This window comes from Micromonospora sp. NPDC048909, assembly GCF_040649635.1.
Lineage (GTDB): Bacteria > Actinomycetota > Actinomycetes > Mycobacteriales > Micromonosporaceae > Micromonospora.
On sequence record NZ_JBEZFU010000002.1, the window covers coordinates 624,622 to 671,266 of the forward strand.

At 72.6% G+C, this 46,645-nt stretch carries 46 protein-coding genes (1 of these 46 cut by a window edge); 31 read left to right on the plus strand and 15 right to left on the minus strand.

The genetic code is table 11. The features are described 5' to 3' along the window. The 4 genes in view from zwf to tkt are tightly spaced (at most 16 nt apart) and all read right to left on the minus strand, a layout consistent with a single transcriptional unit that may run on beyond the window. Window positions 1-632 carry the 5' end (the start) of a glucose-6-phosphate dehydrogenase gene (gene zwf / locus AB0C04_RS09065; RefSeq protein WP_357050802.1) on the minus strand. Its footprint begins 919 nt before the window's first position, so 632 of the gene's 1,551 nt are visible here — the first part of the coding sequence; its start codon is at window positions 630-632; its stop codon lies off the left edge, out of view. A 2-nt stretch (window positions 633-634) separates the two neighbouring features. Beyond that, complete coding sequence (locus AB0C04_RS09070; protein WP_357050583.1) at window positions 635-2,284, minus strand: glucose-6-phosphate isomerase; 1,650 nt, start codon at window positions 2,282-2,284, stop codon at window positions 635-637. Then, on the minus strand, window positions 2,281-3,459 hold the full coding sequence (gene tal, locus AB0C04_RS09075) for a transaldolase (protein ID WP_357050586.1): 1,179 nt from the start codon (window positions 3,457-3,459) through the stop codon (window positions 2,281-2,283). Before tal ends, AB0C04_RS09070 begins: the two co-directional genes overlap by 4 nt. 16 nt (window positions 3,460-3,475) lie before the next feature. Next, window positions 3,476-5,611, minus strand: coding sequence for a transketolase (tkt, locus tag AB0C04_RS09080; RefSeq protein WP_357050589.1), 2,136 nt, complete (start codon window positions 5,609-5,611; stop codon window positions 3,476-3,478). Window positions 5,612-5,874: 263 nt separating this feature from the next. Between tkt and AB0C04_RS09085 the strand changes: the two genes are divergently transcribed. The 3 genes from AB0C04_RS09085 (at window position 5,875) to AB0C04_RS09095 (ending at window position 8,379) form a co-directional block, all read left to right on the plus strand. Continuing rightward, window positions 5,875-6,831, plus strand: a complete 957-nt coding sequence (locus tag AB0C04_RS09085; protein WP_357050592.1) for a heme o synthase — start codon at window positions 5,875-5,877, stop codon at window positions 6,829-6,831. Between the two features lie 293 nt (window positions 6,832-7,124). After that, on the plus strand, window positions 7,125-7,454 hold the full coding sequence (locus tag AB0C04_RS09090; RefSeq protein WP_350872693.1) for a hypothetical protein: 330 nt from the start codon (window positions 7,125-7,127) through the stop codon (window positions 7,452-7,454). 4 nt (window positions 7,455-7,458) lie between these two features. Next, complete coding sequence (locus AB0C04_RS09095; RefSeq protein ID WP_357050595.1) at window positions 7,459-8,379, plus strand: hypothetical protein; 921 nt, start codon at window positions 7,459-7,461, stop codon at window positions 8,377-8,379. A gap of 212 nt (window positions 8,380-8,591) precedes the next feature. On the opposite strand, the gene AB0C04_RS09100 is transcribed toward AB0C04_RS09095, so the two are convergent. Continuing rightward, window positions 8,592-9,554, minus strand: a complete 963-nt coding sequence (locus tag AB0C04_RS09100) for a COX15/CtaA family protein (protein WP_357050598.1) — start codon at window positions 9,552-9,554, stop codon at window positions 8,592-8,594. A 99-nt stretch (window positions 9,555-9,653) separates the two neighbouring features. Here AB0C04_RS09100 and AB0C04_RS09105 point away from each other — a divergent pair, with 99 nt between their 5' ends. The 12 genes from AB0C04_RS09105 to AB0C04_RS09160 all read left to right on the plus strand — a co-directional run bounded on the left by AB0C04_RS09105 (window position 9,654) and on the right by AB0C04_RS09160 (window position 19,303). Continuing rightward, a complete protein-coding gene (locus AB0C04_RS09105) occupies window positions 9,654-10,424 on the plus strand; it encodes a transcriptional regulator (protein ID WP_357050601.1) in 771 nt (256 codons plus the stop codon). Continuing rightward, window positions 10,421-11,851: a Fe-S cluster assembly protein SufB gene (sufB, locus tag AB0C04_RS09110; protein WP_357050604.1), complete on the plus strand. Its 1,431-nt coding sequence runs from the start codon at window positions 10,421-10,423 to the stop codon at window positions 11,849-11,851. Before AB0C04_RS09105 ends, sufB begins: the two co-directional genes overlap by 4 nt. A 95-nt stretch (window positions 11,852-11,946) precedes the next feature. Then, window positions 11,947-13,089 carry a Fe-S cluster assembly protein SufD gene (sufD, locus tag AB0C04_RS09115; protein WP_357050607.1) on the plus strand — a complete coding sequence of 381 codons (1,143 nt, stop codon included), beginning with the start codon at window positions 11,947-11,949 and terminating at the stop codon, window positions 13,087-13,089. Beyond that, window positions 13,089-13,415, plus strand: coding sequence for a non-heme iron oxygenase ferredoxin subunit (locus AB0C04_RS09120; RefSeq protein ID WP_350872704.1), 327 nt, complete (start codon window positions 13,089-13,091; stop codon window positions 13,413-13,415). The genes sufD and AB0C04_RS09120 overlap by 1 nt, the downstream gene beginning before the upstream one ends. Then, window positions 13,416-14,189, plus strand: coding sequence for a Fe-S cluster assembly ATPase SufC (gene sufC, locus AB0C04_RS09125; RefSeq protein WP_357050610.1), 774 nt, complete (start codon window positions 13,416-13,418; stop codon window positions 14,187-14,189). A 20-nt stretch (window positions 14,190-14,209) separates the two neighbouring features. Next, window positions 14,210-15,514 carry a cysteine desulfurase gene (locus AB0C04_RS09130; RefSeq protein ID WP_357050613.1) on the plus strand — a complete coding sequence of 435 codons (1,305 nt, stop codon included), beginning with the start codon at window positions 14,210-14,212 and terminating at the stop codon, window positions 15,512-15,514. After that, on the plus strand, window positions 15,514-15,987 hold the full coding sequence (gene sufU, locus AB0C04_RS09135; RefSeq protein ID WP_357050616.1) for a Fe-S cluster assembly sulfur transfer protein SufU: 474 nt from the start codon (window positions 15,514-15,516) through the stop codon (window positions 15,985-15,987). Before AB0C04_RS09130 ends, sufU begins: the two co-directional genes overlap by 1 nt. Beyond that, window positions 15,984-16,442: a metal-sulfur cluster assembly factor gene (locus tag AB0C04_RS09140; protein ID WP_357050618.1), complete on the plus strand. Its 459-nt coding sequence runs from the start codon at window positions 15,984-15,986 to the stop codon at window positions 16,440-16,442. Before sufU ends, AB0C04_RS09140 begins: the two co-directional genes overlap by 4 nt. Before the next feature lie 533 nt (window positions 16,443-16,975). Next, the gene (locus AB0C04_RS09145) at window positions 16,976-17,608 is read left to right on the plus strand and encodes a LysE family transporter (RefSeq protein WP_357050622.1); all 633 of its coding nucleotides are present in this window, start codon (window positions 16,976-16,978) and stop codon (window positions 17,606-17,608) included. Between the two features lie 217 nt (window positions 17,609-17,825). Then, window positions 17,826-18,488 carry an acVLRF1 family peptidyl-tRNA hydrolase gene (locus AB0C04_RS09150; protein WP_357050625.1) on the plus strand — a complete coding sequence of 221 codons (663 nt, stop codon included), beginning with the start codon at window positions 17,826-17,828 and terminating at the stop codon, window positions 18,486-18,488. Between the two features lie 115 nt (window positions 18,489-18,603). Then, a complete protein-coding gene (locus tag AB0C04_RS09155; protein ID WP_357050629.1) occupies window positions 18,604-18,903 on the plus strand; it encodes a muconolactone Delta-isomerase family protein in 300 nt (99 codons plus the stop codon). A gap of 34 nt (window positions 18,904-18,937) precedes the next feature. Then, on the plus strand, window positions 18,938-19,303 hold the full coding sequence (locus tag AB0C04_RS09160; RefSeq protein ID WP_357050632.1) for a DUF4440 domain-containing protein: 366 nt from the start codon (window positions 18,938-18,940) through the stop codon (window positions 19,301-19,303). Window positions 19,304-19,390: 87 nt separating this feature from the next. On the opposite strand, the gene AB0C04_RS09165 is transcribed toward AB0C04_RS09160, so the two are convergent. Continuing rightward, on the minus strand, window positions 19,391-20,305 hold the full coding sequence (locus tag AB0C04_RS09165; RefSeq protein ID WP_357050805.1) for a neutral zinc metallopeptidase: 915 nt from the start codon (window positions 20,303-20,305) through the stop codon (window positions 19,391-19,393). A 243-nt stretch (window positions 20,306-20,548) separates the two neighbouring features. Here AB0C04_RS09165 and AB0C04_RS09170 point away from each other — a divergent pair, with 243 nt between their 5' ends. After that, entirely contained in the window at window positions 20,549-22,153 is a 1,605-nt protein-coding gene (locus AB0C04_RS09170) for an ABC-F family ATP-binding cassette domain-containing protein (RefSeq protein WP_357050635.1), read from the plus strand. Between the two features lie 72 nt (window positions 22,154-22,225). On the opposite strand, the gene AB0C04_RS09175 is transcribed toward AB0C04_RS09170, so the two are convergent. Further along, the gene (locus tag AB0C04_RS09175; RefSeq protein WP_357050808.1) at window positions 22,226-22,822 is read right to left on the minus strand and encodes a cadmium resistance transporter; all 597 of its coding nucleotides are present in this window, start codon (window positions 22,820-22,822) and stop codon (window positions 22,226-22,228) included. A gap of 225 nt (window positions 22,823-23,047) precedes the next feature. On the opposite strand from AB0C04_RS09175, the gene AB0C04_RS09180 reads away from it, so the two are divergent. The 3 genes from AB0C04_RS09180 (at window position 23,048) to AB0C04_RS09190 (ending at window position 26,180) form a co-directional block, all read left to right on the plus strand. Beyond that, entirely contained in the window at window positions 23,048-23,275 is a 228-nt protein-coding gene (locus tag AB0C04_RS09180; RefSeq protein ID WP_007462679.1) for a helix-turn-helix domain-containing protein, read from the plus strand. 46 nt (window positions 23,276-23,321) lie between these two features. Further along, window positions 23,322-24,089 (plus strand): enoyl-CoA hydratase/isomerase family protein, encoded by a 768-nt coding sequence (locus AB0C04_RS09185; protein WP_357050638.1) that lies wholly within the window; start codon window positions 23,322-23,324, stop codon window positions 24,087-24,089. 114 nt (window positions 24,090-24,203) lie between these two features. Then, on the plus strand, window positions 24,204-26,180 hold the full coding sequence (locus AB0C04_RS09190; RefSeq protein WP_357050811.1) for an ABC transporter ATP-binding protein: 1,977 nt from the start codon (window positions 24,204-24,206) through the stop codon (window positions 26,178-26,180). Between the two features lie 46 nt (window positions 26,181-26,226). Here AB0C04_RS09190 and mug read toward each other — a convergent pair whose 3' ends face one another. From mug to AB0C04_RS09220, 6 genes are all read right to left on the minus strand, one after another. Further along, on the minus strand, window positions 26,227-26,772 hold the full coding sequence (gene mug, locus AB0C04_RS09195; protein WP_357050814.1) for a G/U mismatch-specific DNA glycosylase: 546 nt from the start codon (window positions 26,770-26,772) through the stop codon (window positions 26,227-26,229). Between the two features lie 185 nt (window positions 26,773-26,957). Continuing rightward, complete coding sequence (locus AB0C04_RS09200; RefSeq protein ID WP_357050641.1) at window positions 26,958-27,719, minus strand: SDR family oxidoreductase; 762 nt, start codon at window positions 27,717-27,719, stop codon at window positions 26,958-26,960. 23 nt (window positions 27,720-27,742) lie between these two features. Next, entirely contained in the window at window positions 27,743-28,243 is a 501-nt protein-coding gene (locus tag AB0C04_RS09205; protein ID WP_357050644.1) for a hypothetical protein, read from the minus strand. After that, entirely contained in the window at window positions 28,240-29,058 is an 819-nt protein-coding gene (locus AB0C04_RS09210) for a DUF692 domain-containing protein (protein ID WP_357050647.1), read from the minus strand. The genes AB0C04_RS09205 and AB0C04_RS09210 overlap by 4 nt, the downstream gene beginning before the upstream one ends. Beyond that, a complete protein-coding gene (locus AB0C04_RS09215; RefSeq protein WP_357050650.1) occupies window positions 29,055-29,975 on the minus strand; it encodes a TIGR04222 domain-containing membrane protein in 921 nt (306 codons plus the stop codon). The genes AB0C04_RS09210 and AB0C04_RS09215 overlap by 4 nt, the downstream gene beginning before the upstream one ends. A 105-nt stretch (window positions 29,976-30,080) precedes the next feature. Further along, on the minus strand, window positions 30,081-30,653 hold the full coding sequence (locus tag AB0C04_RS09220) for a helix-turn-helix domain-containing protein (protein ID WP_357050653.1): 573 nt from the start codon (window positions 30,651-30,653) through the stop codon (window positions 30,081-30,083). A gap of 112 nt (window positions 30,654-30,765) precedes the next feature. Between AB0C04_RS09220 and AB0C04_RS09225 the strand changes: the two genes are divergently transcribed. The 3 genes from AB0C04_RS09225 to AB0C04_RS09235 all read left to right on the plus strand — a co-directional run bounded on the left by AB0C04_RS09225 (window position 30,766) and on the right by AB0C04_RS09235 (window position 33,457). After that, complete coding sequence (locus tag AB0C04_RS09225) at window positions 30,766-31,638, plus strand: carbon-nitrogen hydrolase family protein (protein ID WP_357050656.1); 873 nt, start codon at window positions 30,766-30,768, stop codon at window positions 31,636-31,638. A 54-nt stretch (window positions 31,639-31,692) separates the two neighbouring features. Further along, the gene (locus AB0C04_RS09230) at window positions 31,693-32,337 is read left to right on the plus strand and encodes an HAD family hydrolase (protein ID WP_357050659.1); all 645 of its coding nucleotides are present in this window, start codon (window positions 31,693-31,695) and stop codon (window positions 32,335-32,337) included. A 184-nt stretch (window positions 32,338-32,521) separates the two neighbouring features. After that, window positions 32,522-33,457, plus strand: coding sequence for an RIO1 family regulatory kinase/ATPase (locus tag AB0C04_RS09235; protein ID WP_357050662.1), 936 nt, complete (start codon window positions 32,522-32,524; stop codon window positions 33,455-33,457). Between the two features lie 45 nt (window positions 33,458-33,502). Here the strand turns inward: AB0C04_RS09235 and AB0C04_RS09240 are convergent, their stop codons facing one another. Next, on the minus strand, window positions 33,503-33,751 hold the full coding sequence (locus AB0C04_RS09240) for a DUF2630 family protein (RefSeq protein ID WP_350872742.1): 249 nt from the start codon (window positions 33,749-33,751) through the stop codon (window positions 33,503-33,505). A gap of 449 nt (window positions 33,752-34,200) precedes the next feature. On the opposite strand from AB0C04_RS09240, the gene AB0C04_RS09245 reads away from it, so the two are divergent. From AB0C04_RS09245 to AB0C04_RS09275, 7 genes are all read left to right on the plus strand, one after another. Next, window positions 34,201-35,538, plus strand: coding sequence for a cytochrome P450 (locus AB0C04_RS09245; protein WP_357050817.1), 1,338 nt, complete (start codon window positions 34,201-34,203; stop codon window positions 35,536-35,538). Beyond that, on the plus strand, window positions 35,535-36,458 hold the full coding sequence (locus tag AB0C04_RS09250) for a terpene synthase family protein (RefSeq protein ID WP_357050665.1): 924 nt from the start codon (window positions 35,535-35,537) through the stop codon (window positions 36,456-36,458). Before AB0C04_RS09245 ends, AB0C04_RS09250 begins: the two co-directional genes overlap by 4 nt. Further along, entirely contained in the window at window positions 36,455-38,173 is a 1,719-nt protein-coding gene (locus AB0C04_RS09255; protein ID WP_357050668.1) for a prenyltransferase/squalene oxidase repeat-containing protein, read from the plus strand. The genes AB0C04_RS09250 and AB0C04_RS09255 overlap by 4 nt, the downstream gene beginning before the upstream one ends. Before the next feature lie 99 nt (window positions 38,174-38,272). Continuing rightward, window positions 38,273-40,855, plus strand: a complete 2,583-nt coding sequence (locus AB0C04_RS09260) for a nitrate- and nitrite sensing domain-containing protein (RefSeq protein ID WP_357050671.1) — start codon at window positions 38,273-38,275, stop codon at window positions 40,853-40,855. A gap of 94 nt (window positions 40,856-40,949) precedes the next feature. Next, on the plus strand, window positions 40,950-41,372 hold the full coding sequence (locus tag AB0C04_RS09265; protein WP_357050674.1) for a roadblock/LC7 domain-containing protein: 423 nt from the start codon (window positions 40,950-40,952) through the stop codon (window positions 41,370-41,372). 5 nt (window positions 41,373-41,377) lie between these two features. Further along, window positions 41,378-41,764, plus strand: a complete 387-nt coding sequence (locus tag AB0C04_RS09270) for a DUF742 domain-containing protein (protein ID WP_350872753.1) — start codon at window positions 41,378-41,380, stop codon at window positions 41,762-41,764. Beyond that, on the plus strand, window positions 41,745-42,347 hold the full coding sequence (locus tag AB0C04_RS09275) for an ATP/GTP-binding protein (protein ID WP_357050677.1): 603 nt from the start codon (window positions 41,745-41,747) through the stop codon (window positions 42,345-42,347). Before AB0C04_RS09270 ends, AB0C04_RS09275 begins: the two co-directional genes overlap by 20 nt. 87 nt (window positions 42,348-42,434) lie before the next feature. On the opposite strand, the gene AB0C04_RS09280 is transcribed toward AB0C04_RS09275, so the two are convergent. After that, a complete protein-coding gene (locus AB0C04_RS09280; RefSeq protein WP_357050680.1) occupies window positions 42,435-45,290 on the minus strand; it encodes an aconitate hydratase in 2,856 nt (951 codons plus the stop codon). A 158-nt stretch (window positions 45,291-45,448) separates the two neighbouring features. Here AB0C04_RS09280 and AB0C04_RS09285 point away from each other — a divergent pair, with 158 nt between their 5' ends. Together AB0C04_RS09285 and AB0C04_RS09290 are read left to right on the plus strand one after the other, a co-directional pair. Beyond that, a complete protein-coding gene (locus AB0C04_RS09285) occupies window positions 45,449-45,805 on the plus strand; it encodes a VOC family protein (RefSeq protein ID WP_357050683.1) in 357 nt (118 codons plus the stop codon). Window positions 45,806-45,888: 83 nt separating this feature from the next. Continuing rightward, entirely contained in the window at window positions 45,889-46,536 is a 648-nt protein-coding gene (locus AB0C04_RS09290) for a DedA family protein (protein WP_357050686.1), read from the plus strand. Window positions 46,537-46,645: the final 109 nt, after the last annotated feature.

Sequence of the window (46,645 nt, forward strand, 5' to 3'; positions counted from 1 at the left end):
AGGTAGTGGTCGATCCGGAAGACGTCCTGGCGGGTGAAGACGTCGTCGACCAGGTCGTTGAGCGCCTTCGCCGAGGGCAGGTCGTTGCCGAACGGCTTCTCCACCACCACCCGGCGCCAGCCGCCGGACTTGGCGTTGTCCGCCATGCCGGTGCGGGCGAGCTGCTTGAGCACCACCGGGAAGGCCGCCGGGGGGATGGAGAAGTAGAAGGCGGCGTTGCCGGCGATGCCGTGCGTGTCGCGCAGCTCGTCGAGGGTGTCGGCCAGGTGGTCGAAGGCCGCGTCGTCGTCGAACGACCCGCCGACGAACTTGATGTTGCCGGCCAGCCGCGCCCAGACCTCCTCCCGCCACGGCGTACGGGCGTGCTTACGGGCGGCCTCGCAGGCGAGCGTCTCGAAGTCGCCGTCGCCCCAGTCCCGCCGGGCGAAGCCGAGCACCACGAAACCCGGTGGCAGCAGCCCTCGGTTGGCCAGGTCGTAGACCGCCGGCAGCAGCTTCTTCCGGGCCAGGTCGCCGGTGACCCCGAAGATCACCAGCGCGCACGGCTCGGGAATCCGCGGCAGCCGGCGGTCCTGCGGGTCCCGCAGCGGGTTCACGCTGCCTCTCCGCTCCGCTTGTTCCACGTCGTCCATCCTCACGCCGGCAGCTCACCGGCCGCATCGAGCAGCTGGGCCACGCCCGCGGCCCGGTCGGTCAGGTGCAGCCGCAGCACCGGACGGTCCCGTCCGGCGAGCGCCTGCCGGTCGCCGGCGGCCTGCGCCGCCTGCAGCTCCCCGAAGGAGTACGGCTTGCCGGGCACCGGCAGATCATCGGTGACCGCTCCGGTCACCTGAAGATAGCTGCCGACCTGCGGGCCGCCCTTGTGATACTGGCCGGTGGAGTGCAGGAACCGCGGACCCCAGCCGAAGGTGACCGGGCGGTTGGCCGCCGCGGCCAGCAGCGGCCGCAGCCGGCCCGCGTCGGCGTCGGCGAACCGGTCCAGGTACGCCATCACCGCGAGGTAGCCGTCGTCGCCCAGCCCGTCGAGCAGCCAGCGCAGCACGCCGACCAGGTCGCTTGGGGCGCCCGCCGGCGCGTACACCTCGATCGCGCCCTCGGTGAACGACGGCGTCTCCGCCGGCAGGCCCGCGGCCAGGATCTTGTTGGTGTTCTCCTTGGACTCGGTGACGTTCGGCTGGTTGAACGGATCGATGCCGAGCACCACACCGGCCACCGCGGTGGCGTACTCCCAGGCCAGGAACTGCGCGCCGAGCGGGCCGTTGACCGCCACGTCCGGGTCGATCCCGCCACCGGGCACCTGGCCCGGGGCCATCGCCCCGCCGTAGCTCACCGTCAGCACGTCCGAACCCTTGGCGCCGGGGCTCTGCGGCGACTCCACCACCACCGGCAGAATGCCCACCCCGGCCTTGCCGGTCGACTCGGCGATCAGCTGCTCGGCCCAGTCGCCGAACCCGTCGATGCCGGAGCCGTCGGAGACCAGGGCGACCTTGTCCCGGGCCAGGGTGGCGGCGGCGCCGAGCGCGGCGCCCAGCGCCAGGGACGGGTTGTCCCGGTCGCCGCCGAGCGACGCGGCGAGCGCGTCGGCCTGGTCGAGCAGCTCGACCACCTCGACGCCGGCCAGCGCCGACGGGACCAGCCCGAACGCGGTCAGCGCCGAGTATCGGCCGCCGACGTTCGGGTCGGCGAGCACGGTGAACGCGCCCATCTCGGTGGCGGTCTGCTCCAGCGGTGAACCCGGGTCGGTGACGATGACGAAGTGCCGCCCGGCCTCCTCCTCGGTCATTCCGGCGTCCAGGAAGGCCTGCCAGTAGGCCCGGCGGTGGCTGTCGGTCTCCACCGTCGAGCCGGACTTGCTCGCCACCACCACGACCGTGCGCTCCAGCCGGTCGCCGAGCGCCGCCCGGACCTGGCCGGGATCGGTGGTGTCCAGCACGGTCAACGGCCGGCCGAGGGTCCGGGTGATCACCTCAGGGGCCAGCGAGGAGCCGCCCATCCCGGCGAGCACCACGTGGTCCAGGTCGGCCAGCTCCGCCTTCAGCTCGGCGAGCTGGGGGAGCAGCTCCCGGCTGCGCTGATGGGTGTCCACCCAGCCGAGGCGGATCTTCGCCTCGGCTTCGGCGTCGGGGCCCCAGAGGCTCGGGTCCTTCGCGGCCAGCTTGCCCGGTACGCCGGCGGAGACCACCGCGTCGCGGGTCGACGCCGGGGCGGACCGGTCGACCGCGTCCGCCCCGTGCACGGTCAGGCCCGCGGCCGACTCGGCCGGCGTGGAGAGCAGGTCGCTCACGCGTTGCCTCCCGCCTGCGCGGCGGCCTTCGCGTTGCCCTGCGCCGCGCGACCCGGGGTGCCCGCGCCCTGCGCGGCCGACTCCAGCGACTTACGCACGCCGTCGAGCAGCTCCAGCCAGCTGGCCTCGAACTTCTCCACGCCCTCGCGCTCCAGCACGCCGATCACGTCGGTCATGTCCACGCCGACGGCCTCGAGGTCGGTGAAGACCTTGCGGGCGGCGTCGTAGGCGCCGGTGATGGTGTCGGGGCGGGTCTCGCCGTGGTCGGCGAAGGCGTGGATGACCGACTCCGGCATGGTGTTCACCGTGCCGGGGGCGATCAGCTGCTCGACGTAGACGACGTCGCGGTAGTCCGGGTTCTTGGTCGAGGTGGAGGCCCAGAGCGGCCGCTGCGGGTGCGCTCCGGCGTCGGCGAGGGCCTGCCACCGGTCCGAGGAGAAGACCTTGCCGTAGCGCTCGTACGCCAGCTGGGCGTTGGCGATGGCCGCCTTGCCGCGCAGCGCCTTGGCCTCGTCCGAGCCGAGCTTCTCCAGTCGCTTGTCGACCTCGGAGTCGACCCGGGAGACGAAGAACGACGCCACCGAGCCGATCTTGCTCAGGTCGTGGCCGTTCGCCTTCGCCTGCTCCAGGCCGGCGAGGAACGCCTCCATCACCTCGGAGTAGCGGTCCAGCCCGAAGATCAGCGTGACGTTGACGCTGATCCCCTCGGCGAGGGTCGCGGTGATCGCCGGGATGCCGGCCTCGGTGGCCGGGATCTTGATGAAGAGGTTCGGCCGGTCGATCAGCCACCAGAGCGCCTTCGCCTCGGCGACGGTCTTCTCGGTCTCGTGCGCCAGCCGCGGGTCGACCTCGATGGAGACCCGGCCGTCGACCCCCGCGCTCTTGTCGTAGGAGGGGCGCATCACGTCGCAGGCCCACCGCACGTCGTACGTGGTGAGCATGCGGACCGCCTCTTCGACCTCCACCCCCCGAAGGGCGAGTTCGCGCAGCTGCCAGTCGTACTCGTCGGCCTCACCCAGGGCCTTCGCGAAGATGGTCGGGTTCGTGGTCACCCCGGCCATGTGGTTCTCCCGGCGCAGCTTGTCCAGCCCACCGGTGCTCAGCCGTGCCCGGGAAAGATCGTCGAGCCAGATCGCCACCCCAGCGGCGCTGAGCTCTGCCAGCCTGTCCGTCATGCCGTCCACGCTCCCCTCAGTTTCCGGTCGTGAAACCGGTGATGTCGCCCACCCGGGTCAGCGCCGCGTGCGCGGCGGCCACGATCCGGTCGGGGGTGAACCCGAACTGCTCGAAGAGCACCGAATGCGGTGCACTCGCCCCGTAGTGCTCCAGACTGACGGTCTCGCCGCAGTCGCCGACGATGGCGCGCCACGACATGGCGATGCCCGCCTCGACGCTCACCCGTGCCTTTACCCCGCGTGGCAGCACCGACTCCCGGTACGCCTCGTCCTGCTCGAAGAACCACTCCTGGCAGGGCATGGAGACGACCCGGGTGGGAGTCCCGTCGGCCTCCAGGCGCTCCCGGGCGGTCAGGCAGAGCTGCACCTCGGAGCCGGTGCCGACGATGATCACCTGCGGCTTGCCGGTGGACGCCTCGGCCAGTACGTAGCCGCCCTTGGCGACGCCCTCGACGCTGCCCAGGGTGCTGCGGTCCAGGGTCGGCAGCGCCTGCCGGCTGAGCGCCAGCGCGGTCGGCCGGTCGGTGTGCTCCAGCGCCTGCCGCCACGCCCAGGCGGTCTCGTTGGCGTCGGCGGGGCGGACCACGTCCAGGCCGGGGATGGCCCGCAGCGCGGTCAGGTGCTCCACCGGCTGGTGGGTCGGGCCGTCCTCGCCGAGGCCGATCGAGTCGTGCGTCCAGACGTAGGTCACCGGCAGCTTCATCAGCGCGGCGAGCCGCACCGAGGGGCGCATGTAGTCGCTGAACACCAGGAAGGTGCCGCCGTACGGGCGGGTGCCGCCGTGCAGGGCGATGCCGTTGAGGATCGCGCCCATCGCGTGCTCGCGGATGCCGAAGTGCAGCGTGCGGCCGTACTCGTGGCCGGGGAAGTCCTTGGTGGCGTGGGTGGCCGGGATGAACGACGGCTCGCCCTTCATCGTGGTGTTGTTGCTCTCCGCCAGGTCGGCCGAGCCGCCCCAGAGCTCGGGGAGCACCGGCGCCAGCGCCTCCAGCACCTTGCCGGAGGCGGCCCGGGTGGCGATGCCCTTGGCGTCCGCCGGAAACTCCGGCAGCGCCTCGGTCCAGCCGTCGGGGAGGACCCGCCCGGCCATCCGCTCGTAGAGCGCGGTGCGCTCCGGGTTGGCCTTCGTCCAGCCCTCGAACGCCTGGGTCCACTCCTGCGCCGCCTGCTCGCCGCGCTTGAGCACCTGGCGGGCGTGCCCCAGCACCTCCTCGTCGACCTCGAAGCTCTGCGCCGGGTCGAAGCCGAGGATCTGCTTGGTGGCGGCCACCTCGTCGGCGCCGAGCGCCGAACCGTGGATCTTGCCGGTGTTCTGCTTGTTCGGCGCGGGCCAGCCGATGATGGTGCGCAGCGCGATGAAGGAGGGTCGGCCGGTCTCGGCCTTGGCCGCCTGCAGCGCCCGGTAGAGCGCCTCCACGTCCTCGTGATAGTCGCCCTGGTCGGCGTCGCCGCTGCGCCAGTCCACGGTCTGCACGTGCCAGCCGTACGCCTCGTAGCGGGCCGCCACGTCCTCGCTCTTGGCGATCCGGGTGTCGTCCTCGATCGAGATCTCGTTGTCGTCGTAGATCAGCGTGAGGTTGCCCAGCTGCTGGTGCCCGGCGAGCGCGGAGGCCTCGTGGCTGATGCCCTCCTCGATGTCACCGTCCGAGGCGATGCACCAGATGTTGTGGTCGAAGACCGAGCTGCCCGGCTCGGTCTCCGGGTCGAACAGGCCGCGCTCGCGGCGGGCGGCCATCGCCATCCCGACCGCGTTGCCGAGGCCCTGGCCGAGCGGCCCGGTGGTGGTCTCGACGCCCGGGGTGTGCCCGTGCTCCGGGTGACCCGGCGTGAGCGAGCCCCACTGCCGCAGCGACTTCAGGTCCTCCAGGCTCAGCGGGTAGCCGGAGAGGAACAGCTGGATGTAGAGGGTCAGGCTGGAGTGCCCGGCGGAGAGCACGAACCGGTCCCGGCCCGGCCAGTTCGGGTCGGCCGGGTTGTGCCGCATCACCCGGTTGAAGAGCAGGTATGCCGCGGGCGCCAGGCTCATCGCGGTGCCCGGGTGGCCGTTGCCGGATTTCTCCACGGCGTCCATGGCGAGCACGCGGGCGGTGTCGACGGCCCGACGGTCGAGATCGGACCAGTTGAGTGCGGACTCGGGTTGATTGGCAGCCACGATCGGTGTGCTCCTCGGGAGATGGGCGGAACCCTCACTGATGACCCTATCGAGCGGTGCTAAACGTCCGCCCGGGGATCACTGCATGCTCTTCTGTACTCCTGTGGCGTGATGCACGGAAGTGCCCCAGGTGTGACGGCCCGCACCGTTGCCGGGTCGGCCGGGCAGCCAAAACGACAGCGCGTAGTGTGTGGGCGGTGTGGGGCCCGACCTGGGTCCGGCCGATCCCGATCTCCCGTGCCGACGCCGGAAGGTGGCAATCCGTGAGCATGATCACCGAGCGCCCCGTGAGCGACTCCGCCGGGCAGCCGCCCGTGCGGGCGGCGGAGGGTTCGGTCACGCCGCGGCGGGACGTGCGGGCGATCGTCGGGGCGTACGTGGCCCTGACCAAGCCTCGGATCGTCGAGCTGCTGCTGGTCACCACCGTGCCGGCGATGATGCTCGCCGCCGGCGGCCTGCCGTCGCTCTGGCTGGTCGCCGTGGTGCTGATCGGCGGATCACTCGCGGCGGGTGCGGCCAGCGTGCTCAACTGCTACATCGACCGGGACATCGACCAGTTGATGCGGCGCACCAAGCGGCGCCCGCTGCCCGCGCACACCGTGTCACCGCGCAACGCGCTGATCTTCGGGCTGGTGCTGGCGGTGATCTCGGTCGCCCTGATGGCGGTCTTCACCAACCTGCTGGCCGCCGGGCTCACCCTGGCCGCGATCGCGTACTACGACCTGGTCTACACGCTCTGGCTCAAGCGGACGACTCCGGCGAACACCTTCTGGGGCGGCGCCTGCGGGGCCGCGCCGGTGCTGATCGGCTGGGCCGCGGTCACCGGCTCGCTCGCGCCGGCCGCGTGGGGGCTCTTCGCGGTGGTCTTCTTCTGGCAGATGCCGCACTTCTACCCGCTGGCGATGAAGTACAAGGACGACTACGCCCGGGCGGGGATCCCGATGCTGCCGGTGGTCGCGTCGGTCCGCCGGGTCAACACCGAGATCCTGATCTTCGCCTGGCTGACCGTGCTGACCTCGCTGGCGGTCTGGCCGCTCGGCATGAGCGCCATCTACGGCGTGCCGACGCTGGTGGTGGGGGCCATCTTCCTGGTCGAGGCGCACCGGCTCTGTGGCCGGGCGGCGCGCGGCGAGGCGGTCAAGCCGATGCGGCTCTTCCACTGGTCGACCACGTACCTGACCATTCTCTTCGCCGCGGTCGCGCTCGACGCGCTGCTCTGAGGTCTCCCTCGCCGGGGGCGACGGCCGGCCCGGGGCTCGGGCTACCTGTTGACAAATCATCATCATGGATGAGTTGTCCGAGTTTGACGTCACATCCAGGCAACTATCGGCATGAGCCGGATGGGCTCAACCTGTGCCAGCTCGGGCGGGTTCGTCGATAAGTTTTGCCGCTGTAAGTCCGGATAAAACCGGGCGAAATACCTGTGGCCTTCCTTAAACCGTCGGGTAATTGGCATCACAAAAGCTTCATGGTTGTCGCCCGCCTGGGTGGAAGTCTGCTTAGGCTTCGCGTCATGGCAGATGGTTCCGATACGACGCTGACGGCTGAGCACACCGAACCGGCCCCCACCGGGCTGGTCGCGGGGATCAAGTCGTTCGCCGCCGGACACGGCGGTGCGAAGGCGGTCATCGAGTACGTCGGCAAGCGCGGCGCTCGCATCGTCCTCGTGGGTGAGGACGGGGCGTGGGGCGACCAGTTCGCGGACGACACCGTCGTCGCGCGGGACGCCTGCGCCAAGGCGGGAGTCACCGTGGAGAACGCCTGGGAGCGGGAACTCATGGACCAGATGCGGCCGAGCAACGACCTCTGGCGGTCGATGGCCCGTCGCGCGATGGCCCGTTGATAAATTGACCAACCACCACCAGCCGACCCGGGGGGAACCCCGGGTCGCTCTCATCACCTGTACCGAGCTGGCCGACCTCGACCCGGACGACCGGTTGCTGCTGGCCCCGCTGGCCGCCCGGGGGATCGTCGCCGAGGCGGCGGTCTGGGACGACCCCGCCGTCGACTGGTCCGGCTACCACCTCGCGGTGCTCCGATCACCGTGGGACTACGCGCTGCGGCGCGATGAGTTCATCGCCTGGGCGGCCACCGTGCCGGCGCTGGTCAACCCGGCCGATGTGGTCCGCTGGAACACCGACAAGCGCTACCTGGCCGAGTTGTCCGCCGCCGGGATCCCGACGGTGCCCACCGGGTGGGTGGCGCCGGGCGAGTCCTGGCAGGCCCCCGCCGAGACCGGCGAATACGTGATCAAGCCCGCGGTGAGCGCGGGCAGTCAGGACACCGGCCGCTACGACCTGGCCGACCCGGAGCACCGGGAGCTGGCGGCGGCGCACGTCCGGCGGCTGTCGGACGCCGGTCGGGTCACCATGGTCCAGCCCTACCTGAGCGCGGTGGACACCGCGGGCGAGACGGCGCTGCTCTTCCTGACCGGCCCGGACGGGCTGGCGTTCAGCCACGCCATCCGCAAGGGCCCGATGCTCACCGGGCCCGACCTGGGGGTCGACGGGCTCTACAAGCCCGAGGAGATCACCTCCCGGGCGGCCAGGCCGGACGAGCTGACCGTCGCGGAGAAGACCCTGGCGGCGGTGCCGGGCGGCGCGCAACGGCTGCTCTACGCCCGGGTGGACCTCATCCCGGGCCCGGACGGGTCGCCGGTCCTGGTGGAGCTGGAGCTCACCGAGCCGTCGCTCTTCCTGGCCCACGCCGAGGGCGCCGCCGACCGGCTCGCCGAGGCGATCGTCACCCACCTGGCCCGCCGGGCCTGATCTCCCTCCGGACGCGTGCGCCGCAGGTAGCCGTAGCGCTCGCCGTCGCCCCGCTTCCTCCGCCTTTGCTCTGCTTCAGCGACGGAAGCACCCACCGTCCGGTATTCGGACGGTGGGTGCTTCCCGGGTGCAGCAGAGCAAAGCGTGCGAACGGTGATCCCTCGGCCTCCGCCGACCGGCCCGAGGACCGGCCCGCGAGGGCCGGGGTGGGGTCAGGCGGCGGCGGTGACCGGCTCGGGGGCCGGGGTGGGCGTGGTGCTCGGCGCGACCGGCCGGCGCTCGCGGGTCGACCACTGCACGTGCAGGGTGGCCAGCAGCACCAGGCAGGAGCCGAGCATGTGCGCGCCGACCAGCACCGCCGGCAGGTGGGTGAAGTACTGCACGAAGCCGATCAGGCCCTGACCCAGCTCCACGGCGAGCAGCACCAGCGCGGCCCGGTACGCCCGGTCGGCGCCCACCGCGCGGAACGCGAAGACCAGCGCCACCGAGAGCCCGATCAGCAGGAAGACGCCGTCGGCGTGCACCTGGGAGATCGTTTCCGGGTCCAGTCCGTTGCGCGCCGCCCCCTGGTCGCCGGCGTGCGGACCGCTGCCGGTGACCCAGGTGCCGACCACCAACACGGCCGCGCCGACCAGCGTGGTGATCCGCGCGAGGGTGCGCAGCGGGCCGGGGACGGTGGGCGTCGTCGGCCCGTCCGGGTCGACGATCCGCCGCCACAGGGCGTACGCGGCGGCGATCACCGCCATCGAGGCGAGGAAGTGCAGCCCGACCACCCACGGGTTGAGGTTGGTCAGCACGGTGATCCCGCCGACCACCGCCTGGGCCGGGATGCCGAGGAAGACCGCGACCGCCAGCGGCATCAGCCCGCGTTTGCGGGGTCGGTGCGCCAGCACGGCGAGCACGGTGGCGAACGCGATGATGCCCACCGCGAAGGTGAGCATCCGGTTGCCGAACTCGATCGCCCCGTGCGCCCCCATCTCGGTGGTGGCGACGTAGGACGCGTCGGTGCACCGGGGCCAGGTGGGGCAGCCGAGACCGGACGCGGTCAACCGGACCGCCCCGCCGGTGACCACGATGCCGACGTTCGCGATGATCGAGGCCAGCGCGAGCCGGCGCAGCAGGGTGGTGGAGACCGGGAACCGGACGGATCGCTTCACGGAGCGAATCCTACGCACCGTAGTTGATCCACGATCGGGTGACTCCGCCCGCTCGGTGTCGGGGATCACCGGGACCCGGGTTTGCGGCCCCTGGGTGAATTACGTAACGTTGGCGTTGTGAAAAAGGCGGCAGGGGTCTCGGGGCACCGGTCGGCGACCGCTCCGGTCGCCGGTCAGCCCGTGCCCGCAGGCGCGGCCGCCGACCTCTCCACCCGTGGCCGGGTCACCCAGCTGCTGCTGGAGCAGGGGGCGACCACCGCCGCCCAGCTCGGGTCGGCGCTCGGGCTCAGCCCGGCCGGCATCCGCCGGCACCTCGACGCGATGCTCGCTGACGGTGACGTGATCGCCCGGGAGCAGACCGTCCAGGGTCACCGGGGCCGGGGTCGCCCGGCCAAGGTCTTCGTGCTGACCGAGGCAGGCCGCGGCCGCTGCGGCACCCACCACTACGACAACATGGCCACCGCCGCGCTGCGCTGGATCGCCAGCACCGGCGGCCCCGAGGCGGTCGAGGTGTTCGCCGCCGAGCAGGTCTCCGCCCTGGAGGCCCGCTGCCGGGCCGCCATGGAGGACGCCGGCGACGACCCGCTCGCCCGGGCGGAGGCGCTCGCCGGGGCGTTGACCGCCGAAGGTTACGCTGCCAACGCGTCCACGATCGCCTCCGGCGGTCAGCTCTGCCAGCACCACTGCCCGGTGGCGCACGTGGCCGCCGAGTTTCCCCAGCTGTGCGAGGCTGAGACCGCGGTGATCTCCCGTCTGGTCGGCACCCACGTGCAGCGCCTGGCCACCATCGCGCACGGCGACGGGGTGTGCACCACGCACATCCCGACCCAGCCCGGGCGTGCCCAGTCCGGAAAGACCATCACCACCACTGTGAGGACAGATAAATGACCGAGCAGATCGTCCAGCCCCTGACCCAGGAGGAGCAGCTCGCCGCTCTGGGTCGCTACGAGTACGGCTGGGCCGACCCGGATGCCGCCGGGGCCGCCGCCCAGCGCGGCATCAACGAGGCGGTGGTGCGGGACATCTCGGCGAAGAAGAACGAGCCGGCCTGGATGCTCGACCTGCGGCTGAAGGGCCTGCGGCTGTTCGACCGCAAGCCGATGCCGGCCTGGGGCGCCGACCTCACCGGGATCGACTTCGACAACATCAAGTACTTCGTCCGGTCCACGGAGAAGCAGGCCACCAGCTGGGAGGACCTGCCCGAGGACATCAAGAACACCTACGACCGGCTGGGCATCCCCGAGGCGGAGAAGCAGCGGCTGGTCGCCGGTGTCGCGGCGCAGTACGAATCCGAGGTCGTCTACCACAAGATCCGTGAGGACCTTGAGGAGCAGGGCGTCATCTTCCTGGACACCGACACCGCGCTGCGCGAGCACGAGGACATCTTCAAGGAGTACTTCGGCACGGTGATCCCGGTCGGCGACAACAAGTTCGCCGCGCTGAACACCTCCGTGTGGTCCGGTGGCTCGTTCATCTACGTGCCGAAGGGCGTGCACGTGGAGATCCCGCTGCAGGCCTACTTCCGGATCAACACGGAGAACATGGGCCAGTTCGAGCGGACGCTGATCATCGTCGACGAGGGCGCGTACGTGCACTACGTCGAGGGCTGCACCGCGCCGCTCTACTCGTCCGACTCGCTGCACAGCGCGGTCGTCGAGATCATCGTCAAGAAGAACGCCCGGTGCCGCTACACGACCATCCAGAACTGGTCGAACAACGTCTACAACCTGGTCACCAAGCGCGCCGTCTGCCAGGAGGGCGCGACCATGGAGTGGGTCGACGGCAACATCGGCTCCAAGGTCACCATGAAGTACCCGGCGGTCTACATGCTCGGTGAGCACGCCAAGGGTGAGGTGCTCTCGGTCGCCATGGCCGGCGAGGGGCAGCACCAGGACGCCGGCGCCAAGATGGTGCACGCCGCGCCGCACACCAGCAGCACGATCATCTCCAAGTCGATCGCCCGGGGCGGTGGCCGCACCTCGTACCGCGGCCTGGTCCAGGTGATGGAGGGCTCGCACCACAGCCGGAGCACGGTCAAGTGCGACGCGCTGCTGGTCGACACCATCTCCCGCTCGGACACCTACCCCTACGTCGACATCCGTGAGGACGACGTGTCGATGGGGCACGAGGCGACCGTCTCCAAGGTCAGCGAGGACCAGCTCTTCTACCTGATGAGCCGGGGCATGAGCGAGGACGAGGCGATGGCGATGATCGTTCGCGGCTTCATCGAGCCGATCGCCAAGGAGCTCCCCATGGAGTACGCGCTGGAACTCAACCGCCTGATCGAGCTCCAGATGGAGGGCGCGGTCGGCTGACGCCGACGGATCCTCGCGCGGCCCCGACCCGCCGCGCCGGGTCGAGACCAGCCCGACCGACCCTCCGACTAATCGCAGAACAGACCAAGGAAGAGATGACTACCCAGGCTTCCGCGCCGCCCAGCACCAAGTCGCAGGCGCTCCGCTCGTACGACGTCGCCGACTTCCCGGCCCTCACGGGCATGGAGGAGGATTGGCGCTTCACCCCGCTCAAGCGGCTGCGCGGGCTGGTCGGCGGGGCTCAGACCGCGACCGGCACCCTCCGGCACGAGTACGGCGACCTGCCCGAGGGCGTCACCGTCGGCCGGATCGCCAAGGACGACCCGCGGGTGGGCAGCGTGCTCACCCCGGTCGACCGGGTCAGCGCGCTGGCGTACGGCGGTGCCGCGGAGGTGCTGCTGGTGCAGGTCGCCCGCGACGCGGTGGTCCCGGCGCCGGTGAACCTGCGCGCGGTCGGCGGCGGCGTCGACGGGCTGGCCCTCGGGCACACCTTCGTCGAGGTGGGCCGGTTCGCCGAGGTGACCGTGGTGCTGGAGCACGTCGGCTCCGCGACCCTGGCCGACAACGTCGAGGTCGCGGTCGCCGACGGGGCGAAGCTGACCCTGGTCACCGTCGCCGACTGGGCCGACGACGCGGTGCAGGCGCAGCACCTGAAGGTCAAGCTGGGCCGGGACGCCAAGGTGGTGCACATCCAGGTCTCGCTCGGCGGTGACCTGGTCCGGCAGTACACCTCGGTGGAGTACACCGACCGCGGTGGCGAGGCCGAGCTCTACGGCGTCTACTTCGCCGACTCCGGGCAGCACCTGGAGCACCGGCAGCTGGTCGACCACTCGGTGCCGGACTGCCGCAGCTACGTCGGCTACCGGGGCGCCCTGCAGGGCGAGAGCGCGCACACCGTCTGGGTGGGTGACGTGCTGATCCGGGCCGAGGCGACCGGCACCGACACGTACGAGATCAACCGGAACCTGCTGCTCACCGACGGCGCCCGGGCCGACTCCGTGCCCAACCTGGAGATCGAGACCGGCGAGATCGCCGGCGCCGGCCACGCCAGCGCCACCGGCCGCTTCGACGACGAGCAGCTGTTCTACCTGATGGCCCGGGGTATCCCGGAGAGCGAGGCCCGGCGGCTGGTGGTACGCGGCTTCTTCGCCGAGCTGATCAACAAGATCCCGGTCGAGGAGCTGCGCGAGCGGCTCGGTGCGGCGATTGAGGATCGGCTCGCCAAGGCGGGCGCCTGATGATCCGGATCTGCTCCACCGAGGACGTCCCGAAGGGCACCGCGATCAGCGCGGACATCGACGGGACCCAGGTCGCCCTGGTGCACGGCGAGGACGGCAACTTCTACGCCGTGTACGACGAGTGCTCGCACGCCGCGGTCGCCCTCTCCGAGGGCGAGGTCGACGGCTGCACGCTGGAGTGCTGGCTGCACGGCTCCCGTTTCGACCTGCGTACCGGCGAGCCGACCGGGCTGCCCGCCACCGAACCCGTACCCGTCTATCCCGTCGAAGTCCGCGACGGCGACATCTACGTCAGCCTGACGCCGAGCAATGGAGTGACCCGTTAAATGAGCACCCTGGAGATCCGCGACCTGAAGGTGTCGGTCAAGCTGCCCGAGGGTGAGCTCAAGCCGATCCTGGCCGGTGTCGACCTGACCGTGCGCTCCGGTGAGACGCACGCCATCATGGGTCCGAACGGCTCCGGCAAGTCCACCCTGGCCTACTCGATCGCCGGCCACCCCAAGTACGAGATCACCGGCGGCTCGGTGACCCTCGACGGCCAGGACGTGCTGGCCATGTCCGTGGATGAGCGGGCCCGCGCCGGCCTCTTCCTGGCCATGCAGTACCCGGTCGAGGTGCCCGGCGTGTCGGTGGCCAACTTCCTGCGTACCGCCAAGACCGCCATCGACGGTGAGGCGCCGAAGCTGCGCACCTGGGGCGGCGAGCTGCGCGGGGCCATGGAGCGGCTGCAGATGGACCCGGCGTTCGCCCAGCGCAACGTCAACGAGGGCTTCTCCGGCGGTGAGAAGAAGCGGCACGAGATCGTGCAGCTGGAGCTGCTCAAGCCGAAGATCGCGATCCTCGACGAGACCGACTCCGGCCTCGACGTCGACGCGCTGCGCGTGGTCAGCGAGGGGGTCAACCGGGTCCGCGACACCGGCGACACCGGCATGCTGCTGATCACCCACTACACCCGGATCCTGCGCTACATCAAGCCGGACTTCGTGCACGTGTTCGTAGCTGGCCGGATCGTCGAGCAGGGCGGCTCGGAGCTGGCCGACAAGCTCGAGGACGAGGGCTACGAGCGTTACGCCGCCGGGGCCGGCTCGGCGCGGGCCTGACAGACAGAGGACCAGTTGAGATGACCACCATCGCGATCCCGCCCGGGATGCCGCAGTACGACGACGTGCCGCGATACGACGTGGCGAAGGTGCGCGCCGACTTCCCGATCCTGGACCGGGAGATCAACGGGCACCGGCTGGTCTATCTCGACAGCGCCAACACCTCGCACAAGCCGCGGCAGGTGCTCGACGTGCTCGCCGAGCACTACGCCCGGCACAACGCCAACGTGTCCCGCTCGGTGCACACCCTGGGCACCGAGGCCACCGAGGCGTACGAGGGCGCGCGGGCCAAGGTCGCCGCGTTCATCAACGCGCCGAGCCCGGACGAGGTGGTGTTCACCAAGAACTCCACCGAGGCGATCAACATCGTGGCGTACGCGTTCTCCAACGCGTCGCTGCGCTCGGACGCGGACCCGCGGTTCCGTCTCGGCCCGGGGGACGAGGTGGTGATCTCCGAGATGGAGCACCACTCGAACATCGTCCCGTGGCAGCTGCTCTGCGAGCGCACCGGCGCGACGCTGCGCTGGTTCCCGGTCACCGACCAGGGCCGGCTGGACGAGTCCGGCCTGGACGACCTGGTCACCGAACGGACGAAGATCGTCTCGCTGGTGCACATGTCGAACATCCTCGGCACGGTCAACGCCACCGCGCGGATCACCCAGCGGGTCCGTGAGGTGGGCGCGTTGCTGCTGCTGGACTGCTCGCAGTCGGTGCCGCACCTGCCGATGGACGTGGTCGACTACGACGCGGACTTCATCGTCTTCACCGGGCACAAGATGTGCGCCCCGACCGGCATCGGCGTGCTCTGGGGCCGGTCCGAGCTGCTGGCGGCCATGCCGCCGGTGTTCGGCGGTGGCTCGATGATCGAGACGGTGACGATGGCGGGCTCGACGTTCGCCGCGCCGCCGGCCCGGTTCGAGGCGGGCACCCCGCCGATCGCCGAGGCGGTGGCCCTCGGGGCCGCGGTCGACTACCTCTCCGGCATCGGCATGCGGGCCATCCAGTGGCACGAGAAGGAGCTGACGGCGTACGCGCTGGAGGCTCTCGGCACGGTGCCCGGCCTGCGGATCTTCGGGCCGACGGTGCCGGTGGGCCGGGGTGGGACCATCTCGTTCGCGCTCGGCGACGTGCACCCGCACGACGTGGGTCAGGTGCTCGACTCACTCGGTGTGCAGGTGCGGGTGGGCCACCACTGCGCCCGCCCGGTCTGCACCCGCTTCGGGGTGCCGGCCACCACCCGGGCCTCGTTCTACCTCTACACCACCACGGAGGAGATCGACGCTCTGGTGGGCGGTCTGGAGCAGGTACGGAAGGTGTTCAGCTGATGCAGCTCGACCAGCTCTACCAGGAGATCATCCTGGACCACTACAAGCATCCGCACGGGCGGGGGCTGCGCGACGCCGACGACCCGGGCGCCCGCACCGCCGAGGCGCACCACGTCAACCCGACCTGCGGGGACGAGGTGACCGTGCGGGTCGCCACCGACGGTGCGGTGCTCACCGACATCTCGTACGACGGGATGGGCTGCTCGATCAGCCAGGCGTCGGCGAGCGTGCTGCACGAGCTGCTGCGCGGTCGGGGCGCCGGGGAAGCATTCGAGGTGCACGGGGCGTTCGTCGAGTTGATGTCCGGGCGTGGGCAGGTCACGCCGGACGAGGACGTGCTCGGTGACGGGGTGGCGTTCGCGGGCGTGGCCCGTTACCCCGCCCGGGTCAAGTGCGCGCTGTTGCCGTGGATGGCGTTCAAGGACGCCGCGGCACGCGCCGGGGTGGGCGCGAGCCCGGAGGTGAAGGCATGAGCAGCGAGGAAACCGCCACCGCGGCGACGCCGGCGACCGGCGACGCCACTGTGGCGCCGCAGACCGACGCCGTGACGAGCGATGCGACGCCGGGTGCCGGTGACGCCGCCACGCCGTCGGTCGGCGTCAGCAAGGCCATGATCGCCGACATCGAGGAGGCGATGAAGGACGTCGTCGACCCGGAGCTCGGCATCAACGTGGTCGACCTGGGCCTGGTCTACGGCGTGCACGTCGACGACGAGAACGTCGCCACCCTGGACATGACGCTCACCTCGGCGGCCTGCCCGCTGACCGACGTGATCGAGGACCAGGCGCGGCAGGCGCTGACCACCGGCCCGGGCGGCGGCCTGGTCAACGACATCCGGATCAACTGGGTCTGGCTGCCGCCGTGGGGGCCTGACAAGATCACCGACGAGGGCCGGGACCAGCTCCGGTCCCTCGGCTTCAACGTCTGACCGACGTTCGACACCGATCGAGCGCGGCGCCCCGCCCGGGGCGCCGCGCTCGATTCGTTCCGGCTCGCGCCGCACCGCGCGCCCCCACCCGCGGGCACGCCTGCGCACGTCGCCCGCCAGGTTCGCGCCCGCCCACGTCACCGCGGCGTCCGCGCGTGCGCACGTCGCCCCGACAGTCCGCGCCTGCGGGCCTCCGCCTCCCCGCAAGATCGTGCTTGATCCTGGATCTGGTGGTCTCGCCGCATCACGGATGCCACTACTTCGCAGATCGAGCACGATCCTTGCGTTGGCGCCGGGAGGCACGTGCCGTGGGCCGGCGCGGCGCGGCGCGGGCGGTGGCCGGGGGATTGGGCGCGGGGCGTGGGCATCCACGTGGGTCTGGTCGCCGGAAATCCGGTGGCGGGCGCGCGGGCTACGGCCCAGGATGACGGGATGATCGAGGCGTACCCGAAGCAGGTCCCTGTCCGCGCGGCCACCGCCGTGCGTCGACAGCGCACCGCCCGGGTCGCCGTCTCGATCCACCGCCCACCGTCGTGAGCGGCGCGTTCCTCGCCGGCCTGGTGGCCGGCTACGGCGTTGCCATCCCGGTCGGCGCGATCGCGATCCTCATCCTCGGGCTCAGTGCCCGTACGTCGTTCCGGGTCGGTGCGGCCGCGGCGCTCGCGGTGGCGACGGCCGACGGGCTGTACGCGGCGGTCGCCGCGCTCGGCGGCGCCGGCCTCGCCGGGGTCATCGCGCCGGTCGCCGGCCCGCTGCGGGTGGTGGCCGCGCTGGTGCTGCTCGGCCTGGCCGCTCACGGCCTGTGGCGGGCCTGGTCCGCCCGCCACCCGGAACGGGAGCCCGCCGCGCCGAAGGGACGGGGCCTGAGCACACCCGGCCGGGCCTACGCGGCGGTGCTCGGGTTGACCCTGTTGAACCCGATGACGGTGCTCTACTTCGCCGCGCTGGTGCTCGGGCGCCGGGACTCCGCCGAGCCGGACGCGGTCGGCGCGTTGCTCTTCGTGTCGGGCGCGTTCCTGGCGTCGGCGAGCTGGCAACTGCTCGTCGCCGGCGGCGGCACGGTCGTCGGTCGGGCGCTGGCCGGACCGCGTGGCCGGCTGGTCACCGGCCTGGTCTCCAGCGCGCTCATCGCCGCCCTGGCGGTGGCCACGCTGCTGCCGGGCTGAGCGCCCGCCCGGGCCGCGCCGTCGTCGCCGTGGTGACCGGCCCGCCCCGTTCGCCGTCGCCGTTCGGGCCGGGCCGCCCGGTTCGCAGTGGTCGTCGAGGCCGACCGCCCCGGTTCGCCGTGGTCCCTCGGGGGCCGGCCGTCCCGGTTCGCCGTCGCCCTTGCGGGTCGGTCCGCCCGGCGAGCCGGCGGGGCCTCCCGTGCCGTACGGTCGGGCGATGACCAGTCGACCCGCTGCCGGGGGCGGCCGGTGGGTCGAGGTCGACCCGGCCCGCGTCGCCCGTTGGGTCGACGGCTTCGCCGACCGGCACGGCCCGCCCACCACCACTGCCCAGGGGTACGGCCTGCTGCTCGCCGCCCCCGACGGCGCGACCGCCGAGCTGCACGCCCCGCCCGGCGCGCCGGCGAGCACCGACGTGCCCGGGTTCGTGGCTGCCGCCGTCGCGCCGCGCCGGCTCGGCCTGCTGCTGGCCCGTAAGGGCGCGGCGGCGGTCGGCGTGGCCGAGGGCACCGACCTGGTCGTCTCCAAGGTGGACACCCGCTATGTGCAGGGGCGCACCGCCGCGGGGGGCTGGTCGCAGCAGCGGTTCGCCCGACGGCGCGACAACCAGGCCAAGGCGGCCCTGGGTGACGCGGCTGAACTGGCCGTACGGCTGCTGTTGCCGCAGGCGGCGACCCTGGCGGCGGTGATCTGCGGCGGTGATCGGCGGGCGGTGGACACCGTGCTGGCCGACCGGCGGTTGGCCCCGCTCGTGCCGCTGCGTGCCGAGCGGTTGCTCGATGTGCCGGAGCCCCGGCACGCGGTGCTGGTCGCCGCGGTCGGCGCGGCCCGCGCGGTACAGATCCGGCTCCGCGACCCGGCACCCGAACGCGCTGGCTGACCTCAGCGGCCGGCGGCGGTGCGGGCAGGCCCGTGGGAGTCGACTGCGGCGCCCAGGAGGAGGCTTTGGTGCAGAATGTGGGGCGTTGTCCCCGTCCGGTGAGTGGAGGCTGACGGTGGAGTTTCTGGTTGACATGGTCACCACGGTGCCGGCCGGCACGTCGGAGGAGGAGGTCGCCGACATGCGCAGGCGCGAGGCGGCGCGCTCGGCCGAGCTGACGGCGCAGGGCAACCTGCTGCGCCTGTGGCGGCCACCGCTGGCACCGGGCGAGTGGCGTACCTGGGGACTCTTCCGTGCCGACGACGCCGACCAACTGGAGATGGTCCTCGCGTCGATGCCGCTGCGCGCCTGGCGGCGCGAGACCGTCACGCCGTTGTCGCCGCACCCGAACGACCCGCCTCAGCCGGCCGGGTGACCCCGGCGCGCTGCTCAAGAGCATGGAGACCGTCATGTCCGACGCCGAGTCCCAGATCCTGCGTACGGTCCTCGACCGGTGGAGGTCGGCGGTCGACGCGCACGAGCCGGATCGGGTCGCGTCGTACTTCACCGACGACGCGATCTTCCAGGGCCTGCGCCCGTACGCCGTCGGCCCCGCCGGCGTAGCCGAGTACTACGCCGGCCAACCGATCGGCCTGACCGCCACGTACGACATCCGGGAGACCCGGCGCCTCGCTGACGACCTCGTCCTCGGCTATCTGCGGGTCGACTTCGCCTTCACCGACCGGCCGGTGCTGCCCGTCTACCTGAGCGTGATCGTGCGCCGGGTCGGCGACGCCTGGCTGATCAGTCACTACCAGGTCTCACGGCTCGAATGAGCGGCCGCCTGGCCCGGGTCACCGGGGTGCCCTCGGGCCAGGCGGCGGGACCCGGTGGCCGGGGTCCCGCCGCGCTCGGGCGCGGTGTCAGCGGGTGCCACCGAAGGTGTCGCAGGACTTCGGGTCGCCGCCCTGGTAGCCCCGGCTGAACCACTCCTTGCGCTGCGCCGACGAGCCGTGGGTGAACTCCTCCGGGTTCACCGGCCGGTTCGCGCGCTCGGAGATGGCATCGTCGCCGATCTTCTCGGCGGTGTCGATCGCCTGCTGGATGTCCTGCTCGGTGATGCTGGTGAAGATCTTCTGCCCGCTCTCGTCGGCGGTACCGGTGGCGTTCTTGGCCCAGGCGCCCGCGTAGCAGTCGGCCTGGAGTTCCAGCTTCACCGACAGCGCGTTGGCGTTGTCCGGGTCACGTTGCTGCTGGCGGCGCATCTGCGCCTCGGTGCCGAGCAGGTCCTGCACGTGGTGGCCGTACTCGTGGGCCAGCACGTACGGCTGGGCGAACTCGCCCTCCGCGCCGAGCTGGTCGGCGAGCACCCGGTAGAAGGTGAGGTCGATGTAGACGAGGTCGTCGGCCGGGCAGTAGAACGGGCCGACGCCGGAGTCGGCCTGGCCGCACCCGGTGCTGACGCCCTGGCTGAAGAAGACCGTCTTCGAGGGCTGGTACTGCTCGCCGAACTTCTCCGGCAGCGCGGTCCGCCAGTACGCCTGGATCGAGTTCACGTAGAGGGTGTTGCGGCAGTCGAGCTGCTGCAGCGCGTCGTCGGTCGCACACTTCTGCTGCAGCGAGGTGTTGTCTCCGGTCGAGTCCCCGCCGCCGTTGGTGGCGGCGTTGATGCCGAAGCCGCCGCCGACCAGGGCGACCAGCACGGCGATGATGATGCCGACGATGCCACCCCGGCCGCCGCCGATCGGGATGGGTATTCCGCCCAGTCCGCCGCCGCCGGACCCACGTCGGTCGTCCACCTGGCTGGTGTCGATCCTCGCGTTCTCGTTCAGCTCCATGTTGTCCCCGATCACCGATTAGTCCGTGTTGGGTGGTTGCGGTACCGGACCGGGTCCGGACGGCAGTTCCGGTACCCGATGATCTTGAGTGGTAATCCGACGGGTGCTCCGAGCGCTGCCGGTACACTTGTCTCGTGCCGCGCTGCGAAGGCTGAACCGCCCCGCGCCGACGGGCCCACCGCCCGCCGGCGTTTTCGCGTGCCCTGAGTCAGCCTTCCAGACCCCGAGAGCGAGTCCCACGACATGATCACTGCCACCGGCCTGGAGTTGCGCGCCGGCGCCCGCATCCTGCTCTCCGACACCACGCTGCGCGTGCAGCCCGGTGACCGGATCGGCCTGGTCGGGCGTAACGGCGCCGGCAAGACCACCACGCTGAAGGTGCTCGCCGGCGAGGGGCAGCCGTACGCCGGGCAGATCGACCAGCGCAGTGCGATCGGCTACCTGCCGCAGGACCCGCGCACCGGTGACCTCGAGGTGACCGGCCGGGACCGGGTGCTCTCCGCCCGCGGCCTGGACGTGCTGATGGCCCAGATGAAGGAGCTCGAGGCCAAGCTCGCCGAGGACACCGACGAGAAGCTGGTCCGCCGCTACGGCGCGCTGGAGGACCAGTTCGCCTCCCTGGGCGGGTACGCGGCCGAGGCGGAGGCGGCCCGGATCTGCGCGAACCTCGGCCTGCCCGACCGGGCGCTCGCGCAGACCATCGGCACCCTCTCCGGCGGTCAGCGCCGACGCATCGAGCTGGCCCGGATCCTGTTCCGCGACGCCGGTGAGAACGGCGGCGGCATCCTGCTGCTCGACGAGCCGACCAACCACCTCGACGCCGACTCGATCACCTGGCTGCGTGGCTTCCTCGCCAACCACAAGGGCGGCCTGATCGTGATCTCCCACGACGGCGCCCTGCTGGAGTCGGTGGTCAACAAGGTCTGGTTCCTCGACGCCACCCGCTCCGTGGTCGACGTCTACAACCTGGGCTGGAAGGCCTACCTGGAGGCGCGGGAGACCGACGAGCGTCGCCGCCGCCGGGAGCGGGCCAACGCGGAGAAGAAGGCCGGCGCGCTGATGGCACAGGCCGACAAGATGCGGGCCAAGGCCACCAAGACCGTCGCCGCGCAGAACATGGCCCGCCGGGCCGAGAAGCTGATCTCCGGTCTGGAGGAGGTGCGGGTCTCCGACAAGGTGGCCAAGGTGCGCTTCCCCACCCCCGCGCCGTGCGGCAAGACCCCGCTCACCGCGACCGGGCTGTCCAAGTCGTACGGCTCGCTGGAGATCTTCACCGACGTCAACGTGGCGGTGGACCGGGGCTCCCGGGTGGCCATCCTCGGCCTCAACGGCGCCGGCAAGACCACCCTGCTGCGGATGCTCGGCGGGCTGCTCCAGCCCGACACCGGCGAGGTGCACGCCGGGCACGGCCTGCGGCTGGGCTACTACGCCCAGGAGCACGAGACGCTGGACGTGGACCGGACGATCCTGGAGCACATGCGCAGCGCCGCCGTCGAGCAGTCCGACACCGACCTGCGCAAGATCCTCGGTGCGTTCCTGTTCTCCGGCGACGACGTGGACAAGCCCGCCGGGGTGCTCTCCGGTGGCGAGAAGACCCGGCTGGCGCTGGCCACCCTGGTCTGCTCCGGCGCCAACGTGCTGCTGCTCGACGAGCCGACCAACAACCTCGACCCGGTCAGCCGGGAGCAGGTGCTCGACGCGATCGCCCGCTACCCCGGCGCGATCGTGCTGGTCACCCACGACCCGGGCGCGGTGCTGGCGCTCAAGCCCGACCGGGCGATCCTGCTGCCCGACGGCGACGAGGACGCGTGGAGCGACGATCTGCTCGAGCTGGTCGAGCTGGCCTGACCCGACCGCGTCGCGCGCAACGGCCCCGGCCGGCCCGGTCAGCTTGATCGGCGGCCCGGTCGGGGTGGCCGGTCAGCGGGCCAGGTCGAGCAGGTGCCCCACGACGCCGGAGCCGATCAGGATGACCAGCCCGATGGCCACGAAGATGGCCGGAACGAGCCAGTGCCCGGCCCGCTCGACCAGCCGGACCACCCGCGGATGCCCCCCGAGCCAGGCGCCTGCGGCGCACCAGAGCGCGATGAGCACCACGAAGACCAGTAGGAAGACCGCGCTGTCGGCCGGGCCGAGGGCGCGGAACACCGGCACGTAGACCGCGACGTTGTCGGCGCCGTTCGCGATGGTCACCCCGGCCACGCCGAGCGTGCCGCTCACCACCGCCGGCGTCTGCTCGTCGTCGCGGTCGAGCAGGGCCCGGACGCCGAGCGCGATCGGCAACAGGCCGAGCAGCCCGGTCCACGGGTCGGGGACCACCAACAGCCCGGCGGCGACGACCGCGCTGGCCAGCGCCAGCACACCGATCCCCAGGTACTGACCGGCGACGATCTGCCGGCGTCGGGGCCGGCCGGTAGTGCGGGCGGCGACGAAGAACAGGGTCAGGATGACGATGTCGTCGATGTCGGTGGCGGCGAACACCACGGCGGCGCCGGCAGCGGTGCCGAAAAGATCCATCACGCCCGGCAGGTTACGGGCCGGTGGCCCAACGCGCTCGGACGCCAGATCGGCTGATCGCCGGTGGACCGGGCGGAACGGCTCGCGGGCGTCACCCTATCGGGTAGCTGACATTGCATAGCGTGTCGGTTGGCGAAGAGTTGATATCTGGCGCATGATCGTTCGAGACGGTCTAATAGGTGGGACCGTATCCGAACCGCACAGTCTGGGACGTGAGGACACAGCATGGCAGCCACCGGCACAGCCACCAGCACTGAGAAGGGTCGCCGGATCGTCGGAGCCGAGCGTCAGACGCTCGCCAAGGACCTGGTCAAGCGGTACACGTCGGGGGAGAGCATCCGCGCGCTCGCGGCCTCGACCGGCCGTTCCTACGGTTTCATCCACCGGGTTCTCACCGAATCCGGAGTGCAGCTGCGCCAGCGCGGCGGCGCCCGGCGCCGTAAGAAGGCGTGACCCGCTCCGCTACGTCGTCCATCAGCGCCGGCCCCCGGGCCGCCCGGTGACCGCCGAGGCGACCGGGGTTCGGCTGGAATGCGACGGGCCGGTCGCGACGGTCACGTTGTGCCGGCCCGACGTGCTCAACGCCCAGACCCCGGCGATGTGGCGTGCGATGAGCGACTTCTCCCGGGACCTTCCCGGCGACGTGCGCGTGGTGGTCGTCCGGGGGGAGGGGCGGGCGTTCTCCGCCGGCCTCGACCTGTCGGTCGCCGGCGCCTCGGGGCCGGGCTCCTTCGCCGAGTTGGCCACCCTGCCCGAGCAGGAGTGCGCCGACCGGATCGCCGAGTTCCAGGCCGGGTTCACCTGGCTGCACCGCCCCGACGTCATCTCCGTCGCGGCCGTTCAGGGGCACGCGATCGGCGCCGGCTTCCAGCTGGCGCTCGCCTGTGACCTGCGGGTGCTCGCCGAGGATGCCAAGCTCTCCATGGCCGAGGTGACGCTCGGCCTGGTGCCGGACCTCGCCGGCACCAAGCGGCTGGTCGACCTGGTGGGCTACGCCCGAGCGCTGGAGATCTGCGCCACCGGCCGCCGGATGGACGCCGCCGAGGCGGACCGGATCGGGCTCGCCACGCTGGTCGTGCCGCCGGCCGACCTGGACGGGGCGGTGCGCGACCTGACCGCCGGGCTGCTGGCCAACAACCGGGACGCGGTGGTCGAGATCAAGGCGCTGCTGGCCGGTGCCATCGGCCGGTCCGCCGCCGAGCAGCAGCGGGCCGAGCGTGAGGCGCAGACCCGCCGGCTGCGCGACCTGAGCGGGCGAGGAGAATAGGTAAGGACCGCACGGGAAGATCCGGGTTACTACCGAGGTTGTCACAGTCGTCGGGAGAATTGGCCTGACGGTGCGGTCAGCCCGACGACCCGGAGGTGAGCGGTGTCCAACCCGATGTCCGGCGGTGGCATGGCCGGTTGGAGCATGCTCCGGTCGATGCGCAACCAGGACGAGGTCTCCACCCATCGGCTCAAGCGTGGCGTCGCCCGGCGGATCGTGGCCTTCGCCCAGCCCTACCGGCGCGACATCATCGTCTTCCTGGTCACCGTGGTGCTGGCCGCGATCATCGGGGTGGCCACCCCGGTGCTGGCCGGTGACGTCATCAACGCGATCAACCGGGGCGGCGCCGAGGCGGGCTCGCTGGTGGTCCGGCTGGCGCTGGTCATCGCGGGCCTGGCGGTCGCCGACGCGCTGCTCTCCCTCGCCCAGCGCTGGTACTCCGCGCGGATCGGTGAGGGCATCATCCTCGACCTGCGCACCCGGGTCTACGACCACGTGCAGCGGATGCCGTTGCAGTTCTTCACCCGGACCCAGACCGGCGCACTGGTGAGCCGGCTCAACAACGACGTGCTCGGCGCCCAGCGGGCGTTCACCTCGACCCTCTCGGGCGTGGTCAGCAACGTCATCCAACTGGTGCTCACCGCCGCCGTGATGTTCACCCTCTCCTGGCAGATCACCGCCCTCTCGCTGGTGCTCCTGCCGATCTTCATCATTCCGGCCCGCCGGGTCGGCCGGCGGCTCGCCGACATCACCCGCGAGGCGTACAACCTCGACGCGAAGATGAACGCCACGATGACCGAGCGGTTCGGTGTGGCGGGCGCGCTGCTGGTCAAGCTCTTCGGTCAGCCGGAGATCGAGGCCCGCCGGTTCGCCGGCCGGGCCGAGCGGGTACGCGACATCGGCATCCAGTCCGCCATGTACTCGCGGACCTTCTTCGTGGCGATGCTGCTGGTTGCCTCGCTGGCCCAGGCGCTCACCTACGGCCTCGGCGGCTGGCTGGCCGTCGCCGGCAACGTCAGCGCCGGCACCGTGGTGACCCTGGCGCTGCTGCTGACCCGGCTCTACGGGCCGCTCACCGCGCTCTCCAACGTCCGGGTCGACGTGATGAGCGCGCTGGTCTCCTTCGACCGGGTCTTCGAGGTGCTCGACCTACGCCCGGGGATCCAGGAGAAGCCCGACGCGGTGCCGGTGCCCCGGGGCAGCGGCCGGGTCGAGTTCCGCGACGTGCGGTTCCGCTACCCGAGCGCCGCCGAGGTCTCCCTCGCCTCGCTGGAGGAGGTCGCCACGCTCGACCGGACGATCAACGAGCCGGTGCTGCGCGGCGTCACATTCGGCGTGGAGCCGGGGCAGATGGTCGCCCTCGTCGGCCCCTCCGGCGCCGGGAAGTCGACGCTCTCCATGCTGATCTCGCGGGTCTACGACGTCACCGACGGCCAGGTGCTGGTGGGCGGCGTCGACGTCCGTGACGCCACCCTCGCCTCGCTGCGCGACGAGATCGGTGTGGTCACGCAGGATTCGCACCTGTTCCACGAGACGATCCGCGAGAACCTGCGCTACGCCAAGCCGGACGCCACCGACGACGAGATCTGGGCGGCGCTGGCCGGCGCCCAGGTGGCCGACCTGGTTCGGTCCCTGCCCGACGGGCTCGACACCACCGTCGGCGAGCGGGGCTACCGCTTCTCCGGCGGCGAGAAGCAGCGGATCGCCATCGCCCGGCTGCTGCTGAAGGCACCCTCGATCGTCATCCTCGACGAGGCGACCGCCCACCTCGACTCGGAGAGCGAGGCCGCGGTGCAGCGGGCGCTCTCGGTGGCGCTGGCGGGGCGTACCGCGCTGGTGATCGCGCACCGGCTCTCGACCGTCCGCGACGCCGACCAGATCCTGGTCCTCGACGGCGGGCGGATCGTCGAGCGGGGCCGGCACGACGAGTTGGTCGCCGTCGGCGGGCTCTACGCCGAGCTCTACCGGACCCAGTTCGCGGTCGCCGACTCGCCGGCCCCCTATGTGGACGCGACCGGGCCCGAGCCGGTGGTGCTACCGCTGGGCAGCTACGTGGCCGAGGAGGCGCTGCCGCCCGCCGCGGCGAACTGACCCGCCGCCTCAGCCGCCGCCCGGCGCGTCCGTCGGCGGCGCGGGCTCAGCGCGCGATCGACGCCTGGCGCAGCTCGGCGAAGGCAGCACCCAGACTCGCCGGGGTGAAGTGCGCGTTCAGACCGCTCGGGTTGGGCAGCACCCAGAGCCGGGCGCCGGCCAGCGGCTCCGGCTGCGCGCCGAAGGTCGCCCGGGGTCGGGCGAACCCGATCCGGTACGCGGTCACCCCCACCACGGCGACCCAGCGGGGCTGGTACCGCGCCACCTTCGCCCGCAGCGACTCCGCCCCGGCGATCAGTTCGGCGGTGCTCAGCTCGTCGGCGCGGGCGCTGGCCCGGTCCACCATGTTGGTGATGCCGAGCCCGTAGCCGGGCAGTTCGTCCTGCTCGCTGGGGTGCAGCAGCCGGGGGGTGAAGCCGCCCCGGTGCAGCGCCGGCCAGAACCGGTTGCCCGGCCGGGCGAAGTGCCAGCCGGTGGCGGCCGACCAGAGGCCCGGGTTGATGCCGACGAAGAGCACGTCCAACCCGGGCGCGATCAGGTCGGGGAGGATACGGTCCGCCGCGGCGGCCAACTCCTCCCGGGTGGGCCGCAGGGAGCGCCCCGCCGCCCCGGGCCGGCGCTCGCCCGGCGCCGCCGGAAGACCGGCTTCGCCGTCGACGGGCGGTGGCGGGGGTCGGCGGTCGGGCGTCGGCGCGGAGCCGGGGCGGCGGTCGCCGGGGCCGGTCGGGGAACCGGGACGGGCCCGGCCGGGCCGGCGCCCGCCGGGTGGTTCCGGGTTCACAGGCCGCGCAGCGCGCCGCCGTCGACCGGGACGGTGAGCCCGGTGAGGTAGCTGGCGGCGGGGGAGAGGACGAACGCGGCCACCCGGCCGAACTCGGCCGGGTCACCGATGCGGCGCAGCGGGATACCGGCCTCGGCTTCCGCGCGGGCCCGCTCAGGGTCGCCGGTGGCGGCGAAGAGTTCCCGGTTGCGGTCGGTGAGGATCCGACCCGGCAGCAGGCCGACGATCCGTACGCCGCGCGGGCCGTACTCGTCGGCGATGTCCTTGGCCACCCCGACCAGGCCCGGCCGCAGCCCGTTGGAGATGCCCAGCCCCGGCACCGGCCCCCGGGCCGAGGTGGAGAGGACCATCCCGATCGCGCCCCCCTCGGGCAGGGCGGCGGCGACGGTGCGCACCGTCCGGACGGTGCCCAGGAAGACGGTCTCGAAGGAGAGCCGCCACTGCTCGTCGGTGATCGTCGCGGCGCTGCCCGGCGGCGGCCCGCCGACCGAGACCAGCGCGCCGTCGAGGCGTCCGAAGTGCTCCTGGGCGGTGGCGACGAGACGTTCCGGTGTTGCCGGGTGGGCCAGGTCGGCGGTCACGCCGATGGCCCGCTGCGGTCCGCCGAGGCGCTGCGCGGCGGCGGCGACCGCGTCGGCGTCCCGGGCCGAGAGCACCACCCGCGCCCCGTCGGCCACCAGGCACTCGGCGGTCGCGTAGCCGAGGCCGCGGGAGGCGCCGGTGAGCACGTACACCCGATCGGTGAGTCCCAGATCCATGCCGTTGATCCTGCCGTACGCGATCAGCGACGGCCACCGGGCCCGGTGGCCGGGCGGCGGGCGGGGCGGAGCAGGCGTACCCGGCCGAGCAGCTGGACCGCGACGGCGCCGCCGGCGCGGCCGAGGCCCGGCAGCCGGCGCGGGCGTGGCGGCCGTTGTCCGTCGTAGCGGGCACCCGCCTCCCGGACGGCCAGCTCGTCGGCGCCCAGCGGTGGCAGGTCACCCCGGTCGTGCAGCGCCCGGGCCAGGTCCCACCCGTCGCGCAGCGACCCGCCGGTCGGCCGGTCGCCCGCCCACGTCTGGAAGGTCGCCGGCCAGTCGACGCCGAGCCCGGCGGCGAGCAGCGGCCAGTGCCGGGCGACCTCCCCGGCGCGCTTGCGCAGCAGTGCGGCCCGAGCGGCTGCCAGCGGCGCCGGCGCGAACCCGGGCGGTACCGGCCCGCCGGCCACCAGGGCGGCGACCAGCTCGGCCTGCCGGGCCGCCAACTCGCCGGGCGCGGCCCGTTCGGGCGCGGCATCGGTCATGTGACCACCGGCAAGCCCGCGGCGGCGGCGAGGGCGTCGAGCTCGGCGCGAAGCGCCGGGGCCGGCGGGTAGTCGCCGTCGCGCTCCAGCAGCAGCGCCGGCGGGCGCCGGCGGGCGCAGAGCTCGCCCACCAGGTCGAGCACCGCCGTCGGCATCGGGTCGGTGTGCGTGTCGTGGTAGAAACCGCCGTGCTCGGCGCCCCCGGCCACGTGCACGTAGCCGATCCGCTCCAGCGGCAGCCGGTCCAGCAGGTCGCGCGGGTCGGTGCCCCGGTTGCGGGCGTTGGCGTAGACGTTGGCGACGTCGAGCAGCAGCAGCGCCCCGGTCCGGTCCAGGATCTCGGTCAGGAACTGTGCCTCGTCCAACTCGTCGTCGGGCCAGTCGAAGAGCGCGGCGATCGGTTCCAGCGCGATCGGCACCGGCAGCTCGGCCTGGGCCCGGGCGACGTTGGCGCAGACCGCGTCGATCGCCGCCCGGCTGCGCGGCAGCGGCAGCAGGTGCCCGGCCTCCATCCCGCCGGCCCGGACGAAGGCGATGTGCTCGCTGACCAGCGGCGCGGCCACCAGCTCGGCCACCGCGGCCAGGTGGGCGACCCGGGCCGGGTCGACCGGCTCGGCGCCGCCGAGGGAGAGCCGCACCCCGTGCGGTACGACGGTCACGCCGCGCTCGCGCAGCTGGGCCAGGCTCGCTGGCAGGGCCCGCGCCGGGGCCAGCGACTCCGCCACCACCTCGACGAAACGCAACCCGGGCAGGTCGGCGACGAACCCGGCGATCTCGGGCCGCCAGCCGATGCCGACCCCGGTCGGGCCGGTCATCCGCCGCACCCGCCTCCGCCGCAGCCGCCGCCACCCCCGCAGGAACTGCCTCCGCCGCAGGAGCTGCCCCCGCCGTCCGAGCCACCGCTGGAGCCGGACGACCAGCCGCCGCTGTCCGAGATCGCCTGCCGCTGGATCTCCGCCTGCTCGGCGAAGCCCGGATCGAGCGCCCAGAGTGACGCGGTGCCGAAGAGCGCCACCCCCATCGCCGCGCTGGTCGCGCCGTACGTCGAGTAGGACGGGCTGGCGGAGGGGGTGAGGTGGGCGTGCTGGCGGCGCAGTTCGCGGACCACCCGCCGGCCGGCCCGGGTCTGGTTCGGCACCCGGCCGAGGTAGAGGAAGGCCAGGAAGAGCGCCACCAGGCTGAGGATCAGGTAGGCGGTCGCCCGCCCGTTGGCCAACCCGACGACGGCGCGGACGACGCCGATGAGGATCAGGACGATCATGGCCAGCGCGCCGCGCCGGGCGGCGGACTGCTGCTCGGCCGACAGGAGCAGTCCGCGCTGCTCGAGACCCTCGCGGAGCTGGTTGAGGACGGTGACCACCCACTGGTCCTGGCGCAGGTCGCGGACCCGGGCCCGCCGCACGGCGGCGTGGTGGATCGCCTGGCCCAGCGGCGTCGCCCCGGCGGGCAGCGGGCCGGTGGCCGTCAGCCGACGACTTCCTCCGACGCCGATCGCGCCGCTGCCGCGCAGCCCGCCGAGGGCGGCGTTGACGGCCAGCGGCGCGCCGCCGTTGAGGTAGGCGGCCTGATCCGGGCTGAGCGGCTCACCGCCGACCTCCCGGGGTCCGGCGAGGAGCCGGACGCGGTGCAGCACGGCGACGACCACCGCCGCGGCGGCGACCGCGAGCCAGATCCGCAGGAAGGTAGGACCGGGGATGCCCCAGGTGTCGCCCGAGGCGCCGAGAACGTTCATCGGTTGCTCCTGTCGCCGGAGGGATCGGCGGCCCCATTGTGGAGCAGGTGCGCCATCGGGTGGGGGCGGCGGCTCCGGCGGCCGCGTCGTCGGCAGCGGCGGCGGTCAGCGGCGGCGGACCGCCTCCTCGACCAGGTCGAGCACCGGGCCGAGGTCACCGGCGGGCCGGCCCATCGCCAGGTGCAGCACCAGGCCGTCGTAGGCGAGTTCGAGGAACTGGGCGAGCACGTCGATCGGGACGTCCTCGCGGAGCACGCCGGCCTCTCGCTGGCGGGCCAGCCGGTCGCGGGTCGCCTCCGCGATCGCGGCGGAGCGCTCGGCCCACCGCCGGGCGAACGCCGGGTCGGTACGCAGTCGCCGGGAGACCTCCAACTGGCTGCCCAGCCAGCCGGTGGTGTCCGGGGAGACCGCCCGGGCCAGCAGGTCGCGCATCACCTGGACCAGGCCGTTGCGGGCGACCGTCTCGACCATGGTCGCGGCGTCGTCCTCGGCGACGGCGAGGAAGAGTGAGTCCTTGTCCCGGAAGTGGTGGAAGATGGCCCCCCGGGACAGCCCGGTCGCCTCCTCCAGCCGGCGCACCGTGGCGCCCTCGTAGCCGTGCCGGGCGAAACACGCCCGCGAGGCGGCGAGGATCTCCTGACGCCGCGCATCGAGCTGGTCCTGGCTTACTCTGGGCACGCCACGATCGTTCCAGGTGACCCGGGGTCATGCAAACCGTACGTACGGCTTGGGATTTCGAGGTGCCAGCCGGCAGGCCGTGCGACCGATCGTGCCGGTCTACCATCGGCCGGTGACGCCACCCCCCGCCACCATCACCGCCATCCCGGCCGACCGGCTGACCGTCGCCGCCGTCCAGGCCGAGCCGGTCCCCGGCGACGTCGCCGGCAACGCGGCGACCGCGGCCCGCCTGGTCGCGCGCTCCGCCGAGCAGGGCGCCCGGATCGCCGTCCTGCCGGAGCTGTTTCTCCCCGCGTACCACCCGCCCACGCTGGCGGCCGACCCGGCCGGCACCGACGTGGTGACCGACGAGGACCGTACGGTCGACGACGCCCGCCTGACGCCGCTTTGTGAGGCGGCGGTGGCCGGTGGCGTCACCGTCGTGGTGGGCGCGGCGGTCCGCCACCCCGACGGGCAGCGAACCATCTCGTCGTTGGTCGTCGGGCGCGGCGGCGAGGTCCGGGTGGGCTACGACAAGCAGCAGCTCTGGGGCGGTGAGCGGGAGCTGTTCAGCCCCGGCACCCGGGGCGCCACCCTGCTGCTGGACGACTGGCGGCTCGGGCTCGGCATCTGCTACGACGGCTGCTTTCCCGAGCACGGCCGGGCCGCCGCCGCCGACGGCGCGCACGGCTACCTGTGCCCGAGCGGCTACCTGGCCGGCTCGGCGCACCGTCGGGACCTCTACTACCCGGCCCGGGCCCTGGACAACACCATGTACGTGGTCTTCGCCAACTCGGTCGGCGGAGCGGACCCGTGGCGGTTCAACGGCGGCGCGGCCGTCTACGACCCGGAGGGTCGCCCGCTGGCCCGGGGCGCGGACACCGGTGAGCAGGTGCTGGTCGCGACGCTGGACCCGGCCCAGTTGGCGGCCACCCGGGCGGCGCACTCGATGCTCGCCGACCGGCTGCCGGACCAGGGTCCGACCCGGCGCACGGTGTTGGCCTGAGGAGTTAACATTCCAGCCCTGTCGGGCGGCCCTGGAGTCCCGTAGGGTGCCCGAGTGCCACTGCTCCTGCTGGATCTGGACAACACCCTGCTCGATCGGGCCGGGCCGTTCCGTGCCTGGGGCCAGCGCTTTCTGGAAGACATCGGCGCGCCCCCGGCGGACATCGACTGGCTGCTCTCCGTCGACGCCGACGGGCTGACCGACCGGTGGGACGTGGCCGACGCCATCCGGGACCGGTACGCCCTGCGCATCCCCTCGATCGACCTGGTGGAGGCACTGCACGACGGGGTGGTGGCGAACACCCGGCTCGATCCGTTGATCGCCTGCGCGCTGCGGATCGCCGACGACGCGGGCTGGATCCCGGTGGTGGTCTGCAACGGCGTGGTCCGGCAGGAGGAAGCCAAGATCCGGGGGACCGGGCTGGACCGCTACGTGGCCGACTGGGTCATCTCCGAGGAGGCCGGCGTCAGCAAGCCCAACCCCCGGATCTTCGCGCTCGCCGCCCATCGGGTCCGGATGCCGCTGCGCGGCGCCTGGGTGGTCGGCGACAGCCCGGAGGCGGACATCGGGGGCGCGGCGGCGGTCGGGTTGCCCAGTGTCTGGCTGCACCGTGGGCGGACCTGGCCGGACAGCCGGTTCGCGCCGACGCGTACGGCCGAAGGGCTGATCGCCGCAGTCGCCACGGTCCTCGCCGGCTGAGCGGAGTTGCCGGGGCCGGCCCGCCGGTAATTCGGTTGACCCGCTGAGGCGTGCACGGTGAACATGGTCCGCGCATCGTGCAACCGGGCGTTCACCCGGTCGAGGAGAGGAGGTCGGTCATGGCCGTCTTCGCAGGTCGTCTCCACCTGCCTCCATCAGCCTCGATCAAGGGATCAACACCGCAGTGCGCGAACACGACTTCCCGGCGCGCGAGCGCCGGACCCGCGGCAAGGGCCGCTTCGACGATGACGAACCGCAGTTCCTGAGGCACGGCCGGCAGCCCGAGCCGGTCAGCGCCGACCCGGACGACGGGCCCGACCCGGAGACCGGTGAGAGCTGGTCGTCCTGGGACGACGCGGTGCACGGGCCGCAGCCGCACCCCGCCTGGCTGGTCACCGAGCTCGCGGCCAAGGACACCGACCTCGGCGTGCTCAAGACCGGCAAGGAGGCGGACGTCCACCTGCTCCGGCGGGCGGTGCCCGACAGCGACCGCTCCTGCCTGCTGGCGGTGAAGCGCTACCGGGACGCCAACCACCGGCTGTTCCACCGGGACGCCGGCTACCTGGAGGGACGGCGGGTCCGTCGGTCCCGGGAGAACCGGGCGATGGCCGGCCGGACCGCCTTCGGCCGGCAGATGATCGCGGGGCAGTGGGCGGCGGCCGAGTTCGCCGCGCTGGCCCGGCTTTGGGAGATCGGCGCCGAGCGCGGCAGCATCTCCGTGCCCTATCCGGTGCAGCTGCGCGGCACCGAGCTGATGCTGGAGTTCCTCGGCGACCCCGAGGAGGGGCTGGCCGCGCCTCGGCTCGCCCAGGTCCGGCCGGACCCGGCCGGTCTGCGCGACCTCTGGGAGCAGTTGGTCGACGCGCTGGTGGTGCTGGCCCGGGCCGGCCTGGCGCACGGCGACCTGTCGCCGTACAACCTGCTGGTGCATCGGGACCGGCTGATGATGATCGACCTGCCCCAGGTGGTCGACGTGGTGGCCAACCCGCAGGGGGGCGAGTTCCTGGCCCGGGACGTCCGGGTGGTCAGCACCTGGTTCGCCGCGCGGGGGCTGCCGGCGACGCTGGCCGACCCGGCGGTGCTGACCGAGCAGTTGCTGCGCGAGGCGGGCCTCCGCTGAGCGGGGACCGGGCGGTCGTCCTGGCCGCCCGGCCCACCGCTCGGGTCACTGCAGGTAGCGCTCGACCTCGGGCTTGGGGCGGATGCCCTGGGCGTCCGGGTCGCCGTGGGTGGAGCGGGCGGCCCGCCGGCGGCGCAGCAGGTCCCAGCACTGATCGAGGGATTCCTCCAGCGCGCGCAGCCGGTCCCGGGCCTCGTCGTCGGTGCCCTGCTCGTGGGCCTGCGCGGCCGAGCGCAACCGGTGCTCCTCGTCGACCAGCTCGGAGATCCGGTTCAGGATTGTCTTGTCGTCCATGACAAGAGCCTGGCACAGGGCACCCGGGCGCGCCCGGATTCCCCCCGGCCGGCCGCGCCGGTCCCGTCAAGCCCCCGTCCGGCCCTGTTCGGCTCGCCGCCGTCGGCCGGACGGGTTGTGACGGCTACCGCTCCGGAGTCCCGTTGACGGGACTCGACACGGGTCGATGTCCGCGCCGAGGCCGGTCGATGGCCTCGGGCGGCGGCCGGTGGCTCCACCTGCGGGATTTCCACGGCCCGCCGGAGCCACCCGCATCCCTTGTGGAGGCTGTGAGATTTGCGGCGTGAGAATTTCTCGTTGGGCGCTAGAGAAATTTGACGCGGCAATGGCATGCTCGGCGGAACGGTCACTCCGGACACCCGACCCGATACGTTCCGTTGCCCGAAAGGGGACCACCGCAGGTGGCAGCGTCAGACCCGACGCCGGTCCGCACCAGACGAGCAGGCGCGATACCCCTGCGCCACGTCGTGCCCGGCCTCCTCCGTGAACCGTCCCGTGCCCTGGTCGAGTTCGGTGAGCGCTCCGGCGGCGAAGTGGTACGGCTGAACCTCGGGTCGTTCCGACCGTACCTGGTCACCCACCCCGAGCATCTGCAGCGCGTCCTGCGCGAACGGTCCGCGAACTACGTACGGGCCGGCGACGGGCTGCAGTGGCGACCGCTGAAGCGGCTGTTCGGCGAGGGCATCCTCAGCGACGGCGAGCACTGGTCGAACAGCCGGCAGATCCTGCAGCCGCTCTTCACCGCCCGCCGGATCGACGGGATGATCGACCGGCTGGCCGAGGCGATCGACGACGCGGTCGACGGGCTGGAGACCCCGGCCCGCGCCGGCCAGCCGGTGGACATGGGCACCGAGCAGGCCCGGATCGTCTGCTCGGCGATCATGCGGGTCTTCTTCGCGGACAAGATCTCGGTCCCGGACGCGATGCGGATCATGGAGGCGCAGGACGCGATCGCGTGGTCGGTGATGCCGCGCATCGCCATGCCCTGGGCGCCGCTGGCCATGCCGATGCCCGGCGACCGGGCGTTCCGCAACGCCGTCCAGCTCATCGACGAGCTGCTGCTGCCGATCGTCCGCCGGGCCCGGGAGACCGCGGAGACCGACGGCGACGACATCATCTCCACCCTCTGGCGTGGTCGCACCGAGGACGGCGGCCGGCTGGACGAGCAGCAGGTCCGCAACGACACCGTGGCCATGGTGGCGACCACCACCGAGACCACGATCAGCGTGCTGACCTGGCTCTGGCCGCACCTCGAACGCGCCCCGCACGTCGCCGAGCGGCTCTACGCGGAGCTGGACCAGGTGGTCGGCGACGCGCCGGTGCGCCGCGAACACCTCAAGGAGCTGCGCTACACCCGGCAGGTCCTCGACGAGCTGCTCCGGCTGTACCCGATCGGCTGGCTCTTCCCGCGCCAGGCGATCGAGGCGGACGTCATCGGCGGGGTGAAGATCGAGGCCGGCGCCACGCTCGTGGTCAGCCCGCTGATCACGCACCGGATGTCGATGTTCTGGGACCGGCCCGAAGAGTTCGACCCGGACCGGTTCGCCCCGGAACTGACGCGTAAGCGGCACCGCTACGCCCACTTTCCCTTCGGCGGCGGACCGCACCAGTGCCTCGGCATGCACCTGTTCTACCTGGAGGCGACGCTGATCGTGGCCACCGTGCTCAGCCGGTACCGGTTCCGCCTCCAGCAGCCGACCGTGCCCGGCATCAAGGTCGCGGCCGCCCTCCGGCCACGGGAGCGGGTGGAGCTGACCCTGCGGCCGGCGCGGAGCGTCGCCGCATGACGCCGGTGCAGCACCCCGCCCCGGACCCGATCGAGGAACAGCTGCTGGCCGCCGCCGAACAGGGCCGGATCAGCGCCCTCGCCGCCAAGGGCCAGCGGGACCTCCAGCAGTGCGCCGCCGGGTACCCGGATCTCTTTCCGCCGCGGCCGTTCGACCCGGCGCTCTTCGGCAACGTGGCGATGGCCATCGCCTTCGGCGCCCCATGGTGCGACGAGGCCGCGCTGCGCATCACCAACCGGGCGGTGCTGTGGGGCTTCGCCGTCGACTGGCAGGTCGACTACGTGGCCAAGTCCCGGGAGGAGATCGACCTCCTCACCGAGCGCTGTCTCGCGGTGGCGGACGGCGCGACGCCCGCGCCGGACGACCCGCTCGGCCGCTTCCTGGCGGAGCTGCGCGACGACCTGGCCGCCACGCCCGCGTTCGAGCGGTACCGGGCGGTGTGGCGCGCGGAGCTTGGCCGGGTGCTCGACGCCATGGCGCGGGAGTGGGACTGGAAGCAGACCACCGGCGCCGACGGCGCGCCGGGGGCGCTGCCCGACCTCGAGGCGTACCTCGACAACGCGGACAACCTGGCCTGCACGGTGGTCAACGTCGTGCACTGGATCCACGCCGGCGACCCGGTGACGCTGGCCCACCTCGACCGGCTCATCGAGGCGAGCGGGGTGGTCCAGCGGATCCTGCGGCTGGTGAACGACCTGGGCACCTACGAGCGGGACCTGCGCTGGGGGGACCTGAACGCGCTGCTGCTGGTGGCCGACCGGGACGAGGTGCCGCGGCGGATCGGCGCGCTGGTGGCGCAGGCGCGGGAGCTGCTCACCCCGCTGCGCGAGACCTGCCCGGTGCAGGCCGACTACCTGGCCCGGCAGATCGGCTTCAGCAGCGGCTTCTACCGGTCGACCGACTTCTGGGGAGCGCTGTGACCGGTTCACCGATCCCGGGCGGCTGGGGACGGCCGGAGGTGGCCGGGGCGACCCGCGAACTGTTGGCCGCCATGGCGCTCGAACCAGCCGGCCGCGTCACCCCCTCGGTGTACGAGACCGGGCGGGTGGTCAGCGACGCGCCGTGGCTCGCCGGGCACGACCGGCGGCTGCGCTACCTGCTCGGCAGCCAACGACCCGACGGCGGCTGGGGCGCCGCGGGCGGCTACGCGCTCGTGCCGACGCTGAGCGCGGTGGAGGCGCTGCTCACCAGCGCGCTGCCCGCCGGCGGTGATCCGACCGATCCACCGGCCGCGACGACGAGCGGATCGTCGCCGGCGACGCCCCCCGAGGCGACACAGAGGACGGCGCGCGCGGCGGACGGGCCGGCGCGGGGCGAGTTGCTGGCGGCCGCCGGGCGGGGGCTGACCGCGTTGCGGAGCTGGCTCGCCGACGGCCCGTTGGAGCTTCCGGACACGCCGGCCGCCGATCTGATCGTGCCGGCGCTGACCGACCGGATCAACGCCCACCTCGACCGCCTCGGCGCCCGGCCGGACGGTGACGAATCCGGCGCGGCGCTGCCGAGCGCCGTGGACCGGCGACGCTTCGCCGCGCTGGGCGCCCTGCTGGCGACCGGCCGGCCGGTACCGCAGAAGCTGCTGCACGCCTTCGAGGTGCTCGGGCCGGCGGCCCGCGGCCGGCCGGACGTGGTGCCGGTGGCCGGCGCGGTCGGCGCCTCGCCCGCGGCGACCGCCGCCTGGCTCGACGATCCGGCGAGCGCCGATCCCGAGGTGCTGGCCTATCTCGAGGACGCGGTCCGCCAGCACGACGGCCCGGTGTCCTGCTGCACCCCGGTCACGGTCTTCGAGCGGGCCTGGACGTTGAGCAGCCTGGCCCGCGCCGGGGTGCCGGTACGGCCGACGCCCCGGCTGATCGCCGAACTGGCCGACGCACTCGGCCCGGAGGGCGCCGCGACCGGGCCCGGACTGCCGGCCGACGCGGACACCACCTCGGCCGCCCTGTACGCGCTCGCCCTGCTCGGCCGTCCCGTCGATCCGGTCAGCCTGCTCCGCTACGACCTGGGCAGTCACTTCTGCACCTGGCAGGGGGAGGACGGGCGCTCGGTCACCACCAACTCGCACGTGCTGGAGGCGCTGGGCTGGCACGCCGAGCACACCGCACCGGGGGCCGAGCGTTACCGCGACCGGGTGGCCGCGCTGGCGGAGTGGCTGCGCGAGCAGCAGCAGCCCGACGGCAGTTGGACCGACCGGTGGCACGCGTCGCCGTACTACGCCACCTGCTGCGCCGTGCTGGCGCTGGACGGTCACGCACCCGCCGCGGTCGCCGCCGAGGCGGTGGACCGGGCCGTCGACTGGATCGTCGCCACCCAGCGACCGGACGGGTCGTGGGGGCGCTGGGCCGGCACGGTGGAGGAGAGCGCCTACGCCCTGCACGTGCTGCTCGGCACCGACCGGCCGGTGCGGCCGGGGGTGCGGGACGCGGTGATCCGCGGGCTGGCGCAGCTGGCCGCCGCGGATCCTCGGCGCGCGCACCCACCACTGTGGCACGACAAGGACCTCTACGCCCCGGTGCTGATCGTGCGGGCGGCCGTCGTCGCCGTGTGGCAGCTGGCACTGGCCAGATCGGACCTGGCCGTGGCCGTGGGACCGGACGCGACCGCACCGGTGTCCGACGGGCCCATGATCAGGAGCGCTTGAGTGAGACAGCGGACGCTGCTAGCGTGCGCCGGGGTCGATGCGTGCGGCTGCACGCGGTACTGACTGACGGATCACTCAGGCCATGCCAGGGACGGTGTAATGGGTTCCCGCAGCTCGAATCTGCGTACCAAGGTCGTTGCGCTGCTCGCGTCCCTGGTGGCGCTCTGGGGCTTCACCGCCTGGGTCACCATTCGCGACGGTATGAACCTGCTCGGTGTGCAGGCGTTGGACACCAAGGTGTTCAACCCCACCGAGCCGCTGCTCCTGCAGTTGCAGCTGGAACGCCGGACGTCGCTGACCCTGCTCGGCCGCCCCGACGACGAGCAGCGGACCGCGCTCGCCGAGATCCGTCCCCGCACCGACGAGCTGGCCGCGGACTTCAAGGAGTCCGTCGACAGCTGGCAGGTCGACGCGCTGGGCAGCGGCACCCTCGACCGGCGGATCACCGACCTGATCGGCGGCCTCGACCGGCTCGCGGTGACCCGGCAGGCGGTCGACGACAAGACCATCGACCGGGCCGAGGCCGGCGCGGCGTTCACCGGGCTGATCGAGTCGATCTACCGGGTCTACGACGCGCTGGGCAACCTCGACGACGAGCAGGTCGCCGAGGACACCGCCGCGCTGATCGGCCTGAACCGGGCCCGCGAGCTGCTGTCCCAGGAGGACGCGCTGCTCGCCGGCGTGCTCGCGGCCGGCCGCATCACGCCCGCGGAACAGTCGCAGTTCACCCGGATCGTCGGCGCCCGACAGTTCACCGCCGAGCAGGCGCTGGTCCGGCTGCCGAGCGAAGACCAGCAGCGCTACACCGAGATGTCGAACGGTGCGACGTTCCGCCAGCTGACCGACCTGGAGAACCGGGTCATGCAGGCCAACGGCACCCGGCCGCCGATCGGCGCCGACTCGTGGGACGAGGTCGGCGCGCCGGCGCTCACCCAGATCGCCGACGTCGTGCTCGCCGGCGGTGACGACGTGGTCGAACGGGCCGCTCCGGTGGCCATCGGCGTCATCGTCCGGTTGGTGCTCGCCGCCGGTCTCGGCCTGATCGCGGTCATCGCCTCCATCATCGTGTCGATCACCACCGCCCGGTCCCTGGTCCAGCAGCTCGAACGGCTGCGCGAGGCCGCCTTCCGGCTGGCCAACGAGCGGCTGCCCCGGGTGGTGGAGCGGCTCGGGCAGGGCGAAGAGGTCGACGTGGCCAAGGAGGCGCCACCGCTCGAGTTCGGTACCGACGAGATCGGCCAGGTGGGTAAGGCGTTCAACGTGGTCCAGGAGACCGCGATCCGCACCGCCGTCGAGCAGGCCGACCTGCGCCGCAACGTCCGCGAGGTCTTCCTCAGCCTGGCCCGGCGCACCCAGGCGCTGGTGCACCGCCAGCTCACCCTGCTCGACGCCATGGAGCGGCGCGAGCAGGACGCCGAGGAGCTGGAGGACCTGTTCCGGGTCGACCACCTCGCCACCCGGATGCGGCGTAACGCGGAGAACCTGATCGTGCTCTCCGGCTCCACGCCCGGCCGGGCCTGGCGCCGCAACGTTCCGATGGTCGACGTGGTCCGGGGCGCCGTCGCCGAGGTCGAGGACTACACCCGGGTCAACGTGCTGCCGCTCGGGCGGGTGTCGCTCGCCGGCCGGGCCGTCGGTGACGCGATCCACCTGCTCGCCGAGCTGATCGAGAACGGCCTGTCGTTCTCGCCGCCGAACACCACCGTCGAGGTGCGCGGTCAGATGGTGGCCAACGGGTTCGCCATCGAGATCGAGGACCGGGGCCTCGGGATGAGCCCGGAGGATCTGACCGCCGCGAACCACCGGATCGTCGACCAGTCCGAGCTGAACCTGGCCAACGCCTCCCGGCTGGGCCTCTACGTGGTGAGCCGACTGACCGAGCGGCACGGCATCCGGGTGCAGTTGAAGGAGTCCGCGTACGGGGGCACCACGGCCGTCGTGCTGATCCCGATCGAGCTGGTCACCGACGCCGGCGACGAGTCGGAGACCTCCACCGAGTTCCCGGCCGGTACGCCGGCCGCCCCGGCGGGCGACGCCCCCGCCGCCCCGAGCGCCGCCGCGTCGAGCGGGGGCACCTCGGCCCTGTCGGCCGCGCCGGCCGGCGTCGAGCAGCCCCCGGCGCTCCCGGCGGCGCCGGTGGCGCTGGTCGAGTCGCCGGTGGCACGCGGGCCGGAGTCGCCGGTCGCGCAGGCCGACGGCGCCGACGCGGGCGGGCTGCCCACCCGGGCCCGGACCGGGCCGGCCGCCGAGCAGGGTCTGCCGACCCGGGCCCGGCGCGGGCCGGACCAGCAGCCGGCGTTGGACGGGCCGACGTTCCCGACCGGGCTGCCGATGGCGCTGCCCCGCCCGGGCGCGGAGGGCGCTCCCGCGCCGGGTCCGGACGCCGGCGCCGAGGGTGGTCCGCTTCCGGCGCGGGCCGAGCAGGACCGCACCGATTCCGGCCTGCCGGTCCGGGTCCGTCAGGCGAACATCGTGCCGGAACTGCGTGACGATCCCGCCGCGAACGCCGCTGAGGAGGACGAGGACGCCATTCGGCCGCCGGAGCAGGTGCGCCGGATGATGAGCTCGTACCAGACCGGGACCCGGCGGGGCCGGACGGACGCCGCCCGCCTGCTGGGCGGGGCTGGCGAGGTGTCGGAACCCGCGTCCGGTTCGGACTCCGACCAGCAGCAGGCGACCTGACCCGTGCCGGCGACGCGGAGAAATCCCGCTCGCGACGGAACGGTCAGCCCCAGACGAATACGGCGACATCCGCCGGGGGAGAAGAGGACGACGAGTGGCCCAGAAGACGGCATCGAGTGCCGACCTGACGTGGTTGCTGGATGATCTGGTCGGCCGGGTGAAGCAGGCCGAGCATGCGGTCGCGCTCTCGACGGACGGCCTGTTGATGGCCTCCTCACAGGGGCTGAGCCGGGACGACGGCGAGCACCTGGCGGCCATGGCGGCCGGGATCCAGAGTCTGGCCCGGGGAGCGGGCAAGCGGTTCGGTGGTGGCCAGGTACAGCAGACCATCATCGAGATGCAGTCCTCGTTCCTCTTCGTCACAGCGGCCGGGCGCAACGCCTGTCTCGCGGTGTTGGCCAGCGAGGACGCCGACGTCGGGCTGATCGCCTACGAGATGGCGATGCTGGTCACCCGGGTCGGCAAGTACGTCGCGTCGCCGACCCGGAGCGCCGAGCAGCCGACCGGCGAGAAGTAGCGGCGATGACGGTGCAGGGGGAGTCCGCGGAGCATCAGTGGGTGGACGACCATGCCGGGCCGGTGGTGCGTCCGTACGCGGTCACGCGTGGCCGCGCCCGCCCGATCACCGGCACGTTCGATCTGATCTCACTGGTCACGGCGACCCGCGCCGACGTCGGCGCGGAGATCGGCCTGGGGCCGGAGCACGTCGCGATCGTCGGGCTCTGCCAGCGCATCCAGTCCGTCGCCGAGATCGCCGCCCACCTGGATCTCCCGGTGGGCACCATCCGGGTCCTGCTGGGTGATCTGGCGGCTCGCAGCCTGGTACAGGTCCGTGAGCCGCACACCGCGGCCGGCCTTCCCGACAACAGTGTTTTCGAGGCGGTAATCAATGGACTACGGGCACTCTGAGCGGCCGCCGGGAGCGACCCCACTGCCCACCGCGATCAAGATCCTGGTCGCGGGCGGATTCGGCGTGGGCAAGACCACCATGGTCGGCGCGGTCAGTGAGACGCGCCCGTTGCGCACCGAGGAGGTGCTGACCGAGTCCGGCGTCGGCATCGACGACCTGTCCGGGGTGGAGAGCAAGTCCACCACGACGGTCGCGATGGACTTCGGTCGGATCACGATCAGCGATGACCTCGTGCTCTATCTCTTCGGCACGCCCGGGCAGGACCGCTTCTGGTTCGTCTGGGACGAGCTGGCGCTCGGCGCGATCGGCGCGGTGGTGCTCGCCGACACCCGGCGGCTGGCCGACTGCTTCCCCTCCATCGACTACTTCGAGGGGCGTGGCACGCCCTTCGTGGTGGCGGTGAACTGTTTCGAGGGGGCTCGGCAGTTCCGACTCGACGAGGTGCAGGCGGCGCTGAACCTGGATCCGGGGGTGCCGGTGCTGCTCTGCGACGCCCGGCACCGGGAGTCGAGCAAGGAGGTGCTCATCACCCTGATGGAGCACGCGATGAAGACCCGGGAGGCCCGCCGCCGGGCCGAGTGAGCGCACCGCCACGCCGCCGACGGCGCGGCACGGGTACACGAAGAAGGCCCCTCCCGGTTCGCCGGGAGGGGCCTTCTCGTTGGTACGTCAGTTGGCGATCATCCGGCGCAGCACGTACTGCAGGATGCCGCCGTGCCGGTAGTAGTCCGCCTCGCCCGGGGTGTCGATGCGGACCACCGCGTCGAACTCGACGCCGGTGTCGGTGCTGACCTTGACCGTACGCGGGGTCTCGCCGTCGTTCAGCGCGGTCACCCCGGTGATGGTGAAGGTCTCCGTGCCGGTCAGCCCGAGCGACTCCGCGGTGGTGTCGGTCGGGTACTGCAGCGGCAGCACGCCCATGCCGATCAGGTTGGAGCGGTGGATCCGCTCGTACGACTCGGCGATGACCGCCTTGACGCCGAGCAGCATGGTGCCCTTGGCCGCCCAGTCCCGCGACGAGCCGGAGCCGTACTCCTTGCCGGCCAGGACGACCAGCGGGAGGCCCGCTTCCTGGTAGGCGACCGAGGCGTCGTAGATCGAGGTCTGCTCGCCGGTCAGGTGGTTGACCGTGAAGCCGCCCTCGACGCCGGGGACCAGCTGGTTGCGCAGCCGGATGTTGGCGAACGTGCCCCGGATCATCACCTCGTGGTTGCCCCGGCGGGAGCCGTACGAGTTGAACTCGTGTCGCGGCACACCGTGCTCGGCCAGGTACTTGCCGGCGGGGGAGTCCGCCTTGATCGAGCCGGCCGGGGAGATGTGGTCGGTGGTCACCGAGTCGCCCAGCTTGGCCAGCACCCGGGCGCCGGAGATGTCGGCGACCGCCTGCGGGGTGCGCCCCATGCCCTCGAAGTACGGGGGCTTGCGCACGTAGGTGGAGTCGCTGTCCCAGGCGAAGGTGTCACCGGTCGGGGTCGGCAGCGACTGCCAGCGCTCGTCGCCGGCGAAGACGTCGGCGTACGCGGAGCTGAACCCGCTGGCGCCGAGCGCCGAGGCGATGACGTCCTGGATCTCGGCGCTGCTCGGCCAGAGGTCACGCAGGAAGACCGGCTGGCCGGTGCTGTCCTCACCGATCGGCTCGTTGGCCAGGTCGATGTCCATCGTGCCGGCCAGCGCGTAGGCGACCACCAGCGGCGGGGACGCCAGGTAGTTCATCTTGACGTCCGGGTTGATCCGGCCCTCGAAGTTCCGGTTGCCGGAGAGCACCGAGACGACCGCGAGGTCGGCCTCGTTCACCGCGGCGGAGACCTCCTCCGGCAGCGGGCCGGAGTTGCCGATGCAGGTGGTGCAGCCGTAGCCGACCAGGTTGAAGCCGAGCTTGTCCAGGTACGGGGTGAGGCCGGCCCGCTCGTAGTAGTCCATGACGACCTTGGACCCGGGGGCCAGGGTGGTCTTCACCCACGGCTTGCGGGTCAGGCCCCGCTCCACCGCGTTGCGGGCCAGCAGTGCCGCGCCGATCATGACCTGCGGGTTGGACGTGTTGGTGCAGGAGGTGATCGCGGCGATCACCACGGCGCCGTGGTCCAGCTCGTACTCGACCCCGTCGGCGCCGGTGACCCGGGTCGGGTTGGTGGCCCGCCCGCCCGCGCCGACCGCCGCGGTCTCCAGGTCGCGCGGGGCGTCGGCCGGGTCGTTGACGCCGTTGGCGGGCGAGTCGCTGGCCGGGAAGGACTCGGCGCTGGCCTCGTCGGCGTGGCCCACGACCCCGAACGGCTTCTCCTGCTGAGGTACGCCAGCGGCGCGGCCCTGGTCGCCGCCGGTCTCGTCGGCGGCCACGTAGTCCTTGAGCGCCGAGCGGAACAGCGTCTTGGCGCTGCCCAGCGGCACCCGGTCCTGCGGGCGCTTCGGGCCGGCCAGGGACGGCTCGATGGTGCTCAGGTCGAGCTCCAGCCGCTCCGAGTAGTCCGGCTCGGCGGCCGGGTCGTGCCAGAGGCCCTGCGCCTTGGCGTACTCCTCGACGAGCGCCACCTGGGCGGCGTCGCGGCCGGTCAGCTCCAGGTAGCGGATGGTCTCGGAGTCGATCGGGAAGATCGCCACCGTGGAGCCGTACTCCGGCGACATGTTGCCGATGGTGGCCCGGTTGGCCAGCGGCACGGCGCTCACGCCCGGGCCGTAGAACTCGACGAACTTGCCGACCACGCCGTGCTTGCGCAGCATCTCGGTGATGGTGAGCACCAGGTCGGTGGCGGTGGTGCCGGCCGGCATCTCGCCGGAGAGCTTGAAGCCGACGACCCGCGGGATCAGCATGCTCACCGGCTGGCCCAGCATGGCGGCCTCGGCCTCGATGCCGCCGACGCCCCAGCCGAGCACGCCGAGGCCGTTGACCATGGTGGTGTGCGAGTCGGTGCCGACCACGGTGTCCGGGTACGCCTGGCCGTTGCGCTCCATGATCGTGCGGGCCAGGTACTCGATGTTGACCTGGTGCACGATGCCGGTGCCCGGCGGGACCACCTTGAACTCGTTGAACGCCGTCTGGCCCCAGCGCAGGAACTGGTAGCGCTCCTTGTTGCGCTCGTACTCCAGCTCGACGTTGCGCTGGAAGGCGTCCTCGCGGCCGAACAGGTCGGCGATGACCGAGTGGTCGATGACCAGCTCGGCCGGTGCGAGGGGGTTGACCTTGGTGGCGTCGCCGCCGAGGTCACGGACGGCCTCGCGCATGGTGGCCAGGTCGACCACGCACGGCACGCCGGTGAAGTCCTGCATGAGCACCCGTGCCGGGGTGAACTGGATCTCCACGCTCGGGTCGGCGGTGGATTCCCACGCGCCGAGCTGCCGGATGTGGTCGGCGGTGATGTTCGCGCCGTCCTCGGTCCGCAGCAGGTTCTCCAGCAGGATCTTCAAGCTGTACGGCAGCCGGTCGTGACCGTCCACCGTGTCGATCCTGAAAATCTCGTAGCTCGCGTCTCCGACGCGTAGCTGGCTCTTCGCACCGAAGGTGTCGAGGCTCGCCACGTCGTACTCCTTCACACCAGCGACCGTGAGTAGTCCTGAGCAGTCTGTCGCACCGGTCCGGGTGCCGCCGAGGTTAGGCGACACTTACCCGCTTCCCGTACTCAACAAAACCGTACGTCCGTCTTGCTATTCGCGCAACCTCGTGCCATCGTCCGGTACGAGGAGGTGCTTCCATGATCCATCACGTCCAGCTCGCCTGCCCGCGCGGCACCGAGGACGCGTCCCGGGCGTTCTACGTCGGCCTGCTTGGCATGACCGAGAAGCCCAAACCGCCGGCGCTCGCGGCCCGCGGCGGGTGTTGGTTCACCGGGTACGGCGCCGAGCTGCACCTTGGCGTCGAGGACGACTTCCGGCCCGCCCGCAAGGCCCACCCCGCGCTGCTCCGACCCGACCTGGACGCGCTCGCCGCCCGCCTCGCCGCCGCCGGCGCGCCGGTGACCTGGGGAGACGGGGAGCTGCCCGGGATGCGCCGATTCCACACCGAGGACGTGCACGGCAACCGCCTGGAGTTCGTGGCCCCAGCCGGTTGACCCCCCCGGGGCGGCCCCGCCGGCGCCCGCCGGACCGGCCGGCCGCGGGTAGGGTTCGAGGCCGGACCGGGGGAGGGGTGCGGGTGCTCGACGTACAACACTGGCTCGTGACGCTGCCACCGGTGGCGGTCTACCTGATGGTGGCCGGGGTGATCGGGGTGGAGAGCATGGGCGTGCCGCTGCCCGGCGAGATCACCCTGGTCAGCGCGGCACTGCTGGCCGCAGCCGGTGCCGTCCAGCCGGAGTGGGTGGCCGCTGCCGCCGCGCTCGGCGCCATCGTCGGCGACTCGGTGGGCTACACCGTCGGCCGCCGGGGCGGTCGGCCACTGCTCGCCCGGCTGGGCCGGCGCTTCCCCCGGCATCTCGGGCCGGACCAGCTCGCCCGGGCCGAGCTCACCTTCGCCCGGCACGGGGTCTGGGCGGTCTTCTTCGGCCGGTTCGTCGCGCTGCTGCGCGTCCTCGCCGGGCCGCTGGCCGGCGCCCTGCACGTGCCGTACCGCCGGTTCCTGGTCGCCAACGCGGCCGGCGGGTTGGTCTGGGCCTTCGCCACCACCTACCTGCTCTTCCACCTCGGCCGGGTGGCCGAGCACTGGCTCAAGGACTTCTCCTGGGTCGGCCTCGCCGTGGCGGTGCTCGCCGGTCTCGGCAGCACCTGGTGGCTGCGTCGGCGGCATCGGCGGGCGCACCCGGTGCCGGAGCCCGAAGACGCCGTCCCCGCCGGCAGCCGCTGAGACGACGAGAAGGCCGGCCCGTTGCGGGCCGGCCTTCTGCATCGAGATGCCGAGAAGGGCCGGACCCCTGGTGGGGTCCGGCCCTTCCGGTGTTCGCTTGTTGTGGGTC

Bases quoted from the DNA above. Each gene is read 5' to 3' on its own strand.
- AB0C04_RS09170 (WP_357050635.1), top strand. From the start codon at position 20,549: ATGATCACTGCCACCGGCCTGGAGTTGCGCGCCGGCGCCCGCATCCTG.
- AB0C04_RS09210 (WP_357050647.1), bottom strand. From the start codon at position 29,058: ATGACCGGCCCGACCGGGGTCGGCATCGGCTGGCGGCCCGAGATCGCC.
- tal (WP_357050586.1), bottom strand. From the start codon at position 3,459: ATGACGGACAGGCTGGCAGAGCTCAGCGCCGCTGGGGTGGCGATCTGG.
- AB0C04_RS09130 (WP_357050613.1), top strand. From the start codon at position 14,210: ATGACCACCATCGCGATCCCGCCCGGGATGCCGCAGTACGACGACGTG.
- sufU (WP_357050616.1), top strand. From the start codon at position 15,514: ATGCAGCTCGACCAGCTCTACCAGGAGATCATCCTGGACCACTACAAG.
- AB0C04_RS09215 (WP_357050650.1), bottom strand. From the start codon at position 29,975: ATGAACGTTCTCGGCGCCTCGGGCGACACCTGGGGCATCCCCGGTCCT.
- AB0C04_RS09160 (WP_357050632.1), top strand. From the start codon at position 18,938: ATGTCCGACGCCGAGTCCCAGATCCTGCGTACGGTCCTCGACCGGTGG.
- AB0C04_RS09180 (WP_007462679.1), top strand. From the start codon at position 23,048: ATGGCAGCCACCGGCACAGCCACCAGCACTGAGAAGGGTCGCCGGATC.
- AB0C04_RS09205 (WP_357050644.1), bottom strand. From the start codon at position 28,243: ATGACCGATGCCGCGCCCGAACGGGCCGCGCCCGGCGAGTTGGCGGCC.
- AB0C04_RS09165 (WP_357050805.1), bottom strand. From the start codon at position 20,305: ATGGAGCTGAACGAGAACGCGAGGATCGACACCAGCCAGGTGGACGAC.
- AB0C04_RS09260 (WP_357050671.1), top strand. From the start codon at position 38,273: ATGGGTTCCCGCAGCTCGAATCTGCGTACCAAGGTCGTTGCGCTGCTC.
- AB0C04_RS09175 (WP_357050808.1), bottom strand. From the start codon at position 22,822: ATGGATCTTTTCGGCACCGCTGCCGGCGCCGCCGTGGTGTTCGCCGCC.
- AB0C04_RS09140 (WP_357050618.1), top strand. From the start codon at position 15,984: ATGAGCAGCGAGGAAACCGCCACCGCGGCGACGCCGGCGACCGGCGAC.
- AB0C04_RS09250 (WP_357050665.1), top strand. From the start codon at position 35,535: ATGACGCCGGTGCAGCACCCCGCCCCGGACCCGATCGAGGAACAGCTG.
- AB0C04_RS09150 (WP_357050625.1), top strand. From the start codon at position 17,826: ATGACCAGTCGACCCGCTGCCGGGGGCGGCCGGTGGGTCGAGGTCGAC.
- AB0C04_RS09275 (WP_357050677.1), top strand. From the start codon at position 41,745: ATGGACTACGGGCACTCTGAGCGGCCGCCGGGAGCGACCCCACTGCCC.
- AB0C04_RS09090 (WP_350872693.1), top strand. From the start codon at position 7,125: ATGGCAGATGGTTCCGATACGACGCTGACGGCTGAGCACACCGAACCG.
- AB0C04_RS09120 (WP_350872704.1), top strand. From the start codon at position 13,089: ATGATCCGGATCTGCTCCACCGAGGACGTCCCGAAGGGCACCGCGATC.
- AB0C04_RS09190 (WP_357050811.1), top strand. From the start codon at position 24,204: ATGTCCGGCGGTGGCATGGCCGGTTGGAGCATGCTCCGGTCGATGCGC.
- AB0C04_RS09285 (WP_357050683.1), top strand. From the start codon at position 45,449: ATGATCCATCACGTCCAGCTCGCCTGCCCGCGCGGCACCGAGGACGCG.
- sufB (WP_357050604.1), top strand. From the start codon at position 10,421: ATGACCGAGCAGATCGTCCAGCCCCTGACCCAGGAGGAGCAGCTCGCC.
- AB0C04_RS09240 (WP_350872742.1), bottom strand. From the start codon at position 33,751: ATGGACGACAAGACAATCCTGAACCGGATCTCCGAGCTGGTCGACGAG.
- AB0C04_RS09200 (WP_357050641.1), bottom strand. From the start codon at position 27,719: ATGGATCTGGGACTCACCGATCGGGTGTACGTGCTCACCGGCGCCTCC.
- sufD (WP_357050607.1), top strand. From the start codon at position 11,947: ATGACTACCCAGGCTTCCGCGCCGCCCAGCACCAAGTCGCAGGCGCTC.
- sufC (WP_357050610.1), top strand. From the start codon at position 13,416: ATGAGCACCCTGGAGATCCGCGACCTGAAGGTGTCGGTCAAGCTGCCC.
- AB0C04_RS09270 (WP_350872753.1), top strand. From the start codon at position 41,378: ATGACGGTGCAGGGGGAGTCCGCGGAGCATCAGTGGGTGGACGACCAT.